The organism is Paraburkholderia sp. BL10I2N1 (genome assembly GCF_004361815.1).
In the GTDB taxonomy this organism is placed as follows: domain Bacteria; phylum Pseudomonadota; class Gammaproteobacteria; order Burkholderiales; family Burkholderiaceae; genus Paraburkholderia.
The window spans coordinates 1,198,604-1,255,101 of sequence record NZ_SNWA01000001.1; the positions used below are offsets into that span (position 1 = coordinate 1,198,604).

Annotated in this window: 53 protein-coding genes and 1 pseudogene (1 of these 54 cut by a window edge); 26 read left to right on the forward strand and 28 right to left on the reverse strand. The window is 63.1% G+C overall.

All coding sequences use genetic code 11. The annotated features are described in order from the left end of the window. Positions 1–41: 41 nt before the first annotated feature. Together B0G77_RS05675 and B0G77_RS05680 are read right to left on the reverse strand one after the other, a co-directional pair. Positions 42–1,658 (reverse strand): NAD(P)/FAD-dependent oxidoreductase, encoded by a 1,617-nt coding sequence (locus tag B0G77_RS05675; protein ID WP_133661223.1) that lies wholly within the window; start codon positions 1,656–1,658, stop codon positions 42–44. Between the two features lie 48 nt (positions 1,659–1,706). After that, entirely contained in the window at positions 1,707–2,051 is a 345-nt protein-coding gene (locus tag B0G77_RS05680) for a helix-turn-helix domain-containing protein (protein WP_133661224.1), read from the reverse strand. Positions 2,052–2,289: 238 nt separating this feature from the next. Between B0G77_RS05680 and paaA the strand changes: the two genes are divergently transcribed. The 8 genes and pseudogenes from paaA to hppD form a co-directional block, all read left to right on the forward strand. Next, positions 2,290–3,288: a 1,2-phenylacetyl-CoA epoxidase subunit PaaA gene (gene paaA / locus B0G77_RS05685; protein WP_133661225.1), complete on the forward strand. Its 999-nt coding sequence runs from the start codon at positions 2,290–2,292 to the stop codon at positions 3,286–3,288. Between the two features lie 62 nt (positions 3,289–3,350). Continuing rightward, complete coding sequence (gene paaB / locus B0G77_RS05690; RefSeq protein ID WP_133661226.1) at positions 3,351–3,647, forward strand: 1,2-phenylacetyl-CoA epoxidase subunit PaaB; 297 nt, start codon at positions 3,351–3,353, stop codon at positions 3,645–3,647. An 8-nt stretch (positions 3,648–3,655) separates the two neighbouring features. Further along, a complete protein-coding gene (gene paaC / locus B0G77_RS05695; RefSeq protein ID WP_133661227.1) occupies positions 3,656–4,459 on the forward strand; it encodes a 1,2-phenylacetyl-CoA epoxidase subunit PaaC in 804 nt (267 codons plus the stop codon). Positions 4,460–4,489: 30 nt separating this feature from the next. Further along, entirely contained in the window at positions 4,490–5,047 is a 558-nt protein-coding gene (gene paaD, locus B0G77_RS05700) for a 1,2-phenylacetyl-CoA epoxidase subunit PaaD (protein WP_133661228.1), read from the forward strand. Between the two features lies 1 nt (position 5,048). Then, the gene (gene paaE, locus B0G77_RS05705; RefSeq protein WP_133661229.1) at positions 5,049–6,137 is read left to right on the forward strand and encodes a 1,2-phenylacetyl-CoA epoxidase subunit PaaE; all 1,089 of its coding nucleotides are present in this window, start codon (positions 5,049–5,051) and stop codon (positions 6,135–6,137) included. A 205-nt stretch (positions 6,138–6,342) separates the two neighbouring features. Further along, complete coding sequence (locus B0G77_RS05710; RefSeq protein WP_133661230.1) at positions 6,343–6,948, forward strand: TetR/AcrR family transcriptional regulator; 606 nt, start codon at positions 6,343–6,345, stop codon at positions 6,946–6,948. Positions 6,949–7,180: 232 nt separating this feature from the next. Further along, a complete protein-coding gene (locus B0G77_RS05715; protein WP_133661231.1) occupies positions 7,181–7,849 on the forward strand; it encodes a GNAT family N-acetyltransferase in 669 nt (222 codons plus the stop codon). 114 nt (positions 7,850–7,963) lie between these two features. Next, positions 7,964–8,890: pseudogene (hppD, locus tag B0G77_RS05720) on the forward strand (4-hydroxyphenylpyruvate dioxygenase); the annotation flags it as partial. A gap of 176 nt (positions 8,891–9,066) precedes the next feature. On the opposite strand, the gene B0G77_RS44105 reads toward hppD, so the two are convergent. Next, positions 9,067–9,261, reverse strand: a complete 195-nt coding sequence (locus B0G77_RS44105; RefSeq protein WP_133661232.1) for a hypothetical protein — start codon at positions 9,259–9,261, stop codon at positions 9,067–9,069. A gap of 352 nt (positions 9,262–9,613) precedes the next feature. Here B0G77_RS44105 and B0G77_RS05730 point away from each other — a divergent pair, with 352 nt between their 5' ends. After that, positions 9,614–13,213 (forward strand): indolepyruvate ferredoxin oxidoreductase family protein, encoded by a 3,600-nt coding sequence (locus B0G77_RS05730; RefSeq protein ID WP_133661233.1) that lies wholly within the window; start codon positions 9,614–9,616, stop codon positions 13,211–13,213. A 154-nt stretch (positions 13,214–13,367) separates the two neighbouring features. On the opposite strand, the gene B0G77_RS05735 is transcribed toward B0G77_RS05730, so the two are convergent. Both B0G77_RS05735 and B0G77_RS05740 read right to left on the reverse strand, forming a co-directional pair. Beyond that, complete coding sequence (locus B0G77_RS05735; RefSeq protein ID WP_133661234.1) at positions 13,368–15,656, reverse strand: NADP-dependent malic enzyme; 2,289 nt, start codon at positions 15,654–15,656, stop codon at positions 13,368–13,370. A gap of 299 nt (positions 15,657–15,955) precedes the next feature. Next, complete coding sequence (locus B0G77_RS05740; RefSeq protein WP_133661235.1) at positions 15,956–17,200, reverse strand: MFS transporter; 1,245 nt, start codon at positions 17,198–17,200, stop codon at positions 15,956–15,958. A 478-nt stretch (positions 17,201–17,678) separates the two neighbouring features. On the opposite strand from B0G77_RS05740, the gene B0G77_RS05745 reads away from it, so the two are divergent. Then, positions 17,679–18,365 carry an orotate phosphoribosyltransferase gene (locus B0G77_RS05745; protein ID WP_133661236.1) on the forward strand — a complete coding sequence of 229 codons (687 nt, stop codon included), beginning with the start codon at positions 17,679–17,681 and terminating at the stop codon, positions 18,363–18,365. Between the two features lie 126 nt (positions 18,366–18,491). Here B0G77_RS05745 and B0G77_RS05750 read toward each other — a convergent pair whose 3' ends face one another. After that, entirely contained in the window at positions 18,492–19,181 is a 690-nt protein-coding gene (locus B0G77_RS05750) for a response regulator (protein WP_133661237.1), read from the reverse strand. Between the two features lie 257 nt (positions 19,182–19,438). On the opposite strand from B0G77_RS05750, the gene B0G77_RS05755 reads away from it, so the two are divergent. The 3 genes from B0G77_RS05755 (at position 19,439) to argC (ending at position 22,067) form a co-directional block, all read left to right on the forward strand. Beyond that, on the forward strand, positions 19,439–20,038 hold the full coding sequence (locus tag B0G77_RS05755; protein ID WP_133661238.1) for a YbhB/YbcL family Raf kinase inhibitor-like protein: 600 nt from the start codon (positions 19,439–19,441) through the stop codon (positions 20,036–20,038). Positions 20,039–20,288: 250 nt separating this feature from the next. After that, entirely contained in the window at positions 20,289–20,858 is a 570-nt protein-coding gene (locus B0G77_RS05760; RefSeq protein ID WP_133661239.1) for a flavodoxin family protein, read from the forward strand. Between the two features lie 261 nt (positions 20,859–21,119). Further along, positions 21,120–22,067, forward strand: a complete 948-nt coding sequence (gene argC, locus B0G77_RS05765; RefSeq protein WP_133661240.1) for an N-acetyl-gamma-glutamyl-phosphate reductase — start codon at positions 21,120–21,122, stop codon at positions 22,065–22,067. 448 nt (positions 22,068–22,515) lie between these two features. Here argC and B0G77_RS05770 read toward each other — a convergent pair whose 3' ends face one another. The 4 genes from B0G77_RS05770 to B0G77_RS05785 form a co-directional block, all read right to left on the reverse strand. Next, on the reverse strand, positions 22,516–22,881 hold the full coding sequence (locus tag B0G77_RS05770; protein ID WP_133661241.1) for a response regulator: 366 nt from the start codon (positions 22,879–22,881) through the stop codon (positions 22,516–22,518). A gap of 177 nt (positions 22,882–23,058) precedes the next feature. Beyond that, positions 23,059–23,301 (reverse strand): hypothetical protein, encoded by a 243-nt coding sequence (locus B0G77_RS05775; RefSeq protein WP_133661242.1) that lies wholly within the window; start codon positions 23,299–23,301, stop codon positions 23,059–23,061. A 31-nt stretch (positions 23,302–23,332) separates the two neighbouring features. Beyond that, the gene (locus B0G77_RS05780; RefSeq protein WP_133664045.1) at positions 23,333–23,977 is read right to left on the reverse strand and encodes a LysE family translocator; all 645 of its coding nucleotides are present in this window, start codon (positions 23,975–23,977) and stop codon (positions 23,333–23,335) included. Between the two features lie 102 nt (positions 23,978–24,079). Then, entirely contained in the window at positions 24,080–25,009 is a 930-nt protein-coding gene (locus B0G77_RS05785) for an NAD(P)-dependent oxidoreductase (protein WP_133661243.1), read from the reverse strand. A 37-nt stretch (positions 25,010–25,046) separates the two neighbouring features. On the opposite strand from B0G77_RS05785, the gene B0G77_RS05790 reads away from it, so the two are divergent. Both B0G77_RS05790 and B0G77_RS05795 read left to right on the forward strand, forming a co-directional pair. After that, positions 25,047–25,817, forward strand: a complete 771-nt coding sequence (locus tag B0G77_RS05790; RefSeq protein WP_133661244.1) for a Mut7-C RNAse domain-containing protein — start codon at positions 25,047–25,049, stop codon at positions 25,815–25,817. A gap of 82 nt (positions 25,818–25,899) precedes the next feature. Next, entirely contained in the window at positions 25,900–26,181 is a 282-nt protein-coding gene (locus tag B0G77_RS05795; protein ID WP_133661245.1) for a hypothetical protein, read from the forward strand. Between the two features lie 163 nt (positions 26,182–26,344). Here the strand turns inward: B0G77_RS05795 and B0G77_RS05800 are convergent, their stop codons facing one another. Both B0G77_RS05800 and B0G77_RS05805 read right to left on the reverse strand, forming a co-directional pair. Then, the gene (locus B0G77_RS05800; RefSeq protein ID WP_133661246.1) at positions 26,345–26,551 is read right to left on the reverse strand and encodes a hypothetical protein; all 207 of its coding nucleotides are present in this window, start codon (positions 26,549–26,551) and stop codon (positions 26,345–26,347) included. A 242-nt stretch (positions 26,552–26,793) separates the two neighbouring features. Continuing rightward, positions 26,794–27,546, reverse strand: coding sequence for an IclR family transcriptional regulator C-terminal domain-containing protein (locus B0G77_RS05805; RefSeq protein WP_133661247.1), 753 nt, complete (start codon positions 27,544–27,546; stop codon positions 26,794–26,796). A gap of 285 nt (positions 27,547–27,831) precedes the next feature. Between B0G77_RS05805 and B0G77_RS05810 the strand changes: the two genes are divergently transcribed. Next, positions 27,832–28,779, forward strand: a complete 948-nt coding sequence (locus tag B0G77_RS05810) for a DMT family transporter (RefSeq protein ID WP_133661248.1) — start codon at positions 27,832–27,834, stop codon at positions 28,777–28,779. Between the two features lie 91 nt (positions 28,780–28,870). Further along, positions 28,871–30,145 (forward strand): NYN domain-containing protein, encoded by a 1,275-nt coding sequence (locus B0G77_RS05815; RefSeq protein ID WP_133661249.1) that lies wholly within the window; start codon positions 28,871–28,873, stop codon positions 30,143–30,145. A gap of 155 nt (positions 30,146–30,300) precedes the next feature. Here B0G77_RS05815 and B0G77_RS05820 read toward each other — a convergent pair whose 3' ends face one another. The 6 genes from B0G77_RS05820 to B0G77_RS05845 all read right to left on the reverse strand — a co-directional run bounded on the left by B0G77_RS05820 (position 30,301) and on the right by B0G77_RS05845 (position 36,893). Next, positions 30,301–31,011 (reverse strand): DUF2242 domain-containing protein, encoded by a 711-nt coding sequence (locus tag B0G77_RS05820; RefSeq protein ID WP_133664046.1) that lies wholly within the window; start codon positions 31,009–31,011, stop codon positions 30,301–30,303. A gap of 202 nt (positions 31,012–31,213) precedes the next feature. Further along, positions 31,214–33,031 (reverse strand): glutamine--fructose-6-phosphate transaminase (isomerizing), encoded by a 1,818-nt coding sequence (glmS, locus tag B0G77_RS05825; protein WP_133661250.1) that lies wholly within the window; start codon positions 33,029–33,031, stop codon positions 31,214–31,216. Between the two features lie 52 nt (positions 33,032–33,083). Continuing rightward, positions 33,084–34,445, reverse strand: a complete 1,362-nt coding sequence (gene glmU, locus B0G77_RS05830; protein WP_133661251.1) for a bifunctional UDP-N-acetylglucosamine diphosphorylase/glucosamine-1-phosphate N-acetyltransferase GlmU — start codon at positions 34,443–34,445, stop codon at positions 33,084–33,086. Between the two features lie 129 nt (positions 34,446–34,574). Next, complete coding sequence (gene ttcA / locus B0G77_RS05835; protein ID WP_133661252.1) at positions 34,575–35,582, reverse strand: tRNA 2-thiocytidine(32) synthetase TtcA; 1,008 nt, start codon at positions 35,580–35,582, stop codon at positions 34,575–34,577. Between the two features lie 3 nt (positions 35,583–35,585). Then, positions 35,586–35,981: a dihydroneopterin aldolase gene (locus B0G77_RS05840; protein ID WP_133661253.1), complete on the reverse strand. Its 396-nt coding sequence runs from the start codon at positions 35,979–35,981 to the stop codon at positions 35,586–35,588. Between the two features lie 87 nt (positions 35,982–36,068). Continuing rightward, complete coding sequence (locus B0G77_RS05845; protein WP_133661254.1) at positions 36,069–36,893, reverse strand: SDR family oxidoreductase; 825 nt, start codon at positions 36,891–36,893, stop codon at positions 36,069–36,071. Positions 36,894–36,906: 13 nt separating this feature from the next. Here B0G77_RS05845 and B0G77_RS05850 point away from each other — a divergent pair, with 13 nt between their 5' ends. From B0G77_RS05850 to B0G77_RS05860, 3 genes are all read left to right on the forward strand, one after another. Beyond that, the gene (locus tag B0G77_RS05850; RefSeq protein WP_133661255.1) at positions 36,907–38,094 is read left to right on the forward strand and encodes an SAM-dependent methyltransferase; all 1,188 of its coding nucleotides are present in this window, start codon (positions 36,907–36,909) and stop codon (positions 38,092–38,094) included. A 10-nt stretch (positions 38,095–38,104) separates the two neighbouring features. Then, positions 38,105–38,299 (forward strand): DUF2905 domain-containing protein, encoded by a 195-nt coding sequence (locus B0G77_RS05855; RefSeq protein ID WP_133661256.1) that lies wholly within the window; start codon positions 38,105–38,107, stop codon positions 38,297–38,299. 239 nt (positions 38,300–38,538) lie between these two features. Continuing rightward, positions 38,539–39,735 carry an IS4 family transposase gene (locus B0G77_RS05860; protein WP_133661257.1) on the forward strand — a complete coding sequence of 399 codons (1,197 nt, stop codon included), beginning with the start codon at positions 38,539–38,541 and terminating at the stop codon, positions 39,733–39,735. A gap of 695 nt (positions 39,736–40,430) precedes the next feature. Here the strand turns inward: B0G77_RS05860 and B0G77_RS05865 are convergent. From B0G77_RS05865 to B0G77_RS05880, 4 genes are all read right to left on the reverse strand, one after another. Then, positions 40,431–41,672 (reverse strand): multifunctional CCA addition/repair protein, encoded by a 1,242-nt coding sequence (locus B0G77_RS05865; protein WP_133661258.1) that lies wholly within the window; start codon positions 41,670–41,672, stop codon positions 40,431–40,433. Further along, a complete protein-coding gene (locus B0G77_RS05870) occupies positions 41,669–42,316 on the reverse strand; it encodes a glutathione S-transferase family protein (RefSeq protein ID WP_133661259.1) in 648 nt (215 codons plus the stop codon). Before B0G77_RS05870 ends, B0G77_RS05865 begins: the two co-directional genes overlap by 4 nt. A 29-nt stretch (positions 42,317–42,345) precedes the next feature. Beyond that, positions 42,346–43,299, reverse strand: coding sequence for a complex I NDUFA9 subunit family protein (locus tag B0G77_RS05875; protein WP_133661260.1), 954 nt, complete (start codon positions 43,297–43,299; stop codon positions 42,346–42,348). Positions 43,300–43,385: 86 nt separating this feature from the next. After that, positions 43,386–45,362: a lytic transglycosylase domain-containing protein gene (locus B0G77_RS05880; protein ID WP_133661261.1), complete on the reverse strand. Its 1,977-nt coding sequence runs from the start codon at positions 45,360–45,362 to the stop codon at positions 43,386–43,388. 8 nt (positions 45,363–45,370) lie between these two features. On the opposite strand from B0G77_RS05880, the gene B0G77_RS05885 reads away from it, so the two are divergent. Further along, positions 45,371–45,997: a 5-formyltetrahydrofolate cyclo-ligase gene (locus B0G77_RS05885; protein WP_166656219.1), complete on the forward strand. Its 627-nt coding sequence runs from the start codon at positions 45,371–45,373 to the stop codon at positions 45,995–45,997. Positions 45,998–46,004: 7 nt separating this feature from the next. Here the strand turns inward: B0G77_RS05885 and B0G77_RS05890 are convergent, their stop codons facing one another. Beyond that, positions 46,005–46,517 (reverse strand): winged helix DNA-binding protein, encoded by a 513-nt coding sequence (locus tag B0G77_RS05890; RefSeq protein WP_133661263.1) that lies wholly within the window; start codon positions 46,515–46,517, stop codon positions 46,005–46,007. A gap of 202 nt (positions 46,518–46,719) precedes the next feature. On the opposite strand from B0G77_RS05890, the gene pxpB reads away from it, so the two are divergent. The 5 genes from pxpB to B0G77_RS05915 all read left to right on the forward strand — a co-directional run bounded on the left by pxpB (position 46,720) and on the right by B0G77_RS05915 (position 51,146). After that, positions 46,720–47,373, forward strand: coding sequence for a 5-oxoprolinase subunit PxpB (gene pxpB / locus B0G77_RS05895; protein WP_133661264.1), 654 nt, complete (start codon positions 46,720–46,722; stop codon positions 47,371–47,373). Further along, complete coding sequence (locus B0G77_RS05900) at positions 47,370–48,431, forward strand: biotin-dependent carboxyltransferase family protein (RefSeq protein WP_133661265.1); 1,062 nt, start codon at positions 47,370–47,372, stop codon at positions 48,429–48,431. Before pxpB ends, B0G77_RS05900 begins: the two co-directional genes overlap by 4 nt. Before the next feature lie 9 nt (positions 48,432–48,440). Continuing rightward, the gene (gene pxpA, locus B0G77_RS05905; protein ID WP_133661266.1) at positions 48,441–49,193 is read left to right on the forward strand and encodes a 5-oxoprolinase subunit PxpA; all 753 of its coding nucleotides are present in this window, start codon (positions 48,441–48,443) and stop codon (positions 49,191–49,193) included. Between the two features lie 241 nt (positions 49,194–49,434). Then, the gene (locus B0G77_RS05910; protein ID WP_133661267.1) at positions 49,435–50,196 is read left to right on the forward strand and encodes a DUF969 domain-containing protein; all 762 of its coding nucleotides are present in this window, start codon (positions 49,435–49,437) and stop codon (positions 50,194–50,196) included. Then, positions 50,193–51,146 (forward strand): DUF979 domain-containing protein, encoded by a 954-nt coding sequence (locus tag B0G77_RS05915; RefSeq protein ID WP_133661268.1) that lies wholly within the window; start codon positions 50,193–50,195, stop codon positions 51,144–51,146. Before B0G77_RS05910 ends, B0G77_RS05915 begins: the two co-directional genes overlap by 4 nt. 68 nt (positions 51,147–51,214) lie before the next feature. Here the strand turns inward: B0G77_RS05915 and B0G77_RS05920 are convergent, their stop codons facing one another. The 5 genes from B0G77_RS05920 to B0G77_RS05940 form a co-directional block, all read right to left on the reverse strand. Beyond that, positions 51,215–52,513 (reverse strand): TraB/GumN family protein, encoded by a 1,299-nt coding sequence (locus tag B0G77_RS05920; RefSeq protein ID WP_243750939.1) that lies wholly within the window; start codon positions 52,511–52,513, stop codon positions 51,215–51,217. Beyond that, entirely contained in the window at positions 52,506–53,522 is a 1,017-nt protein-coding gene (locus tag B0G77_RS05925; protein ID WP_133661269.1) for a peptide ABC transporter ATP-binding protein, read from the reverse strand. The genes B0G77_RS05920 and B0G77_RS05925 overlap by 8 nt, the downstream gene beginning before the upstream one ends. Continuing rightward, positions 53,519–54,535, reverse strand: a complete 1,017-nt coding sequence (locus B0G77_RS05930; RefSeq protein ID WP_133661270.1) for an ABC transporter ATP-binding protein — start codon at positions 54,533–54,535, stop codon at positions 53,519–53,521. Before B0G77_RS05930 ends, B0G77_RS05925 begins: the two co-directional genes overlap by 4 nt. Before the next feature lies 1 nt (position 54,536). Then, positions 54,537–55,454 (reverse strand): ABC transporter permease subunit, encoded by a 918-nt coding sequence (locus B0G77_RS05935; RefSeq protein WP_133661271.1) that lies wholly within the window; start codon positions 55,452–55,454, stop codon positions 54,537–54,539. Positions 55,455–55,542: 88 nt separating this feature from the next. Then, positions 55,543–56,498, reverse strand: partial view of an ABC transporter permease subunit gene (locus B0G77_RS05940; protein ID WP_133661272.1) — the 3' portion only. 55 nt of this gene lie beyond the right edge of the window; 956 of the gene's 1,011 nt are visible here — the last part of the coding sequence; its start codon lies beyond the right edge, outside the window; the stop codon is at positions 55,543–55,545.

Genomic DNA, 56,498 nt, shown 5'->3' on the forward strand with positions numbered 1-56,498 from the left:
CGCCCCTCCGACGCCACGCTACCGGGCATGAAAGGCTCGATTCACGACGCCGACATCATGTCCAGCGCCAGCGCTTCCGCCACTTCAATCCCATCGATGGCCGCCGAATAGATGCCGCCGGCATATCCCGCCCCTTCGCCAGCCGGATACAGCCCTTCGACATTCACGCTCTGGAAATTGTCTTTCCGGCGGACCCGAATCGGCGATGAAGTCCGGGTCTCCACACCCGTGAGCACCGCGTCGTGCATGGCGAAGCCTGATATCTTCCTGTCGATTTCAGGCAACGCTTCGCGGATGGCTTCGATTACATAATCGGGCAGCGCGGTGCTGAGATCGGTCGGATGGACGCCCGGCTTGTAGGACGGCACCACCGAGCCCAGCGATGTGGACGGCCGGCCCGCTATGAAGTCACCGACCAGCTGCCCCGGCGCACAGTAATTCCCGCCGCCCAGCTCGAACGCCCGCTCTTCCCATTTGCGCTGGAAAGCGATGCCCGCGAGCGGGCCGCCCGGATAGTCGTCCGGCGTGATGCCGACGACAATCCCGGCATTGGCGTTACGCTCAGCCCGGGAATACTGGCTCATGCCGTTGGTCACCACACGGCCAGGCTCTGAGGTTGCAGCGACCACCGTGCCGCCCGGGCACATGCAAAAGCTGTAGACCGCGCGCCCGTTGCTGCAATGATGGATGACCTTGTAGTCCGCCGCGCCGAGTTCCTTGTGACCGGCAAATTTACCGAAGCGGCTGCGATCGATCAGTCCTTGTGGGTGCTCGATCCGGAAACCCAGCGAGAACGGCTTGGCTTCGATAAAAACACCACGTTCGTGCAGCATTTCGAAGGTATCGCGAGCGCTGTGCCCCACGGCCAGCACCACATGATCGCAGCGCAGGGTTTCGCCGTTCGACAGCACGAGCCCACGCACCTTGCCCTGTTCGATTTCGATGTCGTCGACCCGGGTCTCGAAGCGCACCTCACCGCCCAGCTGGTGGATGGTGGCGCGCATTTTTTCCACCATGCTGACGAGGCGGAACGTACCGATATGCGGCCGGCTCAGATAGAGAATGTCTTCCGGCGCTCCCGCCCTGACGAACTCGTCGAGCACTTTGCGGCCGTAGTGCTTGGGATCCTTGATCTGGCTGTACAGCTTGCCGTCGGAAAACGTACCGGCCCCGCCCTCCCCAAACTGCACATTGGATTCGGGGTTGAGCACACTCTTGCGCCACAGCCCGAACGTGTCCTTGGTCCGCTCACGCACGGCCTTGCCGCGCTCAAGGATGATCGGACGGAAACCCATCTGCGCGAGGATCAGACCCGCGAACAGCCCGCATGGCCCCATACCGATCACGACCGGCCGCAATGCCGTGCTGCGCTCAGGCGCCCGGGTGACAAAGCGGTAGGTCATGTCCGGCGTCACGCCGCAGTGCGGCTTGCCGGCCGTCCGCTTGATGACAGCGGCTTCGTCCCTGACTTCGATATCGACGATATACGTCAGCTTGATGTCGGAACGCTTGCGTGCATCGTGCGCGCGACGGAACACGGTGTAACGGATGAGGCCGTCTGCCGCCACTCCGAGTTCTGCGAGACGCTTGAGAATCGCGGCTTCGAGATCGCTTTCGGTGTGATCGAGCGGGAGTTTGACTTCGCTTAGACGTAACATGAGTACCGGGGATGCGGGGGGCCGCGCAATCGCGGCCAATCGGTAATTTTATAGGTTCCCGTGCACGCCGTGGCGGCAGCGGCTGCAGGCGGTCAGCGGCGCGACGCCAGCCGTGTCGTCAGACCTCAGGGCTCGCCCCGTCTTCCTGACGAATATGCGGGCAAAAGTGCCCTGATCGGGGAACTCTGTCAGCAGCGCAATCTCGGCGAAAGAACGGTTGGGATCGCGCGGCAACTCCAGCGCCCGAGGGATGCGACGCTGGAACAGCCATTGATGCGGCGACAGCCCGGCACGCCCTTTGAACGCACGGACGAATTCCATCGGCCGCGACCCGCAGGCGCTGTAGACATCCGCCAAAGTAACCAACGCCCGCCGTGCAGGGTCGCCACGCATGGCATGAGATCCGTTTTGCTCTCACGATATCCCTAACCGGCGTTGCGATCGGCCCGAAAACGGGATCCATCGCGGACGCCGGCCCCCATTTGCATGTCGCCCTCGAAGAGGGATTCGACCGGGATCACGAGCATCCCGCGACATCGATCCACACCCTTCTTCAAAAAATTTATTAACCGACCGGTCGGTTGGTTTATACTGCCGGACATGCACAACTTCGGACGAGAGCGTTAAGACCATGTACACGCAATCCCTCGACATTCCCGGCAACGTCGCCCCGCTCGACGCCGCCGCCAGTTCGCCCGAGCAGTCCCGCTTCGATGCCGTCATGGAAGCCGACGGCAAGATCGAGCCGCAGGACTGGATGCCCGACGCGTATCGCAAGACGCTCGTGCGGCAGATTTCACAGCACGCGCACTCCGAGATCGTCGGCATGCTGCCTGAAGGCAACTGGATCACGCGCGCGCCCAGCCTGAAACGCAAGGCGATCCTGCTCGCGAAGGTACAGGACGAAGCTGGCCACGGCCTCTATCTGTATAGCGCAGCCGAAACGCTCGGCGTGTCGCGCGACCAGTTGGTCGACGCGCTCCACAGCGGCAAGGCCAAGTACTCGAGCATCTTCAATTACCCGACGCCCACGTGGGCCGATGTCGGCGTGATCGGGTGGCTCGTCGACGGCGCGGCGATCATGAACCAGATTCCGCTGTGCCGATGCACTTACGGCCCCTACGCACGCGCCATGATCCGCATCTGTAAGGAAGAGTCGTTCCACCAGCGGCAGGGTTTCGACGCACTGCTGTCGATGATGAAAGGCACCGACACCCAGCGCGAACTCGTCCAGCAGGCGGTGAATCGCTGGTGGTGGCCGGTCTTGATGATGTTCGGCCCGAGCGACAAGGATTCGATCCACAGTAACCAGTCGTCGAAATGGGGCATCAAGCGGATCTCGAACGACGATCTGCGCCAGAAATTCGTCGACGCGACGGTCGACCAGGCGAAGGTGCTCGGCGTCACCTTGCCGGACCCAGACCTCAAATGGAACGAGGAACGCGGCCACTACGACTACGGCGCGATCGACTGGGAGGAATTCTGGCGCGTCGTGAATGGCGACGGCCCGTGCAACCGCGAACGCCTCGCAACCCGCGTCAAGGCGCATGACGACGGCGCATGGGTTCGCGAAGCCGCCCTCGCCCACGCGGAAAAGCAGCGCCAGCGCGCACAGCAGCACGCCGCCTGAGCGCGGCGTCAGAGAACAGATCAACGCAGGCATACCGCCGGCAAGGATTCAGGAGATCCGCAATGGACAAGTCAGCAAACAAGGAATGGCCGATCTGGGAAGTGTTCGTGCGCAGCAAGCAGGGACTCGACCACAAGCACTGCGGCAGCCTGCACGCGTCGGACGCATCAATGGCGCTGCGCATGGCGCGCGACGTCTATACGCGCCGCCAGGAAGGCGTGAGCATCTGGGTGGTGCCGTCGTCGGCGATCACGGCGTCCGCCCCGGACGAGAAGGCCGAGTTGTTCGAACCGGCTGGCGACAAGATCTATCGCCATCCGACGTTCTATACGCTCCCCGACGAAGTCAACCACATGTAAGCGCGGACATGGACATCACGCCCCAACTTCTTTCGTACGTGCTGCGTCTCGCGGACACCGCGCTGATCCTCGGTCAGCGCAATGCCGAGTGGACCGGCCACGGCCCGATCCTCGAAGAGGACATCGCGCTCGCCAACATGAGCCTCGATCTGATCGGCCAGGCGCGCCTGCTCTACTCCCACGCTGCCGAGCTCGAAAAGGCGCTCACCGGCAAAGCGCGCACCGAGGACGACTACGCCTACTTCCGCGCAGAACGCGAATTCGCGAATTACACGCTCGCCGAGTTGCCGCACTACGGCCCGCTCTCCGGTACAGCGCGCGCGGACAAGGATTACGCGGTCACGATCGTGCGCAATTTCCTGTACGCGTCGCTAATGGCACATCTGTGGACGGCGCTCACCGCTTCAACTGACGAACAACTCGCCGCGATCGCCGCGAAGTCGATCAAGGAAACGCGCTACCACCTGCATCACTCGCGCGAGTGGCTCGTCCGCTTCGGCGACGGCACCGACGAGTCGCATCGCCGCTCGCAGGCCGCGCTCGACTATCTGCTGCCCTACACACGCGAGTTCTTCAGCACCGATGACGTCGAAGAGAGCATCGCCGCCGCCGACATCGGCCCGAAGACGGCCGACCTCGAAGCCGCATGGCTCGACGACGTCCGCGAAGCACTCGACGAAGCCACGCTGACGCTGCCCGAACCGGTAAAACACGTCACCACCGGCAAGCACGGCGAGCATTCCGAGCATATGGGCTACGTGCTGGCCGAGATGCAAAGCATTGCGCGCCAGCATCCCGGCGCGACCTGGTAAGCATCGACAAACCACCCTGGAGCCCCGACGATGACCGCCACCCTCGCCGCCCGCCCCGATCCGACGGATGCCGCGGACGCCGCGCTCGACCATGCCTGGTCCGTACTCGAAGCCGTGCCCGATCCGGAAATTCCGGTCGTGTCGATCCGCGAGCTGGGCATCCTGCGCGACGTTCGCCGGGCTGCCGACGGCGTGCTCGAAGTCGTCATTACGCCGACCTATTCGGGTTGCCCGGCGATGTCGCAGATTGCCGAGGACATCGGCATGGCGCTCGATGCAGCCGGTCTTAAGCCGCACCGGATCGCAACGGTGCTCGCGCCCGCCTGGACCACCGACTGGATGACCGCCGACGCCCGCGAAAAACTCCGTGCGTACGGCATCGCTCCGCCGACTGGCAATTGCACAAGCACTCCGGCGGTCGGCGAGAAGGTCATCCGTTTCGTGCCCCGTCCCATGGCCGCACCGGCCTGCCCGCGCTGCGGTTCGGCGCATACCGAGCGGCTCGCGCAATTCGGCTCGACGGCCTGCAAGGCGCTGTACCGCTGCATCGACTGCCGCGAACCCTTCGACTACTTCAAACCATACTGATATGGCCACCCCGCAATTTCATCCGCTGCGCATCCGGGAAGTGCGGCCCGAAACCGCCGACGCGGTTTCGGTCGCCTTCGAAGTCCCTGTCGAGCTGCGCGAGCAGTATCGCTTCACGCAAGGGCAGTTCGTCACGCTGAAAACGCATATCGACGGTGAAGAAACGCGCCGCTCGTACTCGATCTGTGTCGGTGTCACCGACTATGATCGCGACGGCGAACTGCGCATCGGCATCAAGCGCGTGCGCGGCGGCCGCTTCTCGAACTTCGCATTCGACACGCTGCAGCCTGGTCATACGATCGACGTGATGACGCCGGACGGCCGCTTTTTCACGCATCTGAACGCGGAACAAGGCCAGCAGTATGTGGCGTTCTCGGGCGGCTCGGGCATCACGCCGGTGCTCGCGATCATCAAGACGACGCTTGAGATTGAGCCGCGCAGCACGTTCACCCTGGTGTACGGCAACCGCAGCGTCGACCAGATCATGTTCGCCGAAGAACTCGAAGACCTGAAGAACCGCTTCATGAACCGGTTCGTCCTGTATCACGTGCTGTCGGACGATCTCCAGGACGTCGAACTGTTCAACGGCGTGCTCGACCAGGGAAAGTGCGCGGAATTTCTGGAGACACTGATTCCGGCGGCTACGATCGAAGAAGCATTCATCTGCGGCCCCGAGCCCATGATGGACGCTGCCGAAGGGGCGCTGAAAGCGGCAGGCGTGCCGTCGGCGAACGTGCACGTCGAGCGTTTCGGGACCCCGCTGCCGCAAGCGGGCGTGCCGCCCGTCGAAATTACCGACGACATGCCCGCCGCCGACCTCGAAATCGTGCTCGACGGCAAAAAGCGCAAGCTGCGGCTGCCGTATCAGGGCGTGAGCGTGCTCGACGTCGGTCTGCGCGCCGGACTCGCGCTGCCCTACGCGTGCAAAGGCGGCGTGTGCTGTACGTGCCGCGCGAAGGTGTTGGAGGGCGAGGTGAAGATGGAGAAGAACTACACGCTCGAAGAGCACGAAATCCGCGACGGTTTCGTGCTGACATGCCAGTGTCATCCCGTGAGCGACCGGGTGGTCGTGAGTTACGACGAACGATAGCTGGCGCCGGGGTCGTGACGCTGCCGGATTTCTGCGGCAGTCCGGCGCACGGGTCATGGTAGTCGCCCCGCACAAGCCCACCGCAACCCGCTTTCAGCCTGCCCGCGATCCGCTTACACTAGGGGCCGCTCGCCAACCGGAACGTTGTTCCGGTTGGCGAGCGGCCCTTTTTCATCACCGAGTTGCCCACTCTCTGCCGCTAATCATGGCCCGCACCCGAGCCCCAGACCACGAAACCCAGCGCGACCAGATCCTCGACCTGGCCGCCGAAAAATTTGCGCAGACGAGCTACCCAAGCACATCGATGGCCGAACTGGCCGCAGCCAGCGGCACGTCGAAGGCGCGTCTCTACCACTACTACGAGAGCAAGGAAGCGATCCTGTTCGATCTGCTCGACCGCTACACGAAGCGGCTAATGCTGATCATCGCGGAAGTCGAAGGCTCCAGCCAGCGGCGCGGCCTGAGCGAACGCGAAACCTTTGCCGAACTGATCCGGGCCTTTCTCACCGAGTACGAAACGTCGCACAGCCGCCACGTCGCGCTGCTGAACGACGTCAAATATCTCGTCGACGCGCAGCGCGAAATCATCCTGAACCGCCAGCGCGATGTCGTCGCGGCATTTGCGCGACAGCTTTCCCGCGCCTACCCGGACCGCGCAACGAAGGAAAACCAGACCGCACTCACGATGATGGTGTTCGGGATGATCAACTGGACCTTCACCTGGCTCAAGCCCGGCGGCAGCCTGGGATATCCGGAATTTGCCGAGCAGGTTGTCGACGTGGTCGATCGCGGCCTGCGCTCCCCCGAGTGATCCCGCACAGCAACAATAGCGGCGATTGACGCACAGCGCGGCAAAACAACACTATCTCGCACGCTCGTTCGAAATAATTAATGTTTATAATCAAATATATAAATTAAGGGCCTAACCGGGCTAGAACTTGTCCTCGAACAGGAATACGGGTTTTCCCTAGTGATCGGCTTGCGTTTCCGATAGAATTCGTTTTGCGGCGCATCATGCCGCCCGACGAAAAGGAGAACCCAACATGACCCAGACCACTAACCGCACCCACGAGCTGATCGAGACATCCGATCGGCTGCTGCCAGTTGCCGGTCGCGCGCCTGCTCTTGTCCGGGAACTTACCCCAGTCGATCGTGAACGCCTGCTCACCCACTTTCTCACGCTCGACGCGGACGACCGGCTGCTGCGGTTTGGCCAGATCGTGCCGGATCGTGTGATCGAGAACTACGTCCGCACGATCGATTTTTCACGCGACACCGTTTTCGGCGTCTTCGACAACCAGCTGCAACTGGTCGGCGTCGGCCATCTGGCCTATCTGCCGGCTGAAGGCGACAAGCGCACTGCGGAATTCGGCGTGTCCGTGCTGGAGAGTGCCCGCGGCCAGGGCATCGGCACAAGGCTGTTCGAGCGCGCCGCGATCCGCAGCCGCAATACCCATATCACGATGCTCTACATGCACTGCCTGTCGCGGAATTCGACGATGATGCACATCGCGAAGAAGTCCGGCATGAAAATCGAGTATGCGTACGGCGAAGCGGATGCCTATCTGACACTCAAGCCCGCCGATCAGTCGAGCATCATCGCCGAGATGCTGCAGGAACAGGCTGCCGTGTTCGACTACGCGCTCAAGCGTCAGGCACGTAACGCATCGAAGATTTTCGAATCGTTGATACCGACTGCTGCCGCCGCCTGAATGGCGTAACGGCGCAAGAAGCGAAAGGGCGGCCTGGCCGCCCTTTTTTCATGGACGCGCGAGATGGGCACCTGCCCGAAACTTGCGCCCTCAGCGAATCGGCAGCGCGGTCGTTTCATCGTCAACGCTGAACCGGATTCGTTTGCGCAACGCTTTGCCCGCCTGCATGGCCCGTCGATCTGCGCGATCGCCTTCCGCGTTCAGGACGCAGCGAAGGCGTACCAGCAAGCGCTCGAACTCGGCGCCTGGGGCTTTGACAACAAGACCGGCCCGATGGAACTGAACATCCCGGCCATCAAGGGCATCGGCGACTCGCTGATCTATTTCGTCGACCGCTGGCGTGGCGAGAATGGCGCCGAACCGCACAGCATCGGCGACATCAGCATTTACGACGTGGACTTCGTTCCGATCGAAGGTGCGAATCCCAACCCGGTCGGTCACGGGCTCACCTATATCGATCACCTGACGCACAACGTTCACCGCGGCCGCATGCAGGAATGGGCGGAGTTCTATGAGCGCCTCTTCAACTTCCGTGAAGTGCGTTACTTCAACATCGAAGGCAAGGTGACCGGCGTGAAGTCGAAGGCGACGACGTCGCCCTGCGGCAAGATCCGCATTCCGATCAACGAGGAAGGCTCGGAGACGGCGGGTCAGATTCAGGAATATCTCGACGCGTACCACGGCGAAGGCATCCAGCACATCGCACTTGGCAGCAACGATATCTACCGGACGGTGGACGGCCTGCGCGCGTCGAACATCGCGCTGCTCGATACGATCGACACGTATTACGAACTGGTCGACCGGCGCGTGCCGAACCACGGCGAGCCGCTTGCCGAACTTCGCAAGCGCAAGATCCTGATCGATGGCGCACCGGACGACCTGCTGCTGCAGATCTTCACCGAGAACCAGATCGGACCAATCTTCTTCGAGATCATCCAGCGTAAGGTCAATCAGGGATTCGGTGAAGGCAACTTCAAGGCGCTGTTCGAATCGATCGAACTGGATCAGATTCGCCGTGGCGTCGTGCAGGATAAGCCCTGAACGCTTTATGCCGGTCTTCAGGCAACCCGTTTGCAAGAGGGCTGCCTGAAAACGATGCAACGCACGCCCGAAAGTTAAAAAAGGGGCGAGGATCGTCGATCCTCGCCCCTTTTTCGCTGCGCTACCGCCGTATGAAGGCCGCAGCGCGAAATGGATGAGAGCCGCCCGGCGGCTTGTCAGGAACGCCTGGTGTTCCCTTCGGCCTGAATGGACGCCTGTAACGCGTCAGCGTCCCGACATGCCGATGCAACCTGCGTCGTGCGGCTGACCGCAGTCGCGAGCACGCTGGCGCTGTTTGAACGAACCGGCGCGCTCATGGCGAAAAATGCAGCGGAGACCATCAAAAAGGTCTGAATGTTACGAGTGTTCATGCGTACTCCTTTTCTGACTGCCTGTTGTCCTGAAGCCCTACCGTGTGTAGAGCATTGCGCAGACCGTGCACAGGTGGGCTGTTAGACCGACATTTCAAGACCAGTTCCGCCAATGAGAAGCTTTTACAGCTTGTTACAGCGTCCGGTCTGAAGTCGCGGTCAGCGTGGAACACCGTGTGAAACATACGCGCCCGCCTGACGCCAACAGGTATCCGTCGCGCCATGCGACGGGTTTTCACCAGTGCTAACATCGGTGAAAAACCGTCAATATGGCGACCCCGGCCGAAGCATTCACAAGATGCCGAGGCACAGAAGTTTTGGCGATCCCAAACTGAGTGGAGGAGTACACATAATGAATGCCCCGTTAGACGCTGGTCAGCGAGCCTCGCTCGAAGCCGCTCTATCTTCCGTCACACTCGACGACAAATACACGCTCGAACGCGGCCGCGCTTACATGAGCGGCATCCAGGCGCTGGTGCGTCTGCCGATGCTGCAGCAGGAACGCGACAAGGCCGTCGGGCTCAATACCGCCGGATTCATCTCCGGCTATCGCGGCTCACCGCTTGGCGGATTCGACCTGTCGTTGTGGAAGGCGAAGCAGCACCTCGCCGCGCACCAGATCGTATTCCAGCCGGGCGTCAACGAAGATCTCGCCGCCACCGCCGTGTGGGGCTCGCAACAGGTCAACCTCTACCCTAGCGCGAAATACGACGGCGTATTTTCGATGTGGTACGGCAAGGGCCCGGGTGTCGATCGCACCGGCGACGTGTTCAAGCATGCGAATTCGGCGGGCTCGTCGCCACATGGAGGCGTCCTCGTGCTCGCCGGCGACGATCACGCGGCGAAATCCTCGACGCTTGCCCACCAGTCCGAACACATTTTCAAGGCGTGCGGCATTCCGGTGCTGTTCCCGTCAAACGTGCAGGAATATCTCGACTTCGGCCTGCACGGCTGGGCAATGAGCCGTTACTCCGGCCTGTGGGTCGCGCTCAAGTGCGTGACCGATGTGGTCGAGTCGTCGGCCTCGGTTGATATCGATCCGCATCGCACCCAGATCGTCCTGCCGACTGACTTCACCATGCCCGAAGGCGGCCTCAACATCCGCTGGCCGGATCCGCCGCTCGTACAGGAAGCGCGTCTGCTCGATTACAAGTGGTACGCCGCGCTCGCCTACGTGCGCGCGAACAAGCTCGATCGTGTCGAGATCGACTCGCCGCACGCCCGCTTCGGCATCATCACGGGGGGCAAGGCCTATCTCGACGTACGTCAGGCGCTGACGGATCTCGGCCTCGATGACGAAACCTGTTCGCGCATCGGCATCCGTCTGTACAAGGTCGGCTGCGTATGGCCGCTCGAAGCGCAAGGCGCGCACGCATTTGCGCGCGGCCTCGAAGAGATTCTGGTGGTCGAGGAAAAGCGGCAGATCCTCGAATACGCGATCAAGGAAGAGCTGTACAACTGGCCGGATGGCCAGCGTCCGCGCGTCTACGGCAAGTTCGACGAAAAGGACGGTGCAGGTGGCGAATGGTCGGTGCCGATGGGCAACTGGCTGCTGCCCGCGCACTATGAACTGTCGCCGGCGATCATCGCGAAGGCAATCGCCACGCGGCTCGACAAGCTCGACCTGCCATCGGATGTGCGCGCGCGCATCGCGACGCGCATCGCCGTGATCGAAGCAAAGGAGCGCTCGCTCGCGAAGCCGCGTGTGGAAGCGGAGCGCAAACCATGGTTCTGCTCCGGCTGCCCGCACAATACGTCGACGAACGTGCCGGAAGGTTCGCGTGCGATGGCGGGCATTGGTTGCCACTACATGACCGTGTGGATGGACCGTAACACGAGCACGTTCAGCCAGATGGGCGGTGAAGGTGTCGCGTGGGTCGGCCAGGCACCGTTCACGAACGACAAACATGTGTTCGCCAACCTCGGCGACGGCACGTACTTCCACTCCGGCCTGCTCGCCATTCGCGCGGCGATCGCGTCGAAGGCGAACATCACCTACAAGATTCTCTACAACGATGCGGTCGCGATGACGGGCGGCCAGCCGGTCGACGGCGTGCTGACCGTGCCGCAGATCACGCACCAGCTCGCCTCCGAAGGCGCGGCGAAGATCGTGATCGTCACCGATGAACCGGAGAAATACCACGGTTCGACGCAACTCGCGCCCGGCGTGACGATCCATCACCGGGACCAGCTCGACGAGATCCAGCGTGAGCTTCGCGAGATCGCGGGCACGTCGATCCTGATCTACGAGCAGACCTGCGCGACCGAAAAACGTCGCCGCCGCAAACGCGGCACCTATCCGGATCCGGCAAAACGCGTCGTGATCAACGAAGCGGTATGCGAAGGTTGCGGCGACTGCTCCGTGCAGTCGAACTGTCTGTCGGTCGAGCCGCTGGAAACGGAATACGGCACGAAGCGGCAGATCAACCAGTCGACCTGCAACAAAGACTTCTCGTGCCTGAAGGGCTTTTGCCCGAGCTTCGTCTCTGTGGAAGGCGGGCAGTTGCGCAAGCCGAAGGTGTCGGGCGTGGCGGGCGATGCCATGCCGCCCGTGCCGGAACCGGAGATTCCCACGCTAGCCAAACCGTATGGCGTGCTGGTGACGGGCGTCGGCGGCACGGGTGTCGTCACGATCGGCGCTCTGCTTGGCATGGCCGCGCACCTGGAGAGCAAGGGTGTGACGGTGCTCGACGTGACCGGCCTCGCGCAGAAAGGCGGCGCCGTGATGAGTCATGTGCAGATCGCGAACCACCCCGCCGACATCCATGCCACCCGCATCGCGATGGGCGAAGCGAGCCTCGTGATCGGCTGCGACGCGATCGTTACCGCCAGCGACGAATGCATGTCACGGATGCAGGCCGACCGGACGCGCGTCGTGCTGAACAGCGCGCCGACGCCGACCGCCGAGTTCATCAAGAACCCGAACTGGCGCTTCCCGGGCCTCAGTTCCGAAGCGGACGTGCGTGCAGCGGCGGGCAACGATGGCGTCGACACGGTCGATGCCAACCACTTCGCCGTCGCGCTGCTCGGCGACGCGATCTACACGAACCCGTTCGTGCTTGGCTACGCCTGGCAACGCGGCTGGGTGCCGTTGACACATGAGTCGCTCATGCGCGCGATCGAACTCAACGCAGTTCAGGTCGAAAAGAACCGCTCGGCGTTCGAATGGGGCCGCCGTGCGGCACACGATCTCGCAGCAGTACGCAAGCTCGCGCAATCTGCCGGTCAAGGCGACACGCCCGAATCGGCGGCAGCTGGCAAGATCATCTCGCTGCACACGCCGAAGGCGCTCGACACGCTGATCGACAGGCGTGCGGCCTACCTCACCGCGTATCAAAACAATGCCTACGCGGCGCGCTATCGCAAGCTGGTGGCGGACGTGCGCGCGGCGGAAGCGGCGCTCGATGGCGGCGATGGCCAGATGCCGCTCACCGAGGCGGTCGCAAAGAACCTGCACAAGCTGATGGCGTACAAGGACGAATACGAAGTGGCGCGTCTTTACGCCGATCCCGCGTTCATTGAAAAAGTGAAGGCGAATTTCGAGGGCGACTGGAAGCTCAAGCTGTATCTCGCGCCGCCGGCGTTCTCGAAGAAGGACGCCCACGGTCATCTGGTGAAAAAGCAATACGGCCCGTGGGTGTTCAAGGCGATGCACGTGCTGGCGAAACTCAGGTTCCTGCGCGGCACGGCGCTCGATCCGTTCGGCAAGACAGAGGAACGCCGGACGGAACGCGAACTGATCGGCGAATATGAAGCGCTGGTGCGGGAACTGATCAGCGGCTTGACGGCCGGCAAGCGGGCACTCGCGGTTGAGCTTGCAAGTCTGCCCGACGGCATTCGCGGATACGGCCACGTCAAGGAAAACAACCTGAAGGGCGTACGGACGAAATGGTCCGCGTTGCTCGCGAAATGGCGAGCGCCCGAAGGCGGCGCCGCGAGGCACGTCGCTTGATGCAGCCCGGCGCCGGAAAAGCTCGACGTAAATAAAAGGGCACGACGCAAAAACGTCGTGCCCTTTAAAAAACCCTCCCCAGCTTGCCTGTGAGCCCTGCACTCTTTCGGGTGCGGGGCTTCTTTCTTCAGCCGGCCGACCGGAGCGTGCCGCTTTAACGCGCCGCCGCAGCTCTATTGACGTTCGCGTTCGCCGAAGCCACCGCCGTCATGTTGATGATCCGGCGCACCGTCGCCGCCGACGTCAGGATGTGCACCGGTTTTTCCGCGCCGAGCAGGAACGGACCGACCGTCACGCCTTCGCCGCCGATCATCTTCAGCAGGTTGTACGCGATGTTCGCTGCTTCGACGTTCGGCATGATCAGCAGGTTCGCTTCACCAGAAAGGGTCGTGCCCGGGAACGCCGCCTTGCGCACCACTTCCGACAGCGCCGCGTCGCCGTGCATTTCACCATCGATTTCCAGATGCGGCGCACGCTGGACGATCAGCTTGCGCGCTGCCGCCATGCGTTCCGATGACGCCGACGGCACACTGCCGAAGTTCGAATTCGACAGCAGCGCGACCTTCGGCGTGATGCCGAATTTCTCGATTTCGCCTGCGGCCAGCATCGTCATGTCGGCGAGCTGTTCGGCAGTCGGGGTCTCGTTCACGTACGTATCGCAGATGAACAGGTTGCGGCCTGGCAGCATCAGCAGGTTCATCGCCGCGAAGTTATCGACGTCCTTGGCCTTGCCCAGGACCTGTTCGATGAACTTCAGATGCGTGTTGTACTGGCCGATCATCCCGCAGATCATGCCGTCCGCTTCGCCAAGGCGAACCAGGATCGAGCCGATCAGCGTGTTGAACTTGCGCAGCGCCGCCTTGGCGACTTCCGGCGTGACGCCTTCGCGCGCGCCGATCTCGTGATACGTCTGCCAGCACTGCTGATAGCGCGGATCATCTTCCGGATTGACGATCACGAAGTCTTCGCCGCACTTAAGCTTCGAGCCCATCTTCTTCAGACGCATCTCGATCACGGACGGCCGGCCGATCAGGATCGGCTTCGCGATCTTCTCGAGCAGCACGAACTGCGCCGCACGCAGCACACGCTCGTCTTCGCCTTCCGCGAACACGATGCGCGCCGGCTGCGACTTCGCAGCTGCAAACACCGGACGCATCACCATGCCCGTGCGATACACCGTCGCGCCGAGTTCTTCGCGGTACGCGTCCATGTCCTTGATCGGACGGGTCGCGACGCCCGAGTCCATCGCAGCCTTCGCCACCGCCGGCGCAATCTTGATGATGAGACGCGGATCGAACGGCTTCGGAATCAAATACTCCGGACCGAATTCGAGCGAATGGCCTTCGTATGCCTTCGCAACTTCATCGCCCTGGTCGGTTTCTTCGGCCAGCTCGGCGATCGCGCGCACACACGCAAGCTTCATTTCCTCGGTGATTGTCGTCGCGCCGACATCCAGCGCGCCGCGGAAGATGAACGGGAAACACAGCACGTTGTTGACCTGGTTCGGATAGTCCGAACGGCCAGTTGCGATGATGCAATCAGGGCGCACCTTCTTCGCTTCTTCCGGGCGGATTTCCGGATCCGGGTTGGCGAGCGCGAGGATCAGCGGCTGCGTGCCCATTTCCGCGACCATCTCCGGCTTCAGCACGCCGGCGCTGGAACAGCCGAGGAACACGTCCGCGCCGCGGATTGCGTCGGCGAGCGTGCGATGTTCGGTGTTGGCCGCGTAGCGTTCCTTCGACGGATCGAGGTTGCCGCGGCCTTCGTAAATGACGCCCTTCGAATCGGCGACGAGAATATTCTTCTTCGACAGCCCGAGGTTCACGAGCAGGTCCAGACAGGCAATCGCCGCCGCGCCCGCGCCGGAGCAGACCAGCTTCACTTCGCCGAGCTTCTTGCCCACCACTTTCAGGCCGTTCAGGATCGCCGCCGACGCGATGATCGCGGTGCCGTGCTGGTCATCGTGAAAGACCGGAATCTTCATGCGCTCGCGCAGCTTCTTCTCGATATAGAAGCATTCGGGCGCCTTGATGTCTTCGAGGTTGATGCCGCCGAGAGTGGGCTCGAGCATCGCGATCGCTTCGACGAGCTTGTCCGGATCGGACTCGCTGAGCTCGATGTCGAACACATCGATGCCTGCGAACTTCTTGAACAGACAGCCCTTGCCTTCCATTACCGGCTTGGCTGCGAGCGGCCCAATGTTACCGAGACCCAGCACCGCGGTGCCGTTCGTGATCACACCCACCAGGTTGCCGCGCGACGTGTACTTCTGCGCGTCGAGCGGCTCATCGAAGATAGCCATACACGCGGCCGCGACGCCCGGCGAATACGCCAGCGACAGGTCGAGCTGATTCGAAAGCGGCTTGGTCGGGGTGACCGAAATCTTGCCGGGTTTCGGATTCTGGTGATATGCGAGAGCGCTTTGCTTAAGTTGTTCGTCCATTTTCTGGCCTGCGAGACGTTGGTAATTGGGCCGGATACGCTACACCGTGAACATCGCTCGCCTGGATCGAATGGGTAATCGACAGCGGCAGTTTCACACGCGCCGGTTGGGCGCGGCGTCGAACCTGAGCAGAGGGCAAGACGGCGTAGAGCGTTTCGCGGGTCGATTAGTGTACACCCCGCGCGAGTCGTTACGCGTGGGGGTAAACACAGCTAACCATAGGCGAAACACGGACTGGGAAAGGCGCCAGCATGCTGCGGCGCGGCACCCCCATTGCGGGATCGGACGCCTGAAGCGCGTCAGTCGAGCGCCGCCCCGCGACGCTCAGGGATCAGAAAAAGGGTGGCCAGAATGTCGAGTACGTAGATCGATGCAAGCACACCAAGTGCCGCGCCAAACGAGAACCTGGCGGCCAGCGCGCCGACCGCTACAGGCCCGAATCCACCCACCGCGCGGCCGATATTGAAGAGCACGTTCTGCGCCGTCGCACGCGCTTCTGTCGGATAGAGTTCCGAGATCAACGCGCCGTAACCGCCGATCATGCCGTTGACGAACACGCCCATCACCGCGCCGCCGATCAACAGCGCGAACGGCGTGGCGAGATGGGCGTAGACGAACACCATGACGACCGCGCCCGCCTGATAGAACAGGAACGCTGGCTTGCGGCCAAAGCGGTCGGCAGCAATACCGAACAGCCAGATGCCGAGCCCCATCCCCACGACGGTCGCAGCCGTCCAGAGACCCGACCTGGTCAGCGAATAACCGAACGTCTTCGATAGATAGCTCGGCAGCCAGATCATCAGCCCGTAGTAGCCGAAGTTCTGCACGGAACAGAGAATCGTGACTCCCAGGCTCGCGCGAGCGGTGCGTGCGTCGGCGATCAGCAGTTTCAGCGGCAGGCTGCGGTTTCGACCGGCAACTGCATGCACCACGCGCTCGTTGAAAATCGCCGGCTCCTCGACGCGCCGGCGCACGACAAACGACACAATCGCAGGCAACAGGCCGAGCGCGAACATGCCGCGCCAGCCGATGACCGGCAACAGAAGCGGTGTCAGCAGCGCTGCGGCGAGCACGCCCAGCTGCCAGCCCAGTCCGACATACGACGACACGCGCGCCCGTTGTGACGCCGGCCACGCTTCGGCCACGAGCGTCATGCCGATGCCGAACTCGCCGCCGAGGCCGATCCCGGCGACCGTCCGGTACACGAGCAGGTCGGTATAGCCTTGCGCGAGCGCGCAAAGACCGGTGAACACCGCGAAGATCAGGATGGTCCATGAAAGCATGCGTACGCGACCAAAGTAGTCGCTGAGCAAGCCGAAGACGATCCCGCCTGCAACCGCGCCGATCAGCGTCCAGGTAACGAGCGAGCCTGCCTGCGTCGATGAAAGGTTCAGGTCGGCGGCGATCACCGGCAGCATGAAACCGAGGATCAGCAGGTCGAAGCCATCCATCGCGTAACCGAGCAGCGACGCAAGCAGCGCGCGGCCGGCGTAGCCGCGCCGTTCGGTCGTCGTGGAGACAGGGGAAGAAGAAGCGACGTTCATTGGGCGTTCTCGTCAAACAGGCAAAGACAGACTTGCGGCCGGAAGGACCGCAAATCCGGTCGCGCTGGCCCCGGCCGCAACGCAGCCGCGCCCACAGCTTCGGCGCAGAGGAGAATCACGCGGCCAAACAGGAAAATCGCGTGAGTGTAAAGGCGGCCCCTGCCGGTCACAAGCTGGCCAAAAAGCCAGGATATGCGACGAAAGCCGCCTCGGTACGCGCTGGAATTCCCGGAACGCGATCCTGCGTCCCGGGACTCCTCGGAACGGCCCGGATCGGGTAAAATATTCGGCTACGCGCGCAGCAAACCGGCCTGTTCCAACTACCCGGCTGCGTATTTCGTGAGTGACGAGTCGTGAGTGACGAGTCGTACGCGGTGAGTTGTCCGTGACGCGCCGCCCGTCAAGGCATGAAATACCCCGCTTGCTGTGCCACCGGGCCGTGCGCCCGCCCTCCCCGCTCACACCCAAGGATCCGCCCATGACAGGCTTCGATCGCCAGACGATCTCCGACACGACCGCCAAAATGCTGCTCGAAGTGCAGGCTGTGCACTTCAACGCGGAAAAACCGTACATCTTCACGTCCGGCTGGGCGAGCCCGGTCTACATCGACTGCCGCAAGCTGATTTCGTATCCGCGCGTGCGCCGTGGTCTGATGGAGATGGCCGAAGCGACCATTCTGCGCGATGTCGGTTACGAGCAGATCGACGCCGTTGCGGGTGGTGAAACCGCTGGTATCCCGTTCGCCGCGTGGCTGTCCGACCGTCTGATGGTGCCGATGCAGTACGTGCGCAAGAAGCCGAAGGGTTTCGGCCGCAACGCTCAGATCGAAGGCCTGTTGACCGAAGGGCAGCGCGTCCTGCTGGTCGAAGACCTGACCACCGACAGCCGCAGCAAAATCAACTTCATCAACGCGCTGCGCACGGCAGGCGCCCAGGTGAACCATTGCTTCGTGCTGTTTCACTACAACATTTTCAAGGAAAGCGTGTCGGTGCTGAAAGACATCGACGTTGACCTGCACGCGCTTGCCACGTGGTGGGATGTGTTGCGCGTCGCGAAGGAATCCGGCTACTTCGAGACGAAGACGCTCGAAGAAGTCGAGAAATTCCTCCACGCACCGGCTGAATGGTCCGCCGCGCATGGTGGCGCGACGGCTGCTCCGCAGTAAGCGCCTCACCGCTTCGGGCCGGTCGGGGCCACCCCTCACCGGCATGAAGAAACAAAAAAGCTACAAGAAAGCCGCCTGTCTTGCAGACAGGCGGCTTTTTTTATCCGACGCGCAATACCGCGGGACCTACAACGCTTCGTCGTGCTCGTCCGGCGTGTAGGACGACAGATTCATCAAGCCGTTGCTTTGCGCATATTGAAACAGTTCCGAATCGCGCTCGATGCTCAACTTGCGCATCGCCGTATTTTTCTGCGTGCTGATCGTCTTGATACTGCGGCTCAACTGTTCAGAAATTTCCTTGATCGTCATACCGGACACGAACAGCCTCACCACCTCCAGTTCCCGCCGCGACAGCATGACTTCCGTCGTTTTGCCGCTGGCGTTGATGCGCAACGATTCAAGCGATGCCCGCACCGAAGGGCTCATGTATTCCTGCTTGCGGCTGACGTGTTGCACAGCGAATCCGATGTGGCCCAGATCATCCGACTTGTTCACCACCGACTCCACACCGAGTTCGCTCAGCCGCTTGAGCAGTGCGGCGTTCTCGAGCATGGTCAGCACGACGATTGGCAGCGTGGGGAAATTACGGCGCAGGTACCCGATCAGCGGCAGGCCGTCGCCGAACTGGCCGCCCGGCATGGCGAGGTCGGTAATAAGGACGTCGCAGGACACACTGTGCAGAATCCTGATCAGTTCCGTCGATTGCCGCGCACGCGCGACCACCTGAATGTCCGGGAATTTGAGCAATGCGTTTTCGGCACCGAACAGGATGACGGGATGATCATCGGCCACGACGACTCTGGTTTGTTCCTGCATTACGCTCCTTTCGACTGACACTCGACGCCGATTTACCGGTCATTTCACGTGCTCTTGATTGGTTAGGGTTGCTTGCGATTCTGTCGGCGGCGCAATTCGTCTGAATATAGCCGATTTCCTTGCCCGGCGGCCCTTTAGGGGAATGAATCGCCACAAAGAAACAGGATATTGGACTTGAACCGACGTCAGGGCACAAAATAGGGACAATCATCCTCGTGACGGCGACCATGTCGCTACCCTGACAGGAGAACCGGTACATGCGCTCGCGTTGCCTCGTGGTATCGCCTGCTTCGCTCCGCCCCCGTCTGTCGTCGTTCGCGCTGGCGATGTCCAGCATTGCACTCGTCATTTCCCCCGGCCTGCACGCGCGCGCCGAAGGCACATTCGGACTGGCCAGCACCAGTTTCCATGACGGCGGGACCGTCGCATTGGCTCAGGTATTCGACCAGGACTGCAAAGGGGGTAACCATTCGCCGCAACTGTCCTGGCACGACGCGCCCGTCGGCACGCGCAGCTTCGCCGTCACGATACTCGACCCGGATGCACCCGGTCGTGGCTGGTGGCACTGGGCAGTTGCAGGGATTCCATCCAGCGTCGACCGGTTGCCCGAGAACGCCAGCGCGTCGGGTTACCTTCAAAAGCTCGGCGCCGTTGAGGCACGCAACGACTTCGACACGGACGGCTACGGCGGCCCGTGTCCGCCAGCTGGCAAACCACACCACTATGTTGTGACTGTGTATGCGCTCAGCACCTCGAATCTGCGGCTCGCGCAGGGGCGGCCGCCACTGATGTTCGATCACGAGATTGGCACGGCGACGCTCGGCTTGGCAAAGATGGTTGTCACATATGGTCGGTAGTCCGTCCGTCTACCATAGAGACGCCGGCGGGCAGGCCTTGCGCACGAACGTCGCCCGCTGAGTCGCCGCACCGGATCGGGTCCGAAACAGCACGGATTGTCGCGGCAGGCGAAATTCAGTCATTCCCCGTAGCTATCCCGAAAACAGCGTCGCCGGAGAAGCGCGGTGGTCAAATATGATGCAATGCCCAACCGTCGAGCCCGCGCCAGCCGGTTGGGCGCACCATTCGACCCTCTCCAGGAGCTTACTCATGTCGAAGATCGTCATCGTGTATCACAGCGGTTATGGCCACACGAAGAAACTCGCCGAAGCCGTGCTCGCCGGTACCCTCGACGCCGGTGCGGACGCGCGGCTCATCGCTGTCGGCGATCTAGACGATGCCGGCTGGGCGGAACTGAACGCCGCCGATGGCATCATCTTCGGCGCCCCTACCTACATGGGCGGCCCGTCGGCCGACTTCAAGAAGTTCGCCGATGCCAGCTCTAAGCAGTGGTTCACGCAGGACTGGAAAGACAAGATCGCCGCAGGGTTCACGAACTCGGCGACGATGAACGGCGACAAGTTCTCGACGATCCAGTACTTCGTCACACTCGCAATGCAGCACAGCATGATCTGGGCAGGCACGGGCATGATGCCGGCTAACACCAAGGCAGCGACCCGCAACGATCTGAACTACGTTGGGGGCTTCACGGGGCTGCTGGCCCAGTCCCCGGCCGATGCGTCGCCGGAGGAAGCGCCGCCACAAGGCGACCTCGACACGGCAAAAGTGTTCGGCGCGCGCGTCGCCGCCGTCACCGCCCGCTGGACCGCCAATCGCTGATCCGGGCAGCGTGCCCCTGAGCGTTGTTCCTGGCAATGCGCTTGCAGATGGGCGCAGGGGCCGGGCCGACGCCGGCCTATGCGTATTCAATCGGTCATCATCGGCAGGCATCTCATCTGCAACGCCGTCATTCCGACGTCATTTACGCGGCGCAACGTCTTTTTTCACCGACGCTTGCGCACGCTCGCCGCCATACGGTTTTAAAATGGCGTTCCGGCGCGCAAGGGCGCCCCCGTATTCCAGCAAGCCAGTGAGATCGAGATGAGCACGAAAGTATTTGTCGATGGACAGGAAGGCACGACCGGCCTGAAGATTTTTGAATACCTGTCGCAACGCGCCGACGTGGAGATCCTGCGTATCGAAGAAGCGAAGCGCAAGGACCTCGACGAGCGCCGTCGCCTCATCAATGCGTCGGACGTGACATTCCTGTGTTTGCCGGACGTGGCCTCGCGCGAATCGGCCTCGCTCGTCGATAACGATCGCACCGTGCTGATCGATGCGAGCACCGCGTTTCGCACCAGCGCCGACTGGGCCTATGGGCTGCCCGAACTGGCTCGCGCGCAGCGCGAGCGCCTGCGCACCGCGAAGCGGATTGCTGTGCCGGGCTGCCACGCGTCGGCGTTCGTGCTGGCGATGCGCCCGCTCGTCGATGCGGGTCTCGTCAGCGCCGATTTCGAGGCGCACAGCTATTCGATCACGGGCTACAGCGGCGGCGGCAAGAAAATGATCGCGGACTACGAAGCCGGCGGCAACGCAAAGCTCTCGAGCCCGCGTCCCTACGCGCTGGGCCTCACCCACAAGCATCTGCCGGAGATGGCGGCGCATACGGGGCTCAAGTCGGCACCGGTGTTCACGCCGATCGTCGGCAACTTCTACAAGGGCCTCGCCGTCACGACCTTCTTCTCGCCCGGGCAACTCGCACGCCAGGCGACGCCGCAGGACGTGCAGGCGCTCTTCGCCGAGTACTACGCCGGCGAGGCTTTCGTGCACGTCGCACCGTTCGATGCCGACGGCAACCTCGATAGCGGCTTCTTCGACGTGCAAGCGAACAACGACACGAACCGCGTCGATCTGTTCGTGTTCGGCAACGCGGATCGCTTTGTCACCGTCGCGCGACTCGACAACCTCGGCAAGGGTGCGTCGGGCGCAGCGATCCAATGCATGAACCTGGCGATCGGCGCCCCCGAAGAAAGCGGATTGAAACGCTGATTTCCTGCCAGGCGGGCGGCACATGCCGTCCCGCGTTTGGAACACCCCGGAGCCGGCTGTCTCGAAGCCGGCTTTTTTATTTCTTTCATTTGATTTACACGACTATCAATCCGGCAATTAATCAGTAATAGTTCGGATCACTGTTCTAGATCCCTCCATTCAATCGATCCGAATGCTGAGCGAAAGGCCGATCCCATCGGCACATACCTTGCAGTGTCATAGAGATTTTGACGCAGGTTTTGACGGAGAGCGGCGCGCGCCGCCGATCACCGGATATCAGGGGAAAGCGGGAGGGAAAGTTGAGGGCAAAAAAAAGCCCACCAACGAGGGCGGGCTTGAATCCATATCAGTGGAGACATGGAGGAGACAGGAGTAAATATAGCAAAGCATTTGATGCAATGCAACATCGCTACTAGAGTAAACACTCAGAGTTGCGTCCGAGCGACACTCAGGCGTCGGTCAAGGAAAGAACGAAGCGGAGTTCGTCAACGCTCACCGGCTTGACGAGATGGACGTCGAAGCCGGCCGCCAGCATCAGGTCCCGCTGCTGGGGCTGCCCCCAGCCGGTCAGCGCGATCAGAAGCAGGGGATGGCCTGCGCTGCGGGCGCGCAACTCGCGCCCAGTGCCGGAGATGTCCATACCTGGCATCCCGCACTCGACAATAACCACGTCTGGACTGTAGCGCGCGACGGCATCGAGTGTCTCTTCGCGGGTGCGCGCGGGCGCGACTTCGTAGCCCATGCCTTCAAGCAGATTCGCAAGACCGGTCAATGCTTCATCGTCATGATCGGCAAGCAGGATGCGCGTGCACATTGGTGCCTCCAGCGAGGTTTTGCGGCGTCATCGACTGTGCTGCGGCGTGATGTGCCCACTATTTGGGGGCGCCGTCGAGATTCGCACAGATTCGAGCCTCACTTATGTGCTTTGATTCGCATTTCAGCGATCAAATTTCATTCTTTAGATAAATCCGGTCACGCTTCTTGCAGTGCATCAGATGGCCCAGGCGGGATTTGCCTCAGCCGGGCGACCGGCGACACCCGCCTGCGGATTCTCCAGATGCATGGCGAGGCCGCTTTCGGCGAGCGCACCGCGCAGCAGGTCGGCGGCCCGCGTAAGCCGGCCCGGCAAGGAGCCGCGCACGAACAACACATCGACGCCGGTGCGGAAATTGGACACATCGACAGTCTGGAGCGCCTCGCGATGCGGCGAGCGCTCCAGCATTTCGGACGACACGAGGCCGACGCCGAGCCCGCGAACCCTGCGGTCAGTGCCGCACTAGCGCCATCATCGCGCCGAAGCCGACGAACACGCCGCCCGTCAGCCGGTTGAACGCCCGTGCTACATTGCGGCTCCTCAACCTGCCGCCGATGCGTGTGCCGAAGCCCGCGTAGACCAGATACCAGCTCACCTCGATCACCGCGAAAGTCGCGACGAGCATGCCAAACTGCGGCAGGGTCGGCCGGCTGGCATCGATAAACTGCGGCAGCAGCGCGGCGGCGAACAGGATCGCCTTCGGATTGCTGCCCGCGACCAGAAAGCCATTGCGGAACATCGACCACGCCGTGCGCGGACGTCCCGCCTTCGCGACGGCGCCCGCGTCGGTTTGCCCGGCAGCGGTCTCGTCGGCCGGGGCGCGCCATGCCTTGATGCCGAGATAGACCAGATACGCCGCGCCAATCAGCCGCAACGCGTTGAACATGGCCGGCCACGCTTCGAGAAAGACACCGAGCCCGGCCGCCGACACCGATAGCATCAGCACCAGCGCCGACAGACAGCCGGCCATCGTGGCGGCCGAACGGCGCAGACCGTGCTGCGCGCCGTGCGTCATCACGAGCAGCATATTCGGACCGGGGATGGCGGAAACGACGAAAACGGTGGCGACGAACAGCCACCAGGTATGCAGACTCATGACGAACGAAAACGGAAAACAAAAAGGGACGGCCATTATGCCTTCGACACGCGCACTTTTGCGAGGAATCAACGGTTTAGCCGACTCCTCCGGCAGGACCCTTCAGCGCCCGGCCCGACGCGCCGCGACCTGCCCCAGCACCGCGAAATCCTTGTCCCCGTCGCCATGCGCCACAGCTTCGAGCAGGCTGTCGCGCACCACGCTTGCCACCGGCAACGGCGTCGACACGGCATCAGCCGCCGCTAGCGCGAGCCGCACATCCTTCAGTCCAAGCCGCGCCTTGAAGAGCGCCGGCTCATAACGCTGCTCGGCGATCATCTTCCCGTACCCCTGATACACCGGTCCCGGAAACACGCTGTTCGTGATCACGTCGAGGAAATCCTGCATCGCGACGCCGTGCCCGGTCAGCAGCGCGGACGCCTCGCCAAGCGTCTCAACCGCCGAAGCCAGCATGAAATTCACCGCCAGCTTAATCGCGTTCGCCTGCTGCGGCTGCGAGCCGATCCGCCAGGTCTTCTGGCCGATCACGTCGAAAACCGGCCGCACGCGGTCGATCGCCTCGGCCGGACCGGCGGCGACGATCGTCAGCTTCGCGGCGGCAGCCACGTCCGGCCGGCCGAGCACCGGCGCCGCCACGTAGTTCAGGCCGCGCTCTGCGTGCGCGTGAGCGAGCGATTCCGCGAGCGCGACTGAAATCGTCGCCATGTTCACGTGAATCAGGCCACGCGGCGCGCTTTCCAGCAAGCGGGCGTCGATCACCGCACGAATCGCGTCGTCGTCGGCGAGCATCGAGAATACGGCGTCGCCGGTAAAGGCTGCGGCCGGCGTGGCGACAACCTGCGCGCCCTGAGCGGCAAGCGCCTGCGCGCGTTCCGGCGAGCGGTTCCACACCCGCACGCTGTGGCCGGCTTTCAGAATGTTTGCAACCATCACGGCGCCCATCTCGCCGAGCCCGATAAATCCGATGTCCATGCTGGACCTCCTCCGTCCTTGATGAAACGGAAGTAGACCACAGCCGTGCGACACGTGCATAACAGCACACCGCCGCGCGCGGTGCGATACTGGTGCCATGGTCACGGCGACATTCCGGTTTTACGAAGAGCTGAACGACTTTATCGCGCGGCCGCTGCGCCGCAGTTCGTTCAGTTGTGTCTGCGCGCGCGACGCCACGGCGAAGCACATGATCGAGGCACTCGGCGTGCCCCATACCGAAGTCGAGTTGATCCTGGTGAATGGCGAATCGGTCGGTTTCGAGCATCCGCTGGCGGATGGGGATCGCGTCGCCGTCTATCCGAAGTTCGAAGCGCTCGATATCCAGCCACTGCTGCGCGTGCGCGAAAAGCCGCTACGCGTCACGCGCTTCATCGCCGACGCGCACCTTGGCGGCCTCGCCCAGTTGCTGCGGCTCGCGGGTTTCGACACGCTCTACGACAACCACTATCCCGACGAAGACATCGAAGCGCTTGCCGCCAGCGAACATCGCATCGTGCTCACGCGCGACCGCGAATTGCTGAAACGTCGCACGATTACGCACGGCTGCTATGTCCGCGCGCTGAAACCGGAACAGCAGCTGCGCGAGATATTCGACCGGCTTGATCTGGCGGGCAGCGCGCAGCCGTTCCGACTGTGCCTCGCGTGCAACGCGCCGCTGCGGCGCATAGCCAGAGACGAAGTGATCGGCCGGGCACCGGAAGGCGTGCTCGAGCGGCACAAGCGCTTCGTCACTTGCGACATCTGCCAGCGCGTGTTCTGGGAAGGCACCCACTGGCAACGGATGCGGGCGTTGATGGACCAGGTCGCGGGCGAACGAACGGCGGACGCGTCGCCCGATCCCGCGTGACCCGCTGCGGCCGGTGTCCGCCGCGCGATGCGTACAATGCAGGATTGTTTACCTATTCCTATTTCCGCAGAGGCACGAACGCATGGCGATGAAAAAAACCGACCTTGAGAAGAACAAGGCGCTCAAGCTGACAAACGACATGAAAAAGGCCAATGGCGACCGTTTCGGCAAGCCTGCCGCGCAGCCGGCACTCGACCGCCGCGCGCAGCGCAAGCTCGATCAGGAGCAAGGCCTTGTGCCGTTCGCGTGCAAGCTGAACGCGGAACTGGTGGCGCAGCTCAAAGAGCAGGCCGCGACGCATCCTGACGGCATGACCGGCCTCCTGACAGAAGTGCTGAAGCGCGGCCTCGCAACCGACGCCTGAGTCCCGCAAGAGCCGCGCTGGCGCGATCGATAAGCGCCGCTAGACGCGCCGGCCGCCGCGGCGAAAGCACCGTCGCAAAAAACAAAAAGCCAGGGCATAGACCCTGGCTTTTTCACTGACAGACAAGGCCATTTCCGGCCTGTCCGCCTGCGCAAAGGACAGCTTATTGCGGCGTGCCCTTGTCGTTCGTGCCTGCTGCCGATGCGGCTTCCGAAACGTGAGCTTTCTTGCCGTGCGTCTTCAGTTGCTTGTGCGCGTGCTTCGGCTTGGCTGCGCTGGCAGCTTCCGGTGCGGATGCTTCTTGCGCGAAAGCCTGAAACGACACGAGCGCGAACGAGGCTGCGATAAGCGAGGCGATGATCTTCTTCATAATGAGTTATTCCCCAAACCTGAACGACTTGATCAATGTGAATGAATAAGGACAACACGGTGAAAAACGCTGAACGACAGCGTCGCCAGGAAGTTCCCCGCGGGGAGTATCACGCACCGTAGGCGGTTTGTCATCCCATAAAAGCCGATATGTATTTTCCGGGAGACACGTTCCATACAATATGCTTTCAATCGACTTTTAAGCCCTTTCTGGCGGCCTGAAACACGCGCCACCGCCTTTGTTCAGACGAGATTTCGCAGCAGGCTCGCGGTTTCCTGAAGCACGGGCAGCACGCGGTGCAACGCACCGTTCTGCGACTCCTGACCGATCGACATGCTGACACTAATGGACGCGACGATGTTGCCGTGCCGGTCGCGCAGCGGCACGGCGACGCCGCGCATGCCGAGCTCCAACTGCTGGTCGGTGACGACGTAGCCATTGCGGCGCGCGTCTTTCAGCACGTCGCGAAGCTGGTCGATGCAGGCGTACGTGTACGGCGTGAACACCTTGATCTGATACGACGCGAGCCATTGCTCGATCTCTTCGGGCGTGCGCGCCGCCAGCAACACCAGCCCCGCCGACGACAACGGCGCCGGCACCCGTGAGCCGAGCACGAAGCCGACCGCAGTCGCGCGATTCACGCCGTTGCGCGCGACATACACGACGTCGTCCTCATCGAGAATCGCAACGAGCGCGCTTTCCTGCACCACCCCCGTGATCCGCTGAAGGAAAGGTTGTACGGTGCGCGGCAGGCGCGCGGAATCCAGATACGACTGACCGAGCCGCAGCACACGCGGCGCAAGCCAGAACAGCTTGCCGTCTGTATCGACATAACCCAGTTCGTGCAGCGTCAGCAGGTAGCGGCGCGCCGCCGTGCGCGAAAGCACCGCCCGTCCGGCTACCATCGTCGGCGTCATGCGGGCGTGTTCTTCGTCGAATGCCTCGATGATCGCGAGTGCCTTCGCGGCCCCGGCAATCCAGTCCTTGTCGTCCATCGTCTCCACCTGTGCGGGATCAAAGCGCCCCTGCGGTGCGCCCGTGTCGCGCGATTATCGCGCGAACTGACCGCAGATCGTCTCAGCGTTTTCCACGAAGCCCGGCGCGTTTGCCATCGCGTGCGGCGCGCCCGCGTATCATCTGACGCGATCCGATGCGGTTATCCAGTCGGGGCGGCCTGACCCGAGCGTCGCCATCCGCTGTCCACCGGGCGTAAGCCTGAGTCGCGCTGGCGTCTTCAAGGGAAAGAGTCGTCAGAAACCCACACCAGGAGAATCGTTCGTTTGAAATCCGATACCCGCAAACATCTTCGCGCCAACCTGTTGATGCTGCTCGCCGCCCTGATCTGGGGTTCCGCCTTCGTCGCGCAACGCCTTAGCCTCGACGCGATCGGGCCGCTCCTGTTCACCGGAATGCGCTTTCTGCTCGGCGCGGCTGTCGTGATGGTTCTGCTCGCGTGCCTGCGTCCGGCGCGTTCCCGTATGGTTGACCCTCGCCCGGCTGCCGGTGCGACAGGCGGCTCGCACTCCCTGGTGATGTCGGGCGCGGTGCTTGGGCTGCTGCTCGCCGCCGCCATATCGATGCAGCAGATTGGCCTGCAATACACGAAGATCGCCAATGCCGGCTTCATCAGTTCGCTCTATGTCGTGATCGTCCCGTTGCTGGGCGTGCTGATGCGGCATCAGACGGCTACCGGAACGTGGCTCGGTGCGCTGCTTGCCGCGCTCGGCATGTATTTCCTGAGCGTCAACGAGCAATTCGTGATTCTCTATGGCGACTGGTACCAGCTTGCCGGGGCGTTCGTGATTTCGGCGCAGGTGATGCTCGTGAGCCGCTTCGCGCGCCGGCACGATCCGCTCAAGCTGGCGCTCGTGCAGTTCGTCACGTGCGGCATGGTGTGTCTCGCTGTCGGCGTCGTGTGCGAGCCGTTGCGTCTGGCCGATATCGTTCGCGCCGCTCCGACGATCATCTATGGTGGCGCGCTGTCGGTTGGCATTGCGTACACGATTCAGGTGGTCGCGCAGAAAGATGCCGCGCCCGCGCATGCGGCAGTCATCTTCAGCATGGAAGGCGTATTCGCCGCGCTGGCCGGCTGGCTGGTGCTGGGAGAGACGCTGTCGTCGCGCTCGCTGGTGGGATGCGGCCTGATGCTCGCGGGCCTGATCGTGTGCCAGGTGATGCCGGCCTGGGAAAGCCGGAGACAGGCTTCGTCGTCGATCGGGCTGCGGTAGGCGGCGCCCAGCTGTCTCTTCTGCGGTCAAAAGACCGTTATGCTTCGGGTTATACCTGCATCCGGCCGAACCCTCACGCGAGAACAAGGATATGACTTCAGCCAGTGACACGCTCAGCATGGCGCTGTTCTGTGATTTCGAAAACGTCGCACTCGGCGTGCGCGATGCAAAGTACGAGAAGTTCGATATCAAGCTCGTGCTCGAACGTCTGCTGCTCAAGGGCAGCATTGTCGTCAAGAAAGCGTACTGCGACTGGGATCGTTACAAGGGTTTCAAGGCCGCGATGCATGAAGCGAACTTCGAACTGATCGAGATTCCGCATGTGCGCCAGTCCGGCAAAAACTCGGCCGACATTCGTCTCGTCGTCGACGCGCTCGATCTCTGCTATACGAAGTCGCACGTCAACACGTTCGTCATCATCAGCGGCGACTCCGATTTCTCGCCACTCGTATCAAAGCTGCGCGAGAACGCAAAACAGGTGATCGGCGTAGGCGTCAAGCAATCGACGTCCGACCTGCTGATCGCCAATTGCGACGAATTCATCTTCTACGACGACCTCGCGCGTGAGAGTCAGCGTGCGGTGGCCAAACGCGAGACGCGCGAAACCCAGCCGGCCGCACGACGCTCGCCCGATGACGAAAGGCGCCGCAAGGAAGAACTGGAGGCGCGCCGGTTCGCAGCCATCGAAATGGCCGTGCAAACATTCGATGCCCTCGTCACCGAACGCGGCGACAGCGGCAAGGTGTGGGCCTCCGCGCTCAAGGACGCGATCAAGCGCCGCAAGCCCGATTTCAGCGAGTCGTACTACGGCTTTCGCGCCTTCGGCAATCTGCTTGAAGAAGCGCAGGCGCGCGGTCTGCTGGAAGTCGGCCGTGACGAAAAATCGGGCACCTATGTCTTTCGCCCGACCGTCGGCGCGTCTCGTGCCGAACCGGTGAGCGAGCGCGCTCCCGCGTCAAAGCGTGCCGGGCCGAAGCAGGGCGGCCCGAAGCAGGGCGCGCCGAGACAGGCCGTGCTGGAAGAGCCTGCACCCGAGGTTGTTGCGCCTGAAGCGTCGACCGAACCGGAAGTGGCGGCGGAACCGGTTGCGACGCGCCGCAAGGGTCGCGGAAGCCGCAAGCCGTCGGAGAAGAAAAAAGCAAAAGCGACTACGCCCGAAAAATCCACGGAAGTGGCAGAAGTGCTGACTGAAGTGGACGTGTGGGCGCCTGAAGAAACCGCACAGCCGGCGCAGGTGGAACCGCTGGAGCCGCCGCCGCAAGCCGATCAACCTGCCCCGAAAGCGAAGGCGGCCAAAACGGCGCGCAAGACGGCTACACGCAGCCGTCGACCGCGCAAGGCAGCAGATGCCGTTCCTGAAAAATAGCTTTTGGGTGCGCTGGACGCCTTTCGCGCGCATCTGCCGTCAACGGCTCTGACTCTGAACGAGCGAAGTCAACAAGCGCGTCAGCCGCGCTGGCGCAACGTCGCCTTGGGGCGGCGCGGAAACAGTACGATTCCGGCGCTGCGAGCGCTAACAGGTTATCGATTGACCGAGGCGTCACTCGCCGGCGCCGTCGCGTCAGCGTGATCGGTCGCCATTGCGCTGATTGGATCGACCGGAGCCGCGTTGGTTGGACCAGCCGGGATCACGTTGACCGGATCGGGAGGAATCGCGCGGCTCACGACATTGTTCGGCGCGACCGGCGACGTGCGCACCACCGTGTGGAGATAGTGGTCCACCAGGCCGAAGAAGCGGTCATAGAATTTGCCCGATGGAATGGTCTCGCTCGAAATCTTCACCATCGCATCGCTATTCGAGCGAATCGGCAACGACAACGAACCGAGCACGCTGAGCCCAACGCTCGCCGACGTATCGCTCTTCTTCAGTGCAAAACCGTTCTGCACCGCATTCACATAGACGATGCTCGTATCGCTCGCCTCTTCGCCCGGCGTACAGACGACGTGAAATTCCACCACGACATGCGAATCGCCACTCGGCTGGAAATTCTTCGTGCCGTCGACGGTGTCGGTGCGGATCATCGTCGTCATGTACCCCTGGCTCAGCAGCGCGCGACGCGCCGCCTCGCAGGCGTCGGTGCTGCTCGCGTTGAAATTGCGCGCGTAGGGGCTCGCGCCCGTGTCGAACTGCTCCTGCTGGAACTTCGGCTGTGGCGTGCTGGAGCAGCCCGTCAGCGCGACGAGTCCCAGCAGCAGCGTCGCGGCGGTGACTTTGGAAAACGGGATGAACATGATCGGAAAACGCAGGCTACGTGGCATCGAATGGCATGCATTGTAGAACCGTTGCGGCGCCGGAAGGAAAAGTCACGGGCACGCGAATGTAACGCGTGAAATATGGGGCGGCTTGCGACTGCCGGCCCGAGCGTGGGCCGGCAGTATGGGCCGGATTCAACGATGTATCGGGCCCGTCGGCAAGTCGCGCAAGCCCTTTACATCATTCAACAGTGACCGACTTCGCCAGATTCCTCGGCTTGTCCACATCGGTCCCACGCGCACACGCCGTGTGATAGGCCAGCAACTGCAGCGGCACCACATGCAGAATCGGCGACAGCAACCCGTAGTGCTCCGGCATCCGGATTACGTGTATGCCGTCCTCATTGACGATCCGCGTATCGGCATCGGCGAAAACATAAAGCTGACCGCCGCGCGCCCGCACTTCCTGAATATTCGACTTCAACTTCTCAAGCAACGTATCGTTCGGCGCGACCGTCACCACCGGCATCGCCTCGGTCACCAGCGCGAGCGGCCCGTGCTTCAGTTCGCCGGCCGGATAGGCTTCGGCGTGGATGTATGAAATTTCCTTGAGCTTCAGGGCGCCTTCCAGTGCGATCGGATAGTGCAGTCCGCGCCCGAGGAACAGCGCATTTTCCTTGCGCGAAAACTCTTCCGACCACGCGATGATCTGCGGCTCCAGCGCAAGCACGCTGTTCAACGCCGCCGGCAGGTGACGCAGCTGGCGGATATAGTCCGCTTCCTGCGACTCGCTCACATGCCCGCGAATCTTGCCAAGCGTCGCCGCGAGGATGAACAGCGCGACGAGTTGCGTGGTGAATGCCTTCGTCGACGCCACGCCGATCTCGCGTCCCGCATGCGTGAGGAACGACAGTTCGGTCAGGCGCACCATCGCGCTCGTGCCGACATTGCACACGGCCAGCGTGTGTTTGTGGCCAAGCGATTGCGCGTGTTTCAGCGCGGCCAGCGTATCCGCCGTCTCGCCCGACTGCGAAATCACCACCACCAGCGACTTCGGGTCCGGCACTGAGTCGCGATACCGGTATTCGCTGGCAATCTCCACCTGCGTGCGGATCTTCGCGACAGACTCGAGCCAGTACTTCGCCGTCAGCCCTGAGTAATAACTCGTGCCGCACGCCAGAATCAGCAGGTTGTCGATTTCGCCGAACGCCTTCGCGGCGCCTTCGCCAAAGAGCGAGGCATCGAACGCATCGGCTTTCGGAATCGTGTCGCCGATCGCGCGCGGCTGCTCGAAGATTTCCTTCTGCATGAAGTGACGATACGGCCCAAGTTCGACCGCGCCGCCATACGCCGCGACGGTGCGCACTTCGCGTTGCACGTCCTTGCCGTCGCGATCGGCGATGCGCACGCGTTCGAGCGTCAGCTCGCAGACGTCGCCCTCGTCGAGGAAGATGAAACGATCGGTGCTGCCCGCCAGCGCCAGCGCATCGGAAGCGAGGAAGTTCTCACCCTCGCCGAGCCCCACCACCAGCGGCGAACCCTGCCGCGCACCGACCACTGTATGAGGCTGGTCCTTGTGCTCGACGGCAATGGCATACGCGCCATGCAGCTGCTTCACGGCCTCGCGTACTGCCGCGAACAGGTCGCCGCGATAGAAGCTGTGGATCAGGTGCGCGATCACTTCGGTATCGGTCTGCGAGACGAACTCGTAGCCCTTGCCGCGCAGCATTTCGCGCAACGGCTCGTAGTTTTCGATGATGCCGTTATGCACGAGCGCGAGCGCATCGCGCGAGAAGATCGGGTGTGCGTTGTCCGTCACCGGCGCGCCATGCGTCGCCCAGCGCGTGTGCGCAATGCCCGTGACACCTTCCAGATGCGTTTCGCGCACCTGCTCGTCGAGATCGGCGACACGCGCGACGCTGCGCGCGCGGCGCGGCTCGCCCTTCGCCAGCACCGCGACGCCGCAGGAATCGTAGCCGCGATATTCGAGGCGACGCAGTCCTTCGATCAGGACGGGGACGATATTACGTTGCGCAACTGCGCCGACAATGCCGCACATAGATTCTTGGTCCTTTGCAGGTTTGGAGCGCCGGGCGTGCGCCCGGCTCCCTTCAGCTCTTCTTCTTGGACGGGCGGACGTAGCCGGTCTTGCCGACCTGCGTCTTCTCGTTCAGCACAAGAAGACCTTCTTCGACGTCCTTCCATACCGTCGTGCCCGCCGCGATCGTCACGCCGCGCCCGACGCGCACCGGCGCCACAAGCTGCGTATCCGAGCCGACGAACACATCGTCTTCGATAATCGTGCGGAACTTGTTTGCACCGTCGTAGTTGCACGTGATCGTGCCCGCGCCGATGTTCACCCGGGCTCCGATATCGGAATCGCCGATGTACGTGAGGTGATTCGCTTTCGAGCCGTGGCCGAGCACCGCGTTCTTCACCTCGACGAAGTTGCCCACGTGCGACTCGTCCTTCAATGTCGCGCCGGGGCGCAGCCGCGCATACGGCCCGAGCACCACCTGCGCGCCAACTTCGGCGCCTTCGATATGCGTATAGGCATCGACGCGCGTGCCCGCACCGATTGTCGCGTTGCGGATCACGCAGTTCGGGCCGATCGTCACGTTGTCCGCGAGCGTGACCTTGCCTTCGAACACGCAGTTGACGTCGATCGACACATCACGCCCGCACGCCAGCGTGCCCCGCACGTCGATGCGCGCCGGATCGGCGAGCGTCACACCTGCGACCAGCAGCGCCTCAGCGACGTTGTGCTGGTGAATCCGCTCGAGTTCGGCCAGTTGCTGCTTGCTGTTCACGCCCAGCGTTTCCCACTCGTCGTCCGGCTGCGCGGTCACGACATCGAGGCCGGCCTCGATCGCAAGTTCGACGACATCGGTCAGGTAAAACTCGCCCTGCGCATTGTCGTTCTTCAGCGACGCGAGCCAGCCGGTCAGCTGCGCGGTCGGCGTGACGATGATGCCGGTGTTGATCTCGGCGATCTTCTGCTCGTCAGGCGTCGCGTCTTTTTGTTCGACGATGCGCAGCACCCTGTCGTTTGCGTCGCGTACGATGCGGCCATAGCCGGTCGGGTCGTCGAGCGTCACGGTGAGGACGCCGTAACCGCCCCGCCCTGCCGCGTCGGTCAGGCGCCTGAGCGTGCTGGCGCGCGTGAGCGGCACATCGCCGTAGAGCACGAGCGTGGGCACCGATGGGTCGAGGAGCGGCAGAGCCTGCTGTACCGCGTGTCCGGTGCCGAGTTGCTGTTCCTGCACCGCGAACTGCACATCGGGTGCGGCTACAGCCGCGCGCACCGCTTCCGCGCCATGGCCGATCACGACGACGAGCCGGGTCGGTTCAAGCGTGCGCGCAGTATCGATGACGTGAGACAGGAGCGGCCGGCCGGCCAGGGGATGCAGCACCTTGGGCAGCGCAGAACGCATGCGCTTACCGGTACCTGCCGCCAAAATCACAATGTTCATGGCGCCGACTAGGGGGTCGAGTTTGGAGCGTTCGATTCTAGCATGCGCACCTCGACGAATTCACGAAGACGCCCGTGCCGAAAGCGCCCGGATGCCTGCGGCAGAAGGCTTTCGGCGCCACTCGAGACGTTAGATATCGTCAAACTGCACGATCGAAATCGTTTGCGCTGACGTATTCTGCGTCGCCGCGTCACCGGCACCGGTCGAACACGGCTCTTCGTCGAATGCGATATCGCCTTGAGGATCGGCTTCACCGCTCGCGCGCAAACTGCCGAACGGAAAGAGCTGGTGATCCATCAGATGCGACGGCACGACATTCGACAATGCATTGAACATGTTCTCGACGCGCCCCGGAAAGCGCTTGTCCCAGTCGCGGATCAGCGCTTTCATTTCCGCGCGCTTCAGGTTCGGCTGGCTGCCGCACAGGTTGCACGGAATGATCGGGAATTCACGCAGTTCGGCGTATTTCTCCAGATCCGTTTCCTTCACGTATGCAAGCGGACGGATCACGATGTTCTTGCCGTCGTCGGATTGCAGCTTCGGCGGCATGCCCTTCAGTTTGCCGCCGTAGAACAGGTTCAGCAGCAGCGTCTGCAGGATGTCGTCGCGGTGATGGCCCAGCGCGATTTTCGTCGCGCCGAGTTCGCCGGCCACGCGATACAGGATGCCGCGCCGCAGACGCGAACACAGCGAGCACGTCGTCTTGCCTTCCGGCACGAGGCGCTTGACGATGCTGTACGTGTCCTGATTTTCGATGTGGAACGGGATGTCGAGCTGCGTCAGGTATTCCGGCAGCACGTGCTCCGGAAAGCCGGGCTGCTTCTGGTCGAGATTGACCGCCACGATGTCGAAGTTGATCGGCGCACGCTCGCGCAGACGCAGCAGGATGTCGAGCATCGCGTAGCTGTCCTTGCCGCCCGACAGGCACACCATCACCTTGTCGCCGTCCTCGATCATGTTGTAGTCGCCGATCGCCTGACCGACGAGACGCACAAGCCGCTTGAACAGCTTGTTGTTCTCGTATGCGTCTTTCTGCTCGCGGCGCGTGAGCGCAACCTTGCGGCCCGTGCCTTCAGCGGACGCGTCGGTTGCGGCGGCTTCGGCAGCGGCGGCGCCGAGGATGTCAGGAGCGTTCATGGCTCAATCCTCCTTGATGCGGAAGACTTCGACGCCCACCGCGTCGCAATCCGGATAGACGTCGGGCTTCTCGGTCGACACGCCGGCCGCGCGCACCTGCGGATGCGCAAGCATCGTTTTCACGAGATCGTCGCACAGCGTTTCCTGCAGGTGAATATGGCCCTGCTCGACCCGGCGTGCGATGGTCGAGCGCATGAAATCGTAATCGACGACTTCGCTCAGCCTGTCGGCGACAGGCGTCGACAAGGCGAGCGGCACGAACAGCTCAACGTTGATCACGACGCGTTGTTCGCCGCGCTTTTCGAAGTCATGCACGCCGATATTGATGTGCACTTCGTAATTGCGCAGAAAGAGCCGGCGACAATCGGCGAGCCGGGGATGCGAGAGAGCGGCAAACATGTTCGTTCCAGTCGATAAAAGCGTGGCGGGCACGCAAGGGGCGCTTCGCGCGGGGGGCCGTCGCAAGGACGAGGCGGCCGCGCGCGTTCAGGCGCCCGTCAAAAACATTACATCGCGTGGCAGCGGCACGAGGTGCTGACCGCCATCGACGACCAGCGTCGTTCCGGTCACGCCCGCTGCGTCAGCGAGATACAGCGCCGCGGCGACGATATCCTCAGGCCGCGACGCGCGGCCAAGCGGCGTCACCTGATGAGCCGCGGCAAAACTTTCCGGTGTCTGGTCGGCCGATTGCAGCGTGAGGCCCGGCGCCAGACCGACGACGCGCACCTTCGGCGCCAGCGCCTGGGCAAGCGCGACGGTCGCCGTCTGCAGCGCGGCCTTCGACAGCGTGTACGACAGGTAATCGGGATTCATGTTGTACAGCTTCTGGTCCAGCACATTGACGACGACACCGCGCAGCGTTTCGTCGCTGCGAGCCGCTTCGGGCGTCGCTTCATAGAGCATGCGTGCGAGCACCAGCGGCGCGCCCAGATTGATCGCCGTCAGGTTCAGGAGACACCCGTAGCCGACATTCTGCGCCGTGTCTTCCTCGAACCGGGATGCATTGTTGACAATGCACGCCGGCCGGCCGAGCGCAGCGATACAGTCCGGCACGAGCCGCGCGACCTGCGTCTCGACGGCTAGATCCGCGTGCAGCGCCACGGCCCGGCGTCCGAGCGCGACGATCTGAGCGACCACTTCCTCAGCATCCTCTCGTGACGCGCCGAAATGCACCGCCACGTCCCACCCTTTCGCCGCGAAGCCGAGCGCGAGCGCGCGCCCGATCCGCCGGGCGGCGCCGGTGATCAGCACAACGCGCGCGGGCGCGGCCTGGCTTCGACCGTCAGCGGAAGTGTCGGAAGAGGCGGTCATTTACAATATACGGATGAATCCGAAAGCTCACGAACCCGATAGTTTACCTGCTCCCGGCCCAACCGCGCTTGCGCAGTCGGAAGCGCTGGTCGCGCAGATCTGCGCGGAGATCGCATCAAATGGCGGCTGGCTGCCGTTCGATCGCTACATGGAGCGCGCGCTCTACGCACCTGGGCTGGGTTATTACAGCGGCGGGGCCATCAAGTTTGGCCGCCGGGCCGAGGACGGCAGCGACTTCGTGACGGCGCCGGAACTGTCGCCGCTCTTCGCCGCGACGCTGGCGCACCCTGTTGCGGAAGCGCTCGAGGCGAGCGGGACGCGCCACGTGATGGAATTCGGCGCCGGCACCGGGAAACTCGCCGCGGGGCTGTTGAGTGCGCTCGTGGCGCAGGGAGCGGAGTTCGACACGTATTCGATAGTCGATCTGTCAGGGGAACTACGGGAGCGCCAACGCGCAACGATCGAAGCCGAGGCGCCTGAGCTTGCTGGGCGCGTGCGCTGGCTGGATGCGCTGCCTACCCAGTTCGAAGGCGTGGTGGTTGGCAATGAAGTGCTGGACGCGATGCCGGTGCGGCTCTTTACGCGTGTCGACGGCGCGTGGCACGAGCGCGGTGTGGCGTGGCGCGACGGCGCGCTGGCGTTCGATGACCGACCGGTGAGCGCGGCCGCAGATGCAGAATCTCTGGCCTCGATCGAAGTGGACGGCGATTACGTGACGGAGACGCATGAAGCCGCGTTTGCGTTTACGCGCACGATCTGCACGATGCTGACGCGAGGTGCGGCGTTCTTCATCGACTATGGTTTCCCGCGGCACGAGTATTACCACCTGCAACGGGCGCAAGGAACACTGATGTGTCATTACCGGCATCGTGCGCATGGCGATCCATTTGTTTATCCCGGGCTGCAGGACATTACGGCGCATGTCGAGTTTTCGGGCGTGGCTGAAGCGGGAGTCGAGACGGGTGCTGATCTGCTGGGCTATACGTCGCAGGCGCGGTTTCTGTTGAATGCCGGAATTACCGAGGCGCTGGCTGGCCTCAATCCTTCAGACGCCGTGCGGTTTTTGCCTGCGGCGAATGCTGTCCAGAAGCTGCTCTCCGAAGCCGAGATGGGCGAGTTGTTCAAGGTGATCGCTTTTTCGCGCGGAATCGATGACGGGATTGCCGCGTTTGCCCGCGGCGACCGGTCGTACTCACTTTGAGATCATTGCCATGATCCGCTGGCTGCTCACTACCTTTATCGCGGTCGCGATCCTTTCCAGTTGCTGGCCCTGGCTAAGGAAGATCGGCATAGGGCGGATGCCAGGGGATATTACCCTTCGGGTGTTTGGGAAAGAGTATTCGTTTCCTTTTATGTCTACGCTGATTCTGTCTTTGGTTTTGGCGGCAATTGCCCGGGTGATTTGAGTTTTTTTCCGGGTTTGTTGGTTGTTGTTGTGAATCGCCTGGTTTTTTTGCCTTTCCTTGTTTTGCTTCTGGTTTATTGGCGTTGCCCCTGTGCGGGGCAATGCTCTCAACTTAAGCCTCAAAGAGCTTGTAAACGAGGCATTGGCCCTGTAAACTTCATTCAATAACTCCCTGATAAATCAACGATATGAACTCAAATACCAGCGTCCTCGCGGCTTCTGTCTGAGTTCTCCGATTTCCTGTTCGACCCGGCGCTCGCCGATCGCGTGCGTCGTTCTCCCCGCGCCTTTACCCGCAATCGCATACTGACCTTGCCGCGCATGGCCGCGCTGATGATGTCGGGCATGTGTGCCAGCGTGCAGGCCGAACTCGACGCGCTGTTTGGCGCACTGGACGAGCGCGGCGGCCGTACCCGCGCGGTCAGCGCACAGGCTTTCAGCAAGGCGCGTCGGGGACTGTCGGCCGAGCTGTTCGAACTGGCCCGCGCTCACCTGATTTCGCTGGCCCAACCCCATATCGATTCGATGCGCTGGAACGGCCTGAGGCTGGTCGCCGCCGACGGTAGCCGCCTGCGTGTAGGCACGCGTCGCGGCCATGAACTGCGCGCCGATCACTTCGCGTTTGCGCTGTTCCTGCCCGGCCCCGAGCTGACGCTGTACGCCGCGCTCCATCCCGCCGACGGCGCCGAGCGGCAGATGCTGTTCGAAGCGCTGGACGTGCTGCAGCCGCATACCGATCTGCTGCTGCTCGATCGCGGCTATATCGGCAACACGATGGTGGCCACGCTGGCGCAGCGCGAGATCCCGTTCTGCATGCGCGTCGATGCACGCAACTGGAAGTGCGTTGCCGACTTTACCCGCAGCGATAAAGCCGAGCGCATCGTGACGCTGGATGCGCCCGGCGAGCAGGATGCCCGCGACTATGAACTGGCGCGTACGCCGAGCACCGTGCGCCTGATACGGGACGTCACGCCCAGCGGTCGCGTGCGTGTGCTGATGACCTCGCTGCTCGACGGCCAGCGATATCCGGCTGCGTGTTTCGGGGCGCTCTATCATCAGCGCTGGCGCGTCGAGGAAGCGTTCAAACGCCTCAAGCACCGGCTGCGACTGGAGGCCGTGACAGGGCTCGATTACCTGGCATTGCAGCAGGACCTCGGCGCAAAAATCCTCGCTGACAACCTGTGCACACTGCTCAGCGACCTTGATGCCTCGCACGACGATGAATGTGCCAGCCGTCCTAACCGGGTGTACGCACTGGGCGCACTCAAGCCCATCCTCGGCGCGTGCCTTCTGCGCGTCCGCCACTGTCTGGATGGCCTCGCCACGGTACTTGCGCTCATCCACCAGAACCGATGCCGCATCCAGCACGCACGCTCCTATCCTCGACCGCCCAGAAAAGCCAAGCCCCATTTCCATCTCGCGTACAAGCTCGCTTGATCGAATGGGGCTTAAGTTGAGAGCATTGCTGTGCGGGGCGGCACCTACTTTTCTTTGTCCCCCAAGGGGACTTCCTTCGGGCGTCTTCCAAAGAAAAGTAGGCAAAAGAAAGGCGCTTCGAAATGTTTGCTCTTCGGGGTGCATCGCTAACGGGGAATGGCAATCCATAAAGTGTCGCCCTCGCAGGGGACCCGACATTGGTCCGACGCCAGACCTTCCCTCGCGCAGTTCAGCCCGTGACAAAGGGCTCATTCATCCCGCTCCGCACTACGTGCGTCACGGATGGGTTAGCTTTGCAGTGGTGCGGTTCATGTTGACGGTTGGCCGGATTACGGATCAGGCGTTGGGTAAGGCCGAGGGCAACGCGAGGCGGCAGCGCTGGGATTATGCCGGTCGGCGACGCGCGTAGCGCGGAGTCGGATGGATGAATGCTTTGTCACACGCGGCACTGCGCGAGGGACGGTCTGGCGTCGGGCCAATGTCGGGTCCCCTGTGAGGGCGACACTTTATGGATTGCCATTCCCCGTTAGCGATGCACCCCGAAGAGCAAACATTTCGAAGCGCCTTTCTTTTGCCTACTTTTCTTTGGAAGACGCCCCGAAGGAAGTCCCCTTGGGGGACAAAGAAAAGTAGGTGCCGCCCCGCACAGGGGCGACGCCAATAAACCAGAAGCAAAACAAGGAAAGGCAAAAAAATCAGCCCCTCTCGCCGATAGCGAGAGCCACAGCCCGAATCCGTTCCCTCTGCACAGCATCCCTGATCATGTCGGGCTTGCCCGCGAACTGCTGTGCAACAGTCCCCGCATCAACAGCCCGCGCAGCAACCAGCGCCATTCTCAACCGCTCAGCCTGCGGATACTCCTGCGCCTCGAACCCCAGGCGCCCACGGGCATCAGCCTCGCAAGCCTGCAGCGCCTCAGCAAACCGCGCCGGCTTGCGCAAGGCATCACACCGTTCAAGCAAGCGCACGAGCCCCGCAGCGCCGGTCTTCATCACGCGATGGATATTCCCATGCTCCCGCGCCACGAGCACCGCCAACTCGCGACACTCATTCGGCGCTCTCAAGCGATCGCACAAAGGCTTCAGCAAGTCGACGCTACGCCCCTCATGCCCGATATGCCGCGGTAAAACATCGTCCGGCGTCCCCGCCTTCCCGAGGTCGTGCGTCAACGCCGCAAACCGCACCGCGAGCGCATAACCTTGCGCGGCAGCATGATCCACCACCATCATCACGTGCACGCCCGAATCGACCTCCGGGTGATAGTCCGCCCGTTGCGGCACACCGAAGAGTGCATCGATTTCCGGCAACACCCGCGCCAGCGCGCCACACGAACGCAGCACCTCGAACATCCGCGACGGTTTCTTCTCCATCAGCCCACGCGACACTTCCTGCCATACGCGCTCAGGCACCAGCGCGTCGACCTCGCCCGCAGCGACCATCTTCTGCATCAGCGTCAGCGTTTCCGGCGCCACCGTAAAGTCGGCGAAGCGCGCCGCAAACCGCGCCACCCGCAGTATCCGCACCGGATCTTCGAGAAATGCATCGCTGACATGCCGGAACGCACGCGCCCGCAGATCGGCCTGACCGTTGAACGGATCGATCACCGGGCCAGTCAACTCACCATCCGGCCGGACTTCGCGCGCCATCGCGTTGATCGTCAAATCGCGACGCGCCAGGTCTTCTTCGAGCGTGACCTCCGGCGCATAAAAGAACTGGAAGCCGTGATAGCCCGCCGCAGTCTTGCGCTCGGTGCGCGCGAGCGCGTATTCCTCGTGCGTGTCGGGATGCAGAAACACCGGGAAATCCTTGCCCACCGGCCGATATCCCTGCGCCACCATCTGCTCGGGCGTCGCGCCGACAACCACGTAATCGCGATCCTGTACCGGCGCACCGAGCAGTTCGTCGCGGATCGCGCCGCCTACCGCGTAAATATTCACGCGCAGGTGTCGTAAACCGACACACGATGCGTCTCGCGCAGCGCATCGTCGATCCACGCGTGCACCGCCGGCTGTGCCGTCACGCGCTGCGCGTAAGCGGCAGACGCTTTCGACAACGCCGGCTGCCAGGTATTGAATCGCATCACGACCGGCGCATACATCGCGTCGGCAATCCCGAACTCGCCGAACAGGAACGGCCCGCCATGCCTTTCAAGGCAGTCTCGCCACAGTGCATCGATACGCGCGACGTCGGCCAGCGCACCCGGCGCCGCACCCTTGCCGGGAAACGATGCGCGGATATTCATCCACATGTTCGAACGCAGATCGCCAAAGCCCGAATGCATTTCGGCGCTGACACTGCGCGCTTGCGCCCGGACAACCGGATCGCGCGGCCACATCGCGTGCTGGGGGAAACACTCGGCGAGCGTCTCGCAGATCGCGAGCGAATCCCACACGGATGAGCCGTCATCGGCAACGAGGCAGGGCACCTTTCCCGAAGGCGCATGTTCCGTGATCGCGGCCTTCGTGTTCGCCTCGTTGAGCGGAATCAGCACTTCGTCGAAGGGAATACCGAAATGCTTCAGCAGCAGCCACGGCCGCATCGACCACGACGAATAATTCTTGTCACCAATGATGAGCTTCATGCTTCCTTGAAAGAGTGAAAAAATCAGATTTACCGGCCCGCATTCGCGCGGAACGTATTGAACCGCGAACGCATCGACGCGCCCGTCAGGTACACCGGCGCAATCGTTTCGATGCTCGCGGGCTCGATGCCGAGTTCCGGCGCGAGCGGTCCGCTCAGCACGCTGTCTACTTTCATCGAATCGAGGTTGTCGCGCGTGATCACCGGCTCGCCGGGCGCCAGTTCGAACGTCAGCGCCTGCAGGCGCGCCAGCGCCTCCGGCAGGCGTACGATCTTCGCGTGACGACCAATCGTGTCGCCGCAGAACTTGACCAGCTGCTCGAGCGTGTACACGGTCGGGCCGCCGAGTTCGTACGTGCGGCCAACGGCGGCATCCAGATCGAGCACGTCGACGATTGCCTTCGCCACATCGCCCACGAACACCGGCTGGAACTTCGCATCCGGCATCGCGAGCGGAATCACCGGAAACACGCGTTGCAGGAACGCGAACTTGTTGAGAAACGCATCCTCCGGCCCGAACACCACCGACGGCCGGAAAATCGTCGACGCCAGCGCGGCCTGACGCACGGCCTTTTCGCCATCCCCCTTCGAGCGCAGGTACATGCTCGGCCCTTTCGGATCCGCGCCGATCGCGCTCACGTGGATCAGCCGATGCACCCCCTTGCCTTCGCAGGCGGCGACAATCTTTGTCGGCAATTCGACGTGCGCTTTCGCAAACTCCGGGCCGTACGGATTGCCGCGGCTCGAATGCAGCACCCCGACCAGATTGATCACCGCATCCGCGTTCTCGACAAAGCGTGCGAGTTCGACCGGATCGAACACATCGGTTTCGATCACGTCGATGGGCAATAGCGTGAGATGACGGGCGTTGTAGCGTCGGCGGGTGGCAATGCGCACGTCCTTGCCGAGTTCGACAAGCGCGTTCACGAGATGACTGCCAATAAACCCTGAACCGCCGACGATCGCGATGGCTTGATGTCGCATTTTCGACTCCCCTTGTGGAAGCCGCGGCAACGGCTGGCGAGGCGGCCGCCGCGTGAGGCGCGGCGGCGTGGCGCGGGCGCTGGAATTTATGGTGCGATGTAGCCCAGACGCGCCTTCAGCGATTGCGGACGGCCTTCAAACAATGCCGCGTAGTAGACCGTGTTCGACAACACATTCTTGACGTAGTCGCGGGTTTCCTGGAACGGGATCGTCTCCGCAAAAATCGCACCCTCAACCGGATGCGCCAAACCCTGCCGCCATGCGCGCGGACGGCCGGGACCGGCGTTGTATCCAGCGGTAGCGAGTACAGCAGACCCGTCGAACTGATTGTAGATCATCGACAGATAGTTGGTGCCGAGCAGGATATTGGTGTTGATGTCGTTCATCTGCGCACGCGAGATGGGCCCAAGACCGATCTTCTTCGCGACCAGCTGCGCGGTGCCCGGCATCAACTGCATCAAGCCGCTCGCGCCCACTTCGGAACGCGCGTTCATGATGAAGCGCGACTCCTGGCGGATCAGCCCGTAAGCCCATTCGACGTCGAGGCCGGTCGCCTGCGCGTCGCGCTCGACGATATCGCGGAACGGCGACAGATAGCGCAGCGAGAAATCGTGCTCGGTCTTCGTCCGGTCGGCGGTGTTGACGGTGCGATCGTACAGCTCGATGCGGCGCGCGTATTCGGCCAGAGCCAGCAACTGGCGGTCGGTCATGCTGCGCAGCGGCCAGTTCCACTCACGATTGCCTTCGAGCCGCAGGTTCAACGCGTAGAACCGCTGCGCAAGCTGCAAGCCCGGCGTGTTGCCCGCCTGTGCGACTTCGGCGTCCGTCACGGTGGTCTTCTGGGGCACCGTGATCTTCTGGCCAAGTTCTTCGGCGGCCAGCTGGCCGTAGAAGTTGTAGCCCTGCGCGATCTGCTCGAATTCCTGATTCGCCCGCACGGTGTCGCCGCTTTGCTTCAGCGCACGCGCGTGCCAGTAAACCCACGACGGCTGGTTGCGCAGCGACGGCGGCATCTGCTCGATCGACCAGCGTACCATCGTCCAGTCGCCCGCGAGCAGCGCGGTGCGCGTGCGCCATTCGTAGGCAGGATTCGACAGCGGCGCATTCGCCGACAGGCGATACCAGTCGACGGCGGCCGGCATCTGCTTCGCCGCCGCCTGATAGGCGATCGTGCCCCAGCCGATCCCGCGTTCAGCCGCTGTGAGCGACGGCGCCACCGACCCGAAGGTCGCGGCGGCCATCGCCGGATCGTTGCGCGCCATGCGCGTGATTGCCAGCAGCGCCAGCTGATGCGACTGAGGATCGGCGCTGACGCCCGCTGCGAGCAACAGCGGCGGCGTACTCGCGGCCTGATTGAACAACACCGGATCGGGTGGCCGGTTGCCGAGCGCATCGACCAGCCTGCTGCCGGTGTTGGTTTCGTTTTGCTCGTACGCGAGACGGATCTGCTGCCAGACGTCGTCGGTGGAGAACTGCTGGTTGATCGCGAGCGACGTGATCAGATCGACGCAGCCGTCGCCGTACACCTTCGGATCGACGAGCAACGCGCGTGCTGCATCGGCGACATTTTCGCCGCGCGCCGCGCGCGATTCGAGCGCGTAGCACTTCACCTGCGTGTCGTCGTTCAGCACGAAGCGCGCGTATTGCTCGTCGAAGTTGCGCCAGTCGTGGCGCGCGCCGAGCACGACCAGGTAGTCGTTGCGCATGCGGTCGGCGATGGCCTGGCCGTCGTACTTTTGCAGGAACGCCACCACCGGCGCGTCGGGCGCGTCGATGCGCGCATGACCTGAGCTGTCGAAGAGCTGTGGCTTGAGCTGGAAATACTCCAGATATGCCGGCGCTGGATAATCCGGGATCATGCTCGCCAGTTGGGCGGCGCGCGCTGGGTCATTATTACGCGCGGCTTCGCGAAGCTGGATGAAGGTCTGATCTGCGTCAGAGAGCTGGGACAGCTGGGAGACCGGGATGGGGCGGACGGCGGAGGCCGTGCCACATGCGACGAGTGCCGCAGCAGCCAGCGCCGAACCGGCCGCGCGATATACTCGAAAAAGGCGTTTTGACATCGTTGTTTCTGGAGCGCGAATTGAGCCCAAGGATAGCATGCAACCCCATCCCAAAATCGAAAAAGGAACTGCGTAAAACGTTGCTGGAAGCCCGTCTTGACGCGGCGCGCGAGCCGGCGGCAAACGATGCGCTGAAACGTCACGTGCTTGACACGCTAAAGCGCTATCAACCTGCCTGCGTGGGGTTTTACTGGCCGCTTGCAGGCGAGTTCGACGCGCGCGATGCGATTGCCGCATGGCTCGCGTCCGATCCGCAACGACAGGCCGGATTGCCAGTGATCCATGCAGTCGGCAAGCCGCTTGCGTTTCATGCGTGGGTGCCGGAGATGACGATGCGGGACGGGCATCATAGGATTCCGGAACCGGACTCTGGACACGCCGTGATTCCCGACCTGTTGCTGATCCCCTGCGTCGGTTTCGATGAACACGGCTACCGGCTGGGTTATGGCGGCGGTTACTACGACCGCACGCTGGCCACATGGCCAGGCAAAACAAGGCCGGTGACCGTGGGCATCGCCTATGAAGCATGCCGCACGGACGCGCTGCACCGTGAAGCGCACGACATTCCGCTGGACGCGATCGTCACCGACGTCGACCGCTACCCGAAGGTCGTGCAGATCGTGACCAAAGCCTGAGCACGCCCTACAGCGAAGCCGCCGCGCGCGCCGCCGTGTCGTACAGTCCGGAGGCGTTGCGCATCAACTGCGCGGCGTCACCGATCTGCTGATTCGTCAGACCGCTCTCTTTCAGCGTCGCGATCAGGCAACTCTCCCTCACCTCACGATATTTCAGGCACAGGTCGCGGCCCGCCTGGGTTGCCGAGAAAAACACTTCCTTGCCGGTCTTTTCGCTTTTTACATACCCTCTAGCTACGAGCTTCTTCAGTGCATAGGTCGCAACGTGCGTGTCCTCGATGTTCAGCACGAAGCAGATATCGGCCAGTTTCTTGCGGCGCTCGCGATGGCTGACGTGGTGCAGCAGCGACACTTCGATGGCGGTCATGTCCTTGTCGCCCGCCGCCGACATGCAGCGCACCATCCAGCGGTTGAACGCGTTGCCGGCCATGATAAGGGCGTACTCCAGCTCGGATAGTTCCGCGCTTGTTTCAGACACGAGGTGTTCTGAGGAGACGATCTTGGTGGGCTGACGCGACATGGCTAAGGGTCTCGATACAGGTTGGGAATGTGCCGGAAGTGTACGGCACCCGCCCGTCGATGTGAGCCTGGCAAAAACGCTTATTGATAAATTGTAGATAATTTATTGAGAATGTAGGCTATCCAGATTGCATGACGCGAAGCCGGCTGTCTCTTCCGGATCAGCGCGGGCGGTCGGATTTCCGACTCGAACCAGGTCTTTCATGAACCAGCCACGAATCTATCCATTGGGCGACAACGCGCTTGTCTGCGAGTCGGCGCCCCCTGCGACGCTCGATTGCCAGCGGCGCGTCTGGGCGGCCGCCCAAGCGGCGCGCGGCTGGCCGCACGTGCTCGAAGTCGTGCCCGGCATGAACAACCTGACGCTGGTCGTCGATCCGCTCGCCGCCGACCGCGACGCGCTCGCCGACCAGCTGCGCGCCGCCTGGGACGCCGCCAGCGACGCCCCCGCCCCCGGCCGCGAAGTCGACATTCCCGTGCACTACGGCGGCGAAGCCGGGCCGGACCTCGAGGTCGTCGCGAAGCACACAGGGTTGTCACCGAAGGAAGTCGTCGAGCGGCACGCGGCGGGCCGGTACATCGTGTTCTTTCTCGGTTTCCAGCCAGGTTTCGCCTACATGGGCGGTCTCGACGAAAAGCTGCATACGCCGCGCCGTGCAGAGCCACGGCTCGAGGTGCCGGCCGGCTCGGTCGGGATCGGCGGGGCGCAGACCGGGGTCTATCCGGCGAGTTCGCCAGGCGGCTGGCAGTTGATCGGGCGCACCCATGTGCCGCTCTTCGATCCGGCGCGCACGCCGCCCACCTTGCTGCAACCGGGCGACCAGGTACGCTTTGTAGTCGCGGGGGTGCAAGCATGATCGACATCATTCGCGCGGGTCTTCTGACCACGGTTCAGGATCTCGGGCGGCACGGCTACCGGCATCTCGGCGTGTCGATGGGCGGCGCGCTCGACCGTCTGTCGCTCGAAGTCGGCAATCGCCTCGTCGGCAACCGGCCGGACGCGGCCGGCCTCGAAATCACCCTGGGTCCCGTTACGCTGCGCTTTGCGCGCCCGACGCGGATCGCGATCACCGGCACCGACTTCAGCGCGACGCTCGACGGCCAACCGGTCTACTCATGGTGGAGCCTGCCCGTGCAGGCGAACCAGGAACTCGCGCTGCAGCCGGCGAGGCGCGGCATGCGCGGCTATGTGGCCGTCGCCGGCGGCATCGACGTGCTGCCGATGCTCGGCTCGCGCAGCACCGATCTTGGCGCCGGCTTCGGAGGTCTCGGCGGCCGCGCGCTGCGCGACGGCGACCGCCTGCCGGTCGGCGCGCCGCTCACGCGCCCCGGCTCCTGGTTCAGCCCGGACGCCCCCGAGTTCGGCGTGAAGGCGCCGGCCTGGTGCAAGTTCGTGCTGGTCAACGAGCCGCTGCGGCGCGGGCGTCATCCGTCGAATGTGCCGTGGGCGGTGTCGATCCGCGTGCTGCCGGGCCCCGAGTACGACAGCTTCACCGCCGAAGCACAGAAAACCTTCTGGTCCGACGAATGGCTGGTCACCCCGAACAGCAACCGGATGGGCTATCGCCTCGCGGGCGTGGCGCTCAAACGGACACACAAGACCGATCTGCTGTCGCACGCGGTGCTGCCGGGCACGATCCAGGTGCCGCCCAACGGCCAGCCGATCGTGCTGATGAGCGACGCACAGACGACGGGCGGCTATCCGAAGATCGGCGCCGTGATCCAGGCCGACATGTGGAAGCTCGCGCAGGTGCGGCTGAACGGCGCCGTGCGCTTCATCCCGACCACATCAGACGAAGCGCGTCAGGCGCTTGACGAAGAACGCGCGTATCTGCGGCAGATCGATGCCGCAATCGCGATGCACCAAGAACGCTGCGCGCGCCAGCCGGCGCTGGCGGCACTCCAGGACAAGTAGGAGAACACCATGCAAATCGATTTGAACGCCGATCTCGGCGAAGGATGCGGATCCGACGAGGCACTGCTCGATCTCGTCAGCTCGGCGAACATCGCGTGCGGCTGGCACGCGGGCGGCGCCAACGCGATGCGCGAGTGCGTGCGCTGGGCGGTGCAGAAAGGCGTGTCGATCGGCGCGCACCCGGGCTTCAACGATCCGGAGAATTTCGGCCGCAAGGAGATGGACCTGCCGGCGGGCGACATCTACGCCGGCGTGCTGTACCAGCTTGGCGCGCTGTCGGCGATCGCGCAGGCCGAAGGCGGTCGCATCGCGCACGTCAAACCGCACGGCGCGCTCTACAACCAGGCCGCACGCGACCCGAAGATCGCCGATGCGATTGCGTCGGCGGTCCACGACTTCGATCCGTCGCTGTCGATGTTCGCGCTGGCCAACAGCGAGCTCGTGACAGCAGCGCGTGAAGCCGGCCTGACCGCCGTCGAAGAAGTGTTCGCCGACCGTGGCTATCGCGCGGACGGCTCGCTCGTGCCGCGCAAGGAGCCGGGCGCCCTGCTCGACGACGAAGACCTCGTGCTCGAACGCACGCTCGCGATGGTGCGCGAGCGGCGCGTACAGGCTGTCGACGGCCAGTGGGTTCCGCTCAACCCCCAGACGATCTGCCTGCACGGCGACGGCCCGCACGCACTCGCGTTCGCGCGGCGCATCCGCGCGGCGCTCGCTGAAGCCGGGATCGCCGTTCATGCGGCCAGCGCCGCGCGCGTCTGAACAGCGCGAACCTGCCTGCGATCACGATTCCCCAACGCCCCGCTTCAAGCGGGGCGTTGGCCAGATGCAGGAGATCATCGAAGTACGGAAGTAGAAGACGCAGTTCTGAAACGCTGAAGTCAAAGCGGCCGCCTGGAGCCGCTCAAGCAAGGACGACCCGCGGCACTCGCGCGCGCCGTTCAATACGCGCCGCCACGAGCGGCAACCGGTTCAACCGGAAAAACCCTGTTTGGAGATCCACATGCAGACAACAGTCAGTTTATGGCCTCTCATTGGCGTGGCCGTCATCATCGTCGGGTTTGTGTTGCGCTTCAACCCGATGCTGATCGTGGCCGCGGCGGCCATCGCCACCGGACTCGCCGCGCACTTTCCGCCAGACAAGATTCTCGCGGCGATCGGCACCGGCTTCATCAAGACCCGCAACATCCCGCTCATCATCCTGCTGCCGCTCGCGGTCATCGGGCTGCTTGAACGACACGGCCTGCGCGAGCGTGCGCAGATATGGATTTCCAGCATCAAGGCGGCGACCGCAGGGCGTCTCCTGATTGTCTATCTGCTGGTGCGTGAACTGACCGCCGCAGTCGGGCTGACCGGGCTCGGCGGTCATCCGCAGATGGTGCGCCCACTGATCGCGCCGATGGCCGAGGGCGCCACCGAAAGCCGCTTCGGCAAGATCAGCGACGCGGTGCGTTTCCGTCTACGCGCGTACTCGGCGGCAACCGACAACGTCGGGCTTTTTTTCGGTGAGGACATCTTCGTCGCGTTCGGTGCGATCGTGCTGATGGTCACCTTCCTCAAGGAAGCAGGCATCACCGTCGAACCGATGCATGTGGCCGTGTGGGGCATCCCGACCGCGATCTGCGCATTCCTGATCCACGGCTTCCGGCTCTGGCTGCTCGACCGCAAACTCGAACGTGAACTGCGCGGCAACCTGTCCGCAGGCGCCGCGCAAAAGCCGGCGGCAACCCGCACGGCCGCGGGCGCATCGGGAGACCGCGCATGATCACGATCAACTACCTGTTCTGGCTGCTGGGGATTGTGCTGCTGATCGTGGGCGGCATGATCATGACGGATCGCGAACATCCGCGCCGCTTCACCGCGGGCGGCTTCTGGATCCTCTACGCATTGATCTTCCTCGTCGGCGACAGGCTGCCGCCGGAAGTCGTCGGCGTGCTGGTGATCGTCATGGCGGTGATCGCCGGTTTTGGCGGCGTCACGGCAGCGAAGCCCAAGGTATTGTCCGAAGAGGTTCGTCGTGCGAGCGCGCGGCGTCTCGGCAACAAGCTCTTCGTTCCCGCGTTGACGATTCCGGTCGTCACGGTCGTGTTGACGCTGTCGGCCAGCCATCTCGTGTTCGGCGGCATGCCGCTCATCGAACTGAAGAACGTCACGCTGATTGGCTTCGGCATCGGGTGCGTGATTGCGCTTGCCGTCGCGTGTCTGATGACACGCGATACCGTCGGCCAGTCGACGAAGGAAGCGCGACGGCTCGTCGATGCCCTGTCGTGGGCTGCCGTGCTGCCGCAGATGCTCGGCATGCTCGGCCTCGTGTTCTCGGACGCGGGTGTCGGCAAGGCGGTCGCGCATCTGACCATCGCTTACGTCAATCTCGACTACCGGATCGTCGCGGTCGCCGTGTACTGCATCGGCATGGCGCTCTTCACGATGGTGATGGGCAATGGCTTCGCCGCGTTTCCGGTGATGACGGGTGGCGTGGGCGTACCGATCCTCGTCGGTGTGTTTCATGGCAACCCGGCCGTGATGGTCGCGATCGGCATGTTCTCGGGATACTGCGGCACGCTGATGACGCCGATGGCCGCGAACTTCAACATGGTGCCGGCTGCGCTGCTCGAACTGCCGGACAAGAACGCGGTGATCAAGGTTCAGGTGCCGACCGCGCTGCCGTTGCTGGTCGTGAACATTCTCCTGCTGAACTTCCTGATGTTCCTGTAAGGGCTGCCGTGTGGTGAGATCGGGCGCGGCGCATGACGCCGCCCCCGATCACCTTTCGTCGCCCCGCATCATCCCGGCTCAACCACAAATCCCCGCTCCCTCAAGAGCGCCAGCACGCCCTTCGGTCCGCCCAGGTGCAGCGCGCCGATCGCGACGAATATGGGTTTATTCGGCGCGGCGATCGCAATCATCCGCGACACGAAACGCCGGTTCCGCTCGAACACGATCTTGTTGTCGATCGAAGCGGACAGCCGATGGTCACGTGCCAGTTTCTCGGACTTTGCCGTTTCCCACGCCGCAATCGCGTCCGCATCGCCGACCTGCCAGAGACGGTGCAACGTTTGCACATCGGCGACGTTGTCAGCGGGCGTCTGCACCAGATCCTGCGCGACCATTTCGCGTTGCTGCGCGAGCGTCAGTCCCGTGAACGCACGCATCTGTTCGGACAGCGTCTCGAGGCCCACGATCTTGCCGCGCGTGCGCAGGTAGACGTTCTGCAACTGTGCTTCGGTGCCGTACTCGGTCTGCAGGCCGGCGCTCAGCGAAACGTAGGTTTCGACCAGCAGCGACGCGAGCCACGGACGCATCTTCTTGATCTCTTCGAGCGCCGCGGGATTGTCACGCAGCCGGTACGCGAGCTTGCGCCACAACGGATCCGGCAACAACCGCGGCAGACATTCGCGCGTACAGACGCCGTATTTCGACACGTCGTCCTGCGACACCAGCAGATCGTCCGGCGACAGTTCGAGCGCGAGGATGGGTGAAGCCGCGAGCGCGGCCAGGATCGACTTGCGAAACGGCTGGTCCGGCGGATAGTCGGACGGGTCGCCAACGTGCAATGTGCCGAGCACGTAAATGGTTGTGGTGCCGCGCGTGGCGACATAGAACGGCATGCGCGCGGGCGGCCTGCGGACCGGACCGCCGGCCGTGGTGCCGGGACTCGCCGCCGGCGGATTAAAACCGGGCAGCGCGGCGGGCGGCGCGGCAGGAGGCGCAGGTGCGCCCGCAACCGGCCGCCCGGCCTGCACCGGCGTATTCGCCGACGCACCCGCGGCATACGCCACCGGAATTGGCAGCAGCACGCCGCACGGCGCCAGAACAAGCGAAGCGCATGCGAGCCGCGACGCCGCCCAGCGCCGCTCGAGCACAACGACGAGGCCGCCAGATCGGGCTACGACGCAAACAACAGCGCTGACAACAGCACTGGCGATCACGCCGGCACCCCAGGAGACGACCATCAATGCGGCCAGCAAGAAGGCCATCAAGAAAGCCGCAAACACGACAGTGAAGGCGGCCGTGCAGACGACACACCGCCCACCTTCACGCAGGCGGCGCGCAGGACGGCGCGCCGCCAACGCATCAGGCATCCGGGTCCCCTACCTCCTCGGCACGGTGGCACGACACCTGACGGCCATCCACTTCGCGCAGCTTCGGCTCTTCGCTTCGGCAGCGGTCGATCGCATACGGGCAGCGCTGATGAAACGTGCAGCCCGACGGCGGATTGAGCGGCGACGGCATTTCGCCCTGCAGCTTGATCTGGATGCGACGATCGGCTTCGAAGATCGATGGCGTCGCCGACATCAGCGCGCGTGTGTACGGGTGCCGCGGCCGGCCGAAGATCGTCTTCCTGTCACCCAGTTCTACTACAGCGCCGAAGTACATCACCATCACATCGTCGGCGACGTGTTCGACTACCGACAGGTTGTGCGAGATGAAGACATAGCTCGTCTTGAACTGGTCCTGCAGGTCCATGAACAGGTTCAGGATCTGCGCCTGGATCGACACGTCGAGCGCGGACACGGGTTCGTCGGCAACGACGATCTGCGGATCGAGAATCATCGCGCGCGCGATCGCCACGCGCTGACGCTGACCGCCCGAGAACATATGCGGATAGCGTTTGGCGTGCTCGGGCCGCAGGCCCACGGTGCGCATCATCTGCGCGATCCGTTCGGCGCGCTCGGCGGTGCTTGCTTGCGTGTTGATCGCCAGCGGCTCGCCGAGCGTCTGTTCGACGGTCTTGCGCGGATTCAGCGATGCAAACGGATTTTGAAACACCATCTGCACACGCCGGCGCAACGCCGCGATCTTCGCATGATCGGCGCCCGCGACATCTTCACCGTCGATCAGAAGACGCCCGGACGTCGGCGCTTCGATCATCGTCAGTTGCCGCGCGAGCGTCGACTTGCCGCAGCCGGACTCGCCGACCACGGCGAGCGTCTTGCCCCGCTCGAGCGAGAACGACACGCCGTTGAGCGCCTTGACCGTGCCATGGCCGAACATGCCGCGCTTCACGGTGTAATACCGCGCGAGCTGGTCGGCGATCAGCACCTTGTCGCCCGTGGATTGAGGGCGCCGCGTTTCGGGTACTGCATTCATCGTGCGCCTCCCTGGGGTTGTGTTTTCGTGTGGACGTTCGCGTCGCCGGTCAGGTTCAGCGGCTTGATGCAGCGCACCTGAGTCGCTTCACCATGATCCGGCAACGGCCCGAGCGCGGGCCGCGCCTTCATGCAGTCGTCGACGACGTACTTGCAGCGCGGCGCGAAGAGGCACCCACGCGGCCGGTCATCGCGACCCGGCACCATGCCCGGCAGCGCGGCAAGCCGTACCGCGCCGACGTTATGCTCGGGAATCGCCGCCAGCAGCGCCTCCGTGTACGGATGATGGGGCGCGGCGAAGATATCCGGCACGCGGTTCGTCTCGATGACTTCGCCCGCATACATCACGGCCACGCGTTGCGCGACTTCCGACACGACAGCGAGATCGTGCGAAATCAGCACGAGCGCCATGCCGCGTTCCTTCTGCAGCCTCACGAGCAGTTCCATGATCTGCGCCTGGATCGTCACGTCGAGCGCGGTGGTCGGCTCGTCGGCGATCAGCAGCTTCGGATTGCACGCGACGGCCATCGCGATCATCACGCGCTGGTTCATCCCGCCCGACATCTGATGCGGAAACGACGTGATGCGGTTCTTCGCGTCGGGAATCCCCACCTGATCCAGCAGTTCCACCGCACGCCGGTGCAGCGCGTCGCCGCGCAGGCCTTCGTGCAGCTTCAACACTTCCTTGATCTGGTAGCCGACGGTGTAGCTCGGATTCAGGCTCGTCAGCGCGTCCTGAAAGACCATGGCGATGTCCTTGCCGATGATCCTGCGGCGCGCGCTCGCGGAAGCCTTCAGCAGATCCTTGCCGTCGAAGGTGATTTCGTCGGCGGTTACCTTGCCGGGCGCGTCGATGAGGCCCATCAGCGCCATCATCGTCACGCTCTTGCCCGAGCCCGATTCGCCGACCACGCCCACCACTTCGCCAGGCGCCACGTTCAGGTTGATCCGGTCGACAGCGGGCAAGCCGCTGAAATTCACCGAGAGATTGCGGATGGTCAATAGATTGCTCATATCAGGCCATCCGTTTCAGTTTGGGATCGAGCGCATCGCGCAGCCCGTCGCCAAGCAGGTTGATCGACAGCACCGAAATCAGAATGGAGAGACCAGGCATCGTGACGATCCACCATGCGCTGTCGATGTAATCGCGCGCCGATGCCAGCATCGCGCCCCACTCCGCCGAAGGCGGTTGTACGCCGAGGCCGAGAAAGCCGAGTGCCGCGGCATCGAGAATCGCGGACGAAAAACCGAGCGTCGCCTGCACGATCAGCGGCGCGGTGCAGTTCGGCAGCACCTGCGAGAACATCAGACGCAGCGTGCCCGCACCTGCGACGCGCGAAGCCGTCACGTATTCCTTCTGCAGTTCGCCGAGCGCCGATGCGCGCGTGAGACGCACATAACCCGGCAGTGCAACGATTGCGATTGCAAGCATCGTATTCGTCAAACCCGGACCGATGATCGCGACGACCGCGACCGCAAGCAGCAGCGACGGCAGCGCGAGCAGCACGTCCATGATGCGCATGATCGGCGTGTCGGCCCAGTTCTGGAAGAACGCGGCGATGAGACCGAGCACGATGCCCGGAATCAGCGCCAGCACCACCGATACGAAGCCGATCCAGAACGACAGCCGCGCGCCGTACATCAGACGCGAGAGGATGTCGCGGCCCGCTTCGTCAGTGCCGAGGATGAACTTCCAGTTGCCGCCGGCAAGCCACGCCGGCGGAATCTTCACGGAGTCGCGATACTGCTCGATCGGGCTGTGCGGCGCGATCAGCGGCGCGAAGATCGCGACGAAGATCAACACCAGCACGATGACGCCCGCGGTCACGGCGCCCCGGTTGCGCGAGAAGTTCGCCCAGAATTCACGGGCTGCAAGTGCGCGGCCGCTGGGCGGCGTCACTGCGGTGGGAACTGTATTTTGAATGTCTGCCATCATGCCTCCCGCAGAGCCGCCTCAAGGGAGGCATGCGCCCCCTTGGGGGGCAGCGAACGAATGTGAACTTGGGGGTACATGATTCTGTTTACCTCGTATGGCGAATGCGCGGATTCAACACGCCGTACAACAGATCAACGATCAGATTCACGAAGATCACCAGAGTCGCAATCATCAGGATCCCGCCCTGCACGACCGGATAGTCGCGCCGGCTGATCGCATCGATGAGCCATTTGCCGATGCCGGGCCATGAGAACAGCGTCTCGGTCAGCACCGCGCCTGCGAGCAGCGTCCCGACCTGGAGACCGATCACCGTCACCACGGGAATCAGCGCATTACGCAGCGCATGCACGATGATCACGCGTGCCGGCGCGAGCCCCTTCGCCCGCGCGGTGCGGATGTAGTCTTCGCGCAGCACCTCGAGCATCGACGAACGCGTCATCCGTGCGACGACAGCAAGCGGAATCGTGCCGAGCACGATGGCCGGCAGGATCAGATGGCTCACGGCCGACCTGAACGAGCCTTCGTCGGGAGCAAGCAGCGCGTCCACCAGCATGAAGCCGGTCACGTGCGGAATGTCGTATTCGACCGCGATCCGGCCAGACACCGGCGTCCAGCCGAGGTCGGCGGAAAACACCATGATGAGGATCAGCCCCCACCAGAAGATCGGCATCGAGTAGCCGGTGAGCGCCGTGCCCATCACGCCGTGATCGACCACGGTGCCACGTCTTAACGCAGCAAACACGCCCGCCGGCAGACCGACGATCAACGCGAACATCAATGCGCAGAACGACAGCTCGACAGTGGCGGGAAAGCGGGCAAGGAACTCGCCCATCACGCTCGTGTTGGTGATGATCGACATCCCAAGATTGCCATGCAGGGCGCGGCCGACGTAGTGGATGTACTGCATCGGCAGGGGCTCGTCGAGCCCGAGGCGGTGCAGCGCAGCAGCGTGCATCGCCGGATCGACCCCACGTTCGCCCATCATCACTTCGATGGGGTCGCCGGGGATCAGGTGTATCAGCGCAAACGCCAGAATGGTGA

What these genes read in the sequence shown, in the direction of transcription:
- B0G77_RS05675 (WP_133661223.1), bottom strand. Translation starts at nt 1,658, where the DNA reads ATGTTACGTCTAAGCGAAGTCAAACTCCCGCTCGATCACACCGAAAGC.
- B0G77_RS05680 (WP_133661224.1), bottom strand. Translation starts at nt 2,051, where the DNA reads ATGCGTGGCGACCCTGCACGGCGGGCGTTGGTTACTTTGGCGGATGTC.
- paaA (WP_133661225.1), top strand. Translation starts at nt 2,290, where the DNA reads ATGTACACGCAATCCCTCGACATTCCCGGCAACGTCGCCCCGCTCGAC.
- paaB (WP_133661226.1), top strand. Translation starts at nt 3,351, where the DNA reads ATGGACAAGTCAGCAAACAAGGAATGGCCGATCTGGGAAGTGTTCGTG.
- paaC (WP_133661227.1), top strand. Translation starts at nt 3,656, where the DNA reads ATGGACATCACGCCCCAACTTCTTTCGTACGTGCTGCGTCTCGCGGAC.
- paaD (WP_133661228.1), top strand. Translation starts at nt 4,490, where the DNA reads ATGACCGCCACCCTCGCCGCCCGCCCCGATCCGACGGATGCCGCGGAC.
- paaE (WP_133661229.1), top strand. Translation starts at nt 5,049, where the DNA reads ATGGCCACCCCGCAATTTCATCCGCTGCGCATCCGGGAAGTGCGGCCC.
- B0G77_RS05710 (WP_133661230.1), top strand. Translation starts at nt 6,343, where the DNA reads ATGGCCCGCACCCGAGCCCCAGACCACGAAACCCAGCGCGACCAGATC.
- B0G77_RS05715 (WP_133661231.1), top strand. Translation starts at nt 7,181, where the DNA reads ATGACCCAGACCACTAACCGCACCCACGAGCTGATCGAGACATCCGAT.
- B0G77_RS44105 (WP_133661232.1), bottom strand. Translation starts at nt 9,261, where the DNA reads ATGAACACTCGTAACATTCAGACCTTTTTGATGGTCTCCGCTGCATTT.
- B0G77_RS05730 (WP_133661233.1), top strand. Translation starts at nt 9,614, where the DNA reads ATGAATGCCCCGTTAGACGCTGGTCAGCGAGCCTCGCTCGAAGCCGCT.
- B0G77_RS05735 (WP_133661234.1), bottom strand. Translation starts at nt 15,656, where the DNA reads ATGGACGAACAACTTAAGCAAAGCGCTCTCGCATATCACCAGAATCCG.
- B0G77_RS05740 (WP_133661235.1), bottom strand. Translation starts at nt 17,200, where the DNA reads ATGAACGTCGCTTCTTCTTCCCCTGTCTCCACGACGACCGAACGGCGC.
- B0G77_RS05745 (WP_133661236.1), top strand. Translation starts at nt 17,679, where the DNA reads ATGACAGGCTTCGATCGCCAGACGATCTCCGACACGACCGCCAAAATG.
- B0G77_RS05750 (WP_133661237.1), bottom strand. Translation starts at nt 19,181, where the DNA reads ATGCAGGAACAAACCAGAGTCGTCGTGGCCGATGATCATCCCGTCATC.
- B0G77_RS05755 (WP_133661238.1), top strand. Translation starts at nt 19,439, where the DNA reads ATGCGCTCGCGTTGCCTCGTGGTATCGCCTGCTTCGCTCCGCCCCCGT.
- B0G77_RS05760 (WP_133661239.1), top strand. Translation starts at nt 20,289, where the DNA reads ATGTCGAAGATCGTCATCGTGTATCACAGCGGTTATGGCCACACGAAG.
- argC (WP_133661240.1), top strand. Translation starts at nt 21,120, where the DNA reads ATGAGCACGAAAGTATTTGTCGATGGACAGGAAGGCACGACCGGCCTG.
- B0G77_RS05770 (WP_133661241.1), bottom strand. Translation starts at nt 22,881, where the DNA reads ATGTGCACGCGCATCCTGCTTGCCGATCATGACGATGAAGCATTGACC.
- B0G77_RS05780 (WP_133664045.1), bottom strand. Translation starts at nt 23,977, where the DNA reads ATGAGTCTGCATACCTGGTGGCTGTTCGTCGCCACCGTTTTCGTCGTT.
- B0G77_RS05785 (WP_133661243.1), bottom strand. Translation starts at nt 25,009, where the DNA reads ATGCACGTGTCGCACGGCTGTGGTCTACTTCCGTTTCATCAAGGACGG.
- B0G77_RS05790 (WP_133661244.1), top strand. Translation starts at nt 25,047, where the DNA reads ATGGTCACGGCGACATTCCGGTTTTACGAAGAGCTGAACGACTTTATC.
- B0G77_RS05795 (WP_133661245.1), top strand. Translation starts at nt 25,900, where the DNA reads ATGGCGATGAAAAAAACCGACCTTGAGAAGAACAAGGCGCTCAAGCTG.
- B0G77_RS05800 (WP_133661246.1), bottom strand. Translation starts at nt 26,551, where the DNA reads ATGAAGAAGATCATCGCCTCGCTTATCGCAGCCTCGTTCGCGCTCGTG.
- B0G77_RS05805 (WP_133661247.1), bottom strand. Translation starts at nt 27,546, where the DNA reads ATGGACGACAAGGACTGGATTGCCGGGGCCGCGAAGGCACTCGCGATC.
- B0G77_RS05815 (WP_133661249.1), top strand. Translation starts at nt 28,871, where the DNA reads ATGACTTCAGCCAGTGACACGCTCAGCATGGCGCTGTTCTGTGATTTC.
- B0G77_RS05820 (WP_133664046.1), bottom strand. Translation starts at nt 31,011, where the DNA reads ATGTTCATCCCGTTTTCCAAAGTCACCGCCGCGACGCTGCTGCTGGGA.
- glmS (WP_133661250.1), bottom strand. Translation starts at nt 33,031, where the DNA reads ATGTGCGGCATTGTCGGCGCAGTTGCGCAACGTAATATCGTCCCCGTC.
- glmU (WP_133661251.1), bottom strand. Translation starts at nt 34,445, where the DNA reads ATGAACATTGTGATTTTGGCGGCAGGTACCGGTAAGCGCATGCGTTCT.
- ttcA (WP_133661252.1), bottom strand. Translation starts at nt 35,582, where the DNA reads ATGAACGCTCCTGACATCCTCGGCGCCGCCGCTGCCGAAGCCGCCGCA.
- B0G77_RS05840 (WP_133661253.1), bottom strand. Translation starts at nt 35,981, where the DNA reads ATGTTTGCCGCTCTCTCGCATCCCCGGCTCGCCGATTGTCGCCGGCTC.
- B0G77_RS05845 (WP_133661254.1), bottom strand. Translation starts at nt 36,893, where the DNA reads ATGACCGCCTCTTCCGACACTTCCGCTGACGGTCGAAGCCAGGCCGCG.
- B0G77_RS05850 (WP_133661255.1), top strand. Translation starts at nt 36,907, where the DNA reads ATGAATCCGAAAGCTCACGAACCCGATAGTTTACCTGCTCCCGGCCCA.
- B0G77_RS05855 (WP_133661256.1), top strand. Translation starts at nt 38,105, where the DNA reads ATGATCCGCTGGCTGCTCACTACCTTTATCGCGGTCGCGATCCTTTCC.
- B0G77_RS05870 (WP_133661259.1), bottom strand. Translation starts at nt 42,316, where the DNA reads ATGAAGCTCATCATTGGTGACAAGAATTATTCGTCGTGGTCGATGCGG.
- B0G77_RS05875 (WP_133661260.1), bottom strand. Translation starts at nt 43,299, where the DNA reads ATGCGACATCAAGCCATCGCGATCGTCGGCGGTTCAGGGTTTATTGGC.
- B0G77_RS05880 (WP_133661261.1), bottom strand. Translation starts at nt 45,362, where the DNA reads ATGTCAAAACGCCTTTTTCGAGTATATCGCGCGGCCGGTTCGGCGCTG.
- B0G77_RS05890 (WP_133661263.1), bottom strand. Translation starts at nt 46,517, where the DNA reads ATGTCGCGTCAGCCCACCAAGATCGTCTCCTCAGAACACCTCGTGTCT.
- pxpB (WP_133661264.1), top strand. Translation starts at nt 46,720, where the DNA reads ATGAACCAGCCACGAATCTATCCATTGGGCGACAACGCGCTTGTCTGC.
- B0G77_RS05900 (WP_133661265.1), top strand. Translation starts at nt 47,370, where the DNA reads ATGATCGACATCATTCGCGCGGGTCTTCTGACCACGGTTCAGGATCTC.
- pxpA (WP_133661266.1), top strand. Translation starts at nt 48,441, where the DNA reads ATGCAAATCGATTTGAACGCCGATCTCGGCGAAGGATGCGGATCCGAC.
- B0G77_RS05910 (WP_133661267.1), top strand. Translation starts at nt 49,435, where the DNA reads ATGCAGACAACAGTCAGTTTATGGCCTCTCATTGGCGTGGCCGTCATC.
- B0G77_RS05915 (WP_133661268.1), top strand. Translation starts at nt 50,193, where the DNA reads ATGATCACGATCAACTACCTGTTCTGGCTGCTGGGGATTGTGCTGCTG.
- B0G77_RS05920 (WP_243750939.1), bottom strand. Translation starts at nt 52,513, where the DNA reads ATGCCTGATGCGTTGGCGGCGCGCCGTCCTGCGCGCCGCCTGCGTGAA.
- B0G77_RS05925 (WP_133661269.1), bottom strand. Translation starts at nt 53,522, where the DNA reads ATGAATGCAGTACCCGAAACGCGGCGCCCTCAATCCACGGGCGACAAG.
- B0G77_RS05930 (WP_133661270.1), bottom strand. Translation starts at nt 54,535, where the DNA reads ATGAGCAATCTATTGACCATCCGCAATCTCTCGGTGAATTTCAGCGGC.
- B0G77_RS05935 (WP_133661271.1), bottom strand. Translation starts at nt 55,454, where the DNA reads ATGGCAGACATTCAAAATACAGTTCCCACCGCAGTGACGCCGCCCAGC.